The 50,559-nt window shown below is 60.0% G+C and carries 35 protein-coding genes, 1 other RNA gene and 1 pseudogene; 18 read left to right on the top strand and 19 right to left on the bottom strand.

The genetic code is table 11. The annotated features are described in order from the left end of the window. Positions 1-98: 98 nt before the first annotated feature. A complete protein-coding gene (gene fur, locus ACK1U9_RS05955) occupies positions 99-503 on the bottom strand; it encodes a ferric iron uptake transcriptional regulator (RefSeq protein WP_012274258.1) in 405 nt (134 codons plus the stop codon). Between the two features lie 97 nt (positions 504-600). On the opposite strand from fur, the gene ACK1U9_RS05950 reads away from it, so the two are divergent. Next, positions 601-1,134, top strand: a complete 534-nt coding sequence (locus ACK1U9_RS05950; RefSeq protein WP_085599585.1) for an outer membrane protein assembly factor BamE — start codon at positions 601-603, stop codon at positions 1,132-1,134. Between the two features lie 61 nt (positions 1,135-1,195). Here ACK1U9_RS05950 and ACK1U9_RS05945 read toward each other — a convergent pair whose 3' ends face one another. Continuing rightward, positions 1,196-1,630 carry a type II toxin-antitoxin system RatA family toxin gene (locus ACK1U9_RS05945; RefSeq protein WP_046613141.1) on the bottom strand — a complete coding sequence of 145 codons (435 nt, stop codon included), beginning with the start codon at positions 1,628-1,630 and terminating at the stop codon, positions 1,196-1,198. A gap of 162 nt (positions 1,631-1,792) precedes the next feature. Between ACK1U9_RS05945 and smpB the strand changes: the two genes are divergently transcribed. Continuing rightward, positions 1,793-2,275 carry an SsrA-binding protein SmpB gene (gene smpB / locus ACK1U9_RS05940; protein WP_013974300.1) on the top strand — a complete coding sequence of 161 codons (483 nt, stop codon included), beginning with the start codon at positions 1,793-1,795 and terminating at the stop codon, positions 2,273-2,275. Between the two features lie 135 nt (positions 2,276-2,410). Here the strand turns inward: smpB and ACK1U9_RS05935 are convergent, their stop codons facing one another. Beyond that, entirely contained in the window at positions 2,411-3,178 is a 768-nt protein-coding gene (locus ACK1U9_RS05935; RefSeq protein WP_013974301.1) for an FCD domain-containing protein, read from the bottom strand. 256 nt (positions 3,179-3,434) lie between these two features. On the opposite strand from ACK1U9_RS05935, the gene ACK1U9_RS05930 reads away from it, so the two are divergent. The 11 genes from ACK1U9_RS05930 to ACK1U9_RS05880 all read left to right on the top strand — a co-directional run bounded on the left by ACK1U9_RS05930 (position 3,435) and on the right by ACK1U9_RS05880 (position 17,580). Then, positions 3,435-5,105, top strand: coding sequence for a lactate permease LctP family transporter (locus ACK1U9_RS05930; RefSeq protein WP_015271872.1), 1,671 nt, complete (start codon positions 3,435-3,437; stop codon positions 5,103-5,105). A gap of 63 nt (positions 5,106-5,168) precedes the next feature. After that, positions 5,169-6,314 carry an FMN-dependent L-lactate dehydrogenase LldD gene (gene lldD, locus ACK1U9_RS05925; protein WP_013974303.1) on the top strand — a complete coding sequence of 382 codons (1,146 nt, stop codon included), beginning with the start codon at positions 5,169-5,171 and terminating at the stop codon, positions 6,312-6,314. 75 nt (positions 6,315-6,389) lie between these two features. Continuing rightward, positions 6,390-9,200, top strand: a complete 2,811-nt coding sequence (locus tag ACK1U9_RS05920) for an FAD-binding and (Fe-S)-binding domain-containing protein (RefSeq protein WP_196173181.1) — start codon at positions 6,390-6,392, stop codon at positions 9,198-9,200. A 271-nt stretch (positions 9,201-9,471) separates the two neighbouring features. Continuing rightward, on the top strand, positions 9,472-9,768 hold the full coding sequence (locus tag ACK1U9_RS05915; RefSeq protein WP_013974305.1) for a hypothetical protein: 297 nt from the start codon (positions 9,472-9,474) through the stop codon (positions 9,766-9,768). Between the two features lie 99 nt (positions 9,769-9,867). Further along, positions 9,868-10,259, top strand: a transfer-messenger RNA (tmRNA) gene (gene ssrA / locus ACK1U9_RS05910). A gap of 187 nt (positions 10,260-10,446) precedes the next feature. Continuing rightward, on the top strand, positions 10,447-11,703 hold the full coding sequence (locus ACK1U9_RS05905; protein ID WP_449109768.1) for an integrase domain-containing protein: 1,257 nt from the start codon (positions 10,447-10,449) through the stop codon (positions 11,701-11,703). Positions 11,704-12,647: 944 nt separating this feature from the next. After that, positions 12,648-13,628, top strand: coding sequence for an integrase domain-containing protein (locus ACK1U9_RS05900; protein ID WP_449109767.1), 981 nt, complete (start codon positions 12,648-12,650; stop codon positions 13,626-13,628). Further along, positions 13,625-13,891 (top strand): hypothetical protein, encoded by a 267-nt coding sequence (locus tag ACK1U9_RS05895; protein ID WP_069943182.1) that lies wholly within the window; start codon positions 13,625-13,627, stop codon positions 13,889-13,891. Before ACK1U9_RS05900 ends, ACK1U9_RS05895 begins: the two co-directional genes overlap by 4 nt. Before the next feature lie 350 nt (positions 13,892-14,241). Continuing rightward, a complete protein-coding gene (locus tag ACK1U9_RS05890; RefSeq protein ID WP_449109766.1) occupies positions 14,242-15,228 on the top strand; it encodes a nucleoid-associated protein in 987 nt (328 codons plus the stop codon). A gap of 1 nt (position 15,229) precedes the next feature. Beyond that, positions 15,230-16,690, top strand: coding sequence for a hypothetical protein (locus ACK1U9_RS05885; RefSeq protein WP_449109765.1), 1,461 nt, complete (start codon positions 15,230-15,232; stop codon positions 16,688-16,690). A 215-nt stretch (positions 16,691-16,905) separates the two neighbouring features. Beyond that, positions 16,906-17,580 carry a hypothetical protein gene (locus tag ACK1U9_RS05880; protein WP_449109764.1) on the top strand — a complete coding sequence of 225 codons (675 nt, stop codon included), beginning with the start codon at positions 16,906-16,908 and terminating at the stop codon, positions 17,578-17,580. 392 nt (positions 17,581-17,972) lie between these two features. Here the strand turns inward: ACK1U9_RS05880 and ACK1U9_RS05875 are convergent, their stop codons facing one another. From ACK1U9_RS05875 to ACK1U9_RS05850, 6 genes are all read right to left on the bottom strand, one after another. Further along, complete coding sequence (locus ACK1U9_RS05875; RefSeq protein ID WP_449109763.1) at positions 17,973-21,074, bottom strand: type I restriction endonuclease subunit R; 3,102 nt, start codon at positions 21,072-21,074, stop codon at positions 17,973-17,975. Positions 21,075-21,158: 84 nt separating this feature from the next. Then, a complete protein-coding gene (locus tag ACK1U9_RS05870; protein ID WP_449109762.1) occupies positions 21,159-25,931 on the bottom strand; it encodes a DUF3320 domain-containing protein in 4,773 nt (1,590 codons plus the stop codon). A gap of 41 nt (positions 25,932-25,972) precedes the next feature. After that, entirely contained in the window at positions 25,973-27,274 is a 1,302-nt protein-coding gene (locus ACK1U9_RS05865) for an McrC family protein (RefSeq protein WP_449109761.1), read from the bottom strand. Then, positions 27,271-30,387, bottom strand: coding sequence for an McrB family protein (locus ACK1U9_RS05860; protein ID WP_449109760.1), 3,117 nt, complete (start codon positions 30,385-30,387; stop codon positions 27,271-27,273). Before ACK1U9_RS05860 ends, ACK1U9_RS05865 begins: the two co-directional genes overlap by 4 nt. Then, positions 30,384-31,658: a restriction endonuclease subunit S gene (locus tag ACK1U9_RS05855; RefSeq protein WP_449109759.1), complete on the bottom strand. Its 1,275-nt coding sequence runs from the start codon at positions 31,656-31,658 to the stop codon at positions 30,384-30,386. Before ACK1U9_RS05855 ends, ACK1U9_RS05860 begins: the two co-directional genes overlap by 4 nt. Next, positions 31,648-33,582, bottom strand: a complete 1,935-nt coding sequence (locus ACK1U9_RS05850; RefSeq protein WP_449109758.1) for a class I SAM-dependent DNA methyltransferase — start codon at positions 33,580-33,582, stop codon at positions 31,648-31,650. The genes ACK1U9_RS05855 and ACK1U9_RS05850 overlap by 11 nt, the downstream gene beginning before the upstream one ends. 792 nt (positions 33,583-34,374) lie before the next feature. On the opposite strand from ACK1U9_RS05850, the pseudogene ACK1U9_RS05845 reads away from it, so the two are divergent. After that, positions 34,375-34,596: pseudogene (locus ACK1U9_RS05845) on the top strand (WYL domain-containing protein); the annotation flags it as partial. Here ACK1U9_RS05845 and ACK1U9_RS05840 read toward each other — a convergent pair. Further along, the gene (locus ACK1U9_RS05840) at positions 34,591-36,129 is read right to left on the bottom strand and encodes an MFS transporter (RefSeq protein WP_046613145.1); all 1,539 of its coding nucleotides are present in this window, start codon (positions 36,127-36,129) and stop codon (positions 34,591-34,593) included. The pseudogene ACK1U9_RS05845 and the gene ACK1U9_RS05840 overlap by 6 nt on opposite strands. A gap of 183 nt (positions 36,130-36,312) precedes the next feature. Here ACK1U9_RS05840 and ACK1U9_RS05835 point away from each other — a divergent pair, with 183 nt between their 5' ends. Further along, positions 36,313-37,176 (top strand): LysR family transcriptional regulator, encoded by an 864-nt coding sequence (locus tag ACK1U9_RS05835; protein ID WP_046613146.1) that lies wholly within the window; start codon positions 36,313-36,315, stop codon positions 37,174-37,176. Positions 37,177-37,233: 57 nt separating this feature from the next. On the opposite strand, the gene gabP is transcribed toward ACK1U9_RS05835, so the two are convergent. The 3 genes from gabP to ACK1U9_RS05820 all read right to left on the bottom strand — a co-directional run bounded on the left by gabP (position 37,234) and on the right by ACK1U9_RS05820 (position 41,469). Further along, positions 37,234-38,625, bottom strand: a complete 1,392-nt coding sequence (gene gabP, locus ACK1U9_RS05830; RefSeq protein WP_046613147.1) for a GABA permease — start codon at positions 38,623-38,625, stop codon at positions 37,234-37,236. Positions 38,626-39,008: 383 nt separating this feature from the next. Next, positions 39,009-40,352 (bottom strand): MFS transporter, encoded by a 1,344-nt coding sequence (locus ACK1U9_RS05825; RefSeq protein ID WP_085599595.1) that lies wholly within the window; start codon positions 40,350-40,352, stop codon positions 39,009-39,011. A gap of 175 nt (positions 40,353-40,527) precedes the next feature. Continuing rightward, positions 40,528-41,469 carry a 2-hydroxyacid dehydrogenase gene (locus tag ACK1U9_RS05820; protein ID WP_046613149.1) on the bottom strand — a complete coding sequence of 314 codons (942 nt, stop codon included), beginning with the start codon at positions 41,467-41,469 and terminating at the stop codon, positions 40,528-40,530. 99 nt (positions 41,470-41,568) lie between these two features. On the opposite strand from ACK1U9_RS05820, the gene ACK1U9_RS05815 reads away from it, so the two are divergent. Further along, on the top strand, positions 41,569-42,456 hold the full coding sequence (locus ACK1U9_RS05815; RefSeq protein ID WP_108480724.1) for a LysR substrate-binding domain-containing protein: 888 nt from the start codon (positions 41,569-41,571) through the stop codon (positions 42,454-42,456). A 109-nt stretch (positions 42,457-42,565) separates the two neighbouring features. Here ACK1U9_RS05815 and gudD read toward each other — a convergent pair whose 3' ends face one another. Continuing rightward, positions 42,566-43,912, bottom strand: coding sequence for a glucarate dehydratase (gene gudD, locus ACK1U9_RS05810; protein WP_449109757.1), 1,347 nt, complete (start codon positions 43,910-43,912; stop codon positions 42,566-42,568). A 19-nt stretch (positions 43,913-43,931) separates the two neighbouring features. Continuing rightward, the gene (locus tag ACK1U9_RS05805; protein WP_085599601.1) at positions 43,932-45,284 is read right to left on the bottom strand and encodes an MFS transporter; all 1,353 of its coding nucleotides are present in this window, start codon (positions 45,282-45,284) and stop codon (positions 43,932-43,934) included. Positions 45,285-45,545: 261 nt separating this feature from the next. Between ACK1U9_RS05805 and ACK1U9_RS05800 the strand changes: the two genes are divergently transcribed. Beyond that, the gene (locus tag ACK1U9_RS05800) at positions 45,546-46,253 is read left to right on the top strand and encodes a FadR/GntR family transcriptional regulator (protein ID WP_046613718.1); all 708 of its coding nucleotides are present in this window, start codon (positions 45,546-45,548) and stop codon (positions 46,251-46,253) included. Between the two features lie 147 nt (positions 46,254-46,400). Here ACK1U9_RS05800 and ACK1U9_RS05795 read toward each other — a convergent pair whose 3' ends face one another. From ACK1U9_RS05795 to ACK1U9_RS05780, 4 genes are all read right to left on the bottom strand, one after another. Continuing rightward, positions 46,401-47,411 (bottom strand): zinc-dependent alcohol dehydrogenase family protein, encoded by a 1,011-nt coding sequence (locus ACK1U9_RS05795; RefSeq protein ID WP_046613153.1) that lies wholly within the window; start codon positions 47,409-47,411, stop codon positions 46,401-46,403. A 164-nt stretch (positions 47,412-47,575) separates the two neighbouring features. Continuing rightward, the gene (locus tag ACK1U9_RS05790) at positions 47,576-48,166 is read right to left on the bottom strand and encodes an HAD family hydrolase (RefSeq protein WP_046613154.1); all 591 of its coding nucleotides are present in this window, start codon (positions 48,164-48,166) and stop codon (positions 47,576-47,578) included. Beyond that, positions 48,163-49,032 (bottom strand): acyl-CoA thioesterase II, encoded by an 870-nt coding sequence (gene tesB / locus ACK1U9_RS05785; RefSeq protein WP_046613155.1) that lies wholly within the window; start codon positions 49,030-49,032, stop codon positions 48,163-48,165. Before tesB ends, ACK1U9_RS05790 begins: the two co-directional genes overlap by 4 nt. Positions 49,033-49,127: 95 nt before the next feature. Then, on the bottom strand, positions 49,128-49,697 hold the full coding sequence (locus ACK1U9_RS05780) for a GNAT family N-acetyltransferase (protein WP_046613156.1): 570 nt from the start codon (positions 49,695-49,697) through the stop codon (positions 49,128-49,130). A gap of 179 nt (positions 49,698-49,876) precedes the next feature. Between ACK1U9_RS05780 and pmrG the strand changes: the two genes are divergently transcribed. Beyond that, on the top strand, positions 49,877-50,559 hold a 683-nt coding region (pmrG, locus tag ACK1U9_RS05775), incomplete at its 3' end, for a lipopolysaccharide core heptose(II)-phosphate phosphatase PmrG (RefSeq protein WP_449109756.1).

Below are 50,559 nucleotides of genomic sequence, written 5' to 3'. Positions count from 1 at the left end.
CCCGCTATGCGGCCGGCACAAACGACCCAGCTCTCAGCCTCAGAAAGCACAAAAGCGACCCGAAGGTCGCCTTTGCCATTCATAACGATAAGAAATCGTTACTTCTTTTTACGCACGTACAGGACCAGATTGTGGTCTACCAGCTCGTAGCCATGCTCGGCCACGATTTCGCGCTGGCGTTTCTCGATCTCGGCATCCATGAACTCGATGACTTCACTGGTATCCACGTTGACCATATGGTCGTGGTGACCGCCATCGGCCAGTTCGAACACCGCATGACCGCCGTCGAAGTTGTGGCGAACCACCAGACCCGCCGCTTCGAACTGGGTCAGTACGCGGTAGACGGTGGCCAGGCCCACGTCCTCGCCAGCCTCCATCAGCGCCTTGTAGACATCCTCGGCGCTCATGTGACGCTGCTCGGTGGAGTCGAGCATCTGAAGGATCTTGACTCGAGGCAGGGTCACCTTGAGACCGGCTTTGCGCAATTCGCTATTTTCAACCATGGTCAGCTTTCTCGCCGATGCTGCTTCGCAGCTTCTCTTAATACGGGTATGATCGGGGTTTACGTTGTCCAGCCAAGATAGTGGAAGTCGCCCACCGATGCAAAACACCAAGCTCTTGCTAACCAGCCTCACCCTAGTGGGACTGCTCGCACTCGCCGGTTGCTCGTTTCCCGGGGTTTACAAAATCGACATCCAGCAGGGCAATGTCGTTACGCAAGACATGATAGACCAATTGCGCCCCGGAATGACCCGCCGGCAAGTAAGGTTTATCATGGGTAACCCGCTGATCCAGGACACCTTCAACACCAACCGTTGGGATTACCTGTACAGCCTGCAGCCAGGCGGCGGCAAACGCCAGCAAGAACGCATGAGTGTGTTCTTCAACGAAAGCGATCAGCTGGTCAGCCTTTCTGGCGACTTCATGCCAGGCGTCAGCCGCGACCAGGAAATCCTTGGCGGCAGCAGTGACACCACGGTCAGCCCGGCCAACCAGGCAGAGCAGCCAACCGTGCAGCCTGAAGAAAAACCGGCCAAGCCAGGCTCGGTGGAAGAATCCATCCAGCGCGAGATCGACACCATCGAGACCACCCCGGTCCCGACTCCAGCTCCGTTGGAAACCTCGCCTCAATAAGCGGCGAGCAGAAACAAAAAAGCCCGGACCTGGTCCGGGCTTTTTGTTGCCGCTTTTTCAGTCAGGCATTCAACTGCTTGGCACGCTGGCAAAACGCATCCACCAGCGTATTGGCCGCCTGGTTGAACAGCGGACCCAGGGTCGCGCGCACCAGCGGGCCGGCATAATCGAACGACAGATCCAGGCTGATCTTGCAGGCCTTGTCACCCAACGGCTTGAACACCCACAGGCCATGCAGCTGGGTGAACGGCCCTTCTTCCAGGTTCATCTCGATGGACTGCCCCGGCACCAGTACATTGCGGGTGACGAAGTGCTGGCTCATGCCGCCCTTGGCCACTTCGAGCTTGGCGCGCATGTGCGTGTCGCTGGCTTCGATCACCGTCGAGGCCGAGCACCAAGGCAGGAACTGCGGATAGCTGGCCACATCGTTGACCAGATCGTAAAGCGCCTGGGCAGGGTATGGCAGCAGGGCGGAGCGTTGAATATGGGTAGTCATCCAGGCGTCACTTCCAAGGCTGGGTGGCGGCGCTTCGCAGCGCGCCGAAAACAGGTTCTGCCGCAAAGACAGGGGCTGTATTGTCCGGTATTCATTGCAGTGGCTCAAGCACACCGAAATCCCATAGCCGACGACGCGGCGACTGCCTATAATGCCGCCCCTATGGCTAAACAAAAGAAACATCCGACCGGGACCATCGCGCAAAACAAGAAGGCGCGACACGATTACTTCATCGAACACAAGTTCGAGGCCGGGCTGGTCCTGTCCGGCTGGGAAGTAAAAAGCCTGCGAGCCGGCAAGGCGCACCTGACTGACAGCTACGTGCTGCTGAAGGACGGTGAAGCCTGGCTGTTCGGCAGCCACATCACCCCGCTGACCACGGCCAGCACCCACGTCATCGCCGACCCCATCCGTACTCGCAAGCTGCTGCTGAACAAGCGCGAGCTCGAGCGACTGGAAGCGGCCGTGGCGCAAAAGGGCTACACCTGCGTGGCCCTGGCGCTGTACTGGAGCAAGCACCTGATCAAGTGCGAAATCGCACTGGGCAAGGGCAAGAAGGAATTCGACAAGCGCGACACCATGCGCGAGCGCGATTCCAACCGCGAGCTGCAGCGGGCAGTGCGGAACAAGGGCAAGGAAGAGTAATACCTCTTCTTTAGCCTGTTCTGGCCTCTTCGCGGGTAAACCCGCTCCCACTGGATTAACACTGAGTTCAGATTCGGTGCAGTCTCTGTGGGTGCGGGTTTACCCGCGAAGAGGCCAGCACTGCCAGTACAAATCTCAACGCCCGCTACGCCGCTCCGCCCGCGCCACTCGCTGCGCTTCTTCATGCGCCTCTTCCAGCACCTCCTGCACATACAGAATGTGCCGGCTGGACACCTCCCGCGCATCCTCCGCCCTGCCCTCGACTATCGCCAGGTACAGCTCCCGGTGCTGGCTGATCAGCATGTCCCGGGTCTCGGTGCGTTGCTGGTACATGCCACCGATGTTGGTCACTACATTGCGCTTGAGCAGGTCGAACAAGCCCCGAATGGTGTGCAGCAGCACGGCGTTATGGCTGGCTTCGGCAATCGCAAGATGGAAGCGCGCATCGGCAGCGCCCTCCTCTGCGCGAGTCACCTCATCAGCCCTCGCATAGCAGTCCTGCAGCGCATCGAACGCCGCCTTCAGCCGCGCCCGGTCCGGCTGGGTCGCGCGCTGGGCCGCGTAGTAGGCGCAGGACGCCTCCAGGGTATGGCGGAATTCGAGCAGGTCACGCTGCGCCTCGGCACTGTGCTCGAGCAGCTGCAGCAATGGGTCGCTGAAAGTGGACCCCAGAGACTCGGCGACAAAATTGCCCCCACCCTGGCGGCTGACCAGCAGCCCCTTGGCCACCAGCTTCTGGATCGCCTCACGCAGTGACGGGCGGGAAACGCCGAACTGCTCGGCAAGGACACGCTCGGCCGGCAGCCGCTGCCCCGAAGTCAGCGTGCCTTCCAGAATCATCCCTTCCAACCGATCGACAATGTCGTCGGACAGGCGCCGTTGGCGGACCTGATCAAAAACCATCACATGCTCTCCACAAACCCCCGGCAGATTTCAGGGGGCGTCTATTCTCGCCGATCCAGATCGCGCAAACACCCACCAGGTGACGATTTTCCCGGCCCACCAGGCGCCCGCTCATCGGCACACGACCAAAGTTTTGCACGGGACAAATTGACACACCCACGAAGACGCTTTTAACCTAGCGCCCAGCCATTGTAAATTGGTCTTACCAATTATCCAATGCCAGTGCCTGACCAACAACAATTAGGGGCCACCCCATATGCAAACCTGGCAACAAATCTATAGTCCGCTTGGTAGTCTTGGCCTGTCCGCACTGGCGGCGGTCATTCCCATCGTCTTTTTCTTCCTTGCCCTCGCCGTGTTCCGCCTCAAAGGCCACGTGGCCGGCAGCATAACTCTCGCATTGTCGATCCTGGTGGCCATCTTCGCCTTCCAGATGCCTGTCGACATGGCATTCGCCGCTGCGGGTTATGGCTTCCTCTACGGCCTCTGGCCGATTGCCTGGATCATCGTAGCCGCGGTGTTCCTGTACAAACTCACGGTCAAGAGCGGCCAGTTCGAAGTGATCCGCAGTTCGGTGCTGTCGATTACCGATGACCAGCGCCTGCAAGTGCTGCTGATCGGCTTCTGCTTCGGTGCCTTCCTGGAAGGTGCGGCAGGCTTTGGCGCACCGGTGGCAATCACTGCCGCGCTGCTGGTGGGCCTGGGCTTCAACCCTCTGTACGCCGCCGGCCTGTGCCTGATCGCCAACACCGCGCCAGTGGCCTTCGGCGCCCTGGGTATCCCGATCATCGTGGCCGGCCAGGTCACCGGCATCGACGCCTTCCACATTGGCGCCATGACCGGCCGCCAGCTGCCGCTGCTGTCGCTGTTCGTACCGTTCTGGCTGGTGTTCATGATGGACGGCCTGCGTGGCGTGAAAGAAACCTGGCCTGCCGCCCTGGTCGCCGGCCTGAGCTTCGCCGTCACCCAGTACTTCACCTCGAACTTCATCGGCCCGGAGCTGCCGGACATCACCTCGGCCCTGGCCAGCCTGATCGCCCTGACCCTGTTCCTGAAAGTCTGGCAGCCCAAGCGTTCGTTCGCCGAAGCCAAAGGCAGCGTCGGCGCCGCCGTGGTTCAGCCAAGCGGCAGCCAGCCAAGCCCCTACAGCTTTGGCGAAATTTTCAAGGCCTGGTCACCGTTCCTGATCCTCACCGTGCTGGTCACCATCTGGACCTTGAAACCGTTCAAGGCAGCGTTCGCCCCAGGCGGCGCGATGTACAACTTCGTGTTCAACTTCGCCATCCCGCACCTCGACCAACTGGTGATCAAGACCGCACCGATCGTCGCCGCGCCAACCGCCATGCCAGCGGTGTTCAAGCTCGACCCGATCTCTGCCACCGGCACCGCGATCTTCCTCTCGGCGCTGATCTCCATGGCCGTGCTGAAGATCAACTTCAAAACTGGTCTGACCACTTTCAAGGAAACCTTCTGGGAGCTGCGCTGGCCAATCCTGTCGATCGGCATGGTGCTGGCCTTCGCCTTCGTCACCAATTACTCCGGCATGTCCTCGACCATGGCGCTGGTGCTGGCGGGTACCGGTGCCGCGTTCCCGTTCTTCTCGCCATTCCTCGGCTGGCTGGGCGTGTTCCTGACCGGTTCCGACACTTCGTCCAACGCCCTGTTCAGCTCGCTGCAGGCCACCACCGCGCACCAGATCGGGGTCAATGACACTCTGCTGGTAGCAGCCAACACCAGCGGCGGCGTGACCGGCAAGATGATTTCGCCGCAGTCGATCGCCGTGGCCTGCGCCGCCACCGGCCTGGTTGGCAAGGAATCCGACCTGTTCCGCTTCACCGTCAAGCACAGCCTGTTCTTCGCCACCATCGTCGGCCTGATCACCCTGATCCAGGCCTACTGGCTGACCGGCATGCTGGTTCATCACTAAAGTGAAAGGGGCCGGGCGCCATCGCGCGCCCGGCAGTCCCCACATGCAACGCTGCGAGAATCCATGATCATTTCTGCCTCTACCGACTATCGCGCCGCGGCCCAACGCAAGCTGCCTCCCTTCCTGTTCCACTATGCCGACGGCGGCGCCTACGCCGAGCACACCCTGCGCCACAACGTCTCGGACCTGGCCAGTATTGCCCTGCGTCAGCGCGTGCTGAAGAACATGTCCGAACTCAGCCTTCAGACCAAACTGTTCGACGAAACCCTGAGCATGCCAGTGGCCCTGGCCCCGGTCGGCCTCACCGGCATGTACGCCCGCCGCGGCGAAGTGCAAGCGGCGCGCGCGGCAGCTGCCCACGGCATCCCGTTCACCATGTCCACGGTGTCGGTTTGCCCGATCGAAGAAGTGGCCCCGGCCATCGACCGGCCGATGTGGTTCCAGTTGTACGTGCTCAAGGACCGCGGCTTCATGCGCAACGCTCTGGAGCGGGCCAAGGCCGCCGGGGTCAAGACCCTGGTGTTCACCGTCGACATGCCGACACCCGGCGCCCGGTACCGCGACGCCCACTCTGGCATGAGCGGCAAGAACGGCCCGCTGCGTCGCGTGCTGCAAGCCATGACCCACCCCGAGTGGGCGTGGGATGTCGGCGTGATGGGGCGCCCGCACGATCTGGGCAACATTTCCACCTACCGTGGCAACCCCACCGGCCTTGCCGACTACATCGGCTGGCTGGCCAACAACTTCGACCCGTCGATCTCCTGGAAAGACCTGGAGTGGATCCGCGAATTCTGGGACGGCCCGATGATCATCAAGGGCATCCTCGATGCCGATGACGCCCGTGATGCGGTCAGGTTCGGTGCCGACGGCATCGTCGTGTCCAACCACGGCGGCCGCCAGCTCGACGGCGTGCTGTCCAGCGCCCGCGCCCTGCCGGCAATTGCCGATGCGGTCAAAGGTGACCTGAAGATCCTCGCCGACTCCGGCATCCGCAGCGGCCTCGACGTGGTGCGCATGATCGCCCTGGGCGCCGATACCGTACTGATCGGCCGCGCCTTCCTCTACGCCCTTGCCGTGCACGGCCAGGCCGGGGTGAAGAACCTGCTGGAGCTGTTCGAGAAGGAAATGCGCGTAGCGATGGTGCTGACCGGCGCCAAGTCGATCAGCGAAATCACCCGCGACTCGCTGGTACGCGAACTGGGCGCCTGACCGCCCGCAAGAACGACCGCCTGATTGACCCGGGGCATGTGGCGCACAGACGCCACGGCCCCGCGAGGAGACTGCATGAGCCTGCCTGCCGCGTTCCTGCGTGATGCCGAGCGCCTGATCCCCGCCGAACGCCGTTTCGACGACCCCACCTCCACCCTGGCCTTCGGCACCGACGCCAGCTTCTACCGGCTGATCCCCAAGCTGGTGGTGCGCGTCGAGTCCGAGGACGAAGTGGTCGGCCTGATCAAACTGGCCCAGCGCGAGCGGGTGCCGGTCACCTTCCGCGCCGCCGGCACCAGCCTGTCCGGCCAGGCCATCAGCGACTCGGTGCTGATCGTGCTGGGCGATAACTGGAACGGCCGCGAAATCCGCGGCCAAGGCGAACAGATCCGTCTGCAGCCCGGCGTCATCGGCGCCCAGGCCAATGCCTGGCTGGCCCCCTTCGGGCGCAAGATCGGCCCCGACCCGGCCTCGATCAACGCCTGCAAGATTGGCGGCATCGTTGCCAACAACGCCAGCGGCATGTGCTGCGGCACCGCGCAGAACACCTACCACACCCTGGCCGGCCTGCGCCTGGTGCTGGCCGACGGCACGCGCCTGGACAGCGAAGACCCCGCCAGCGTCGCCGCGTTCGAGGCCAGCCACGCCGACCTGCTGGAAGCACTGGCCCGCCTGGGCCGCGAGACCCGCGCCAACACTGCACTCGCCGAGCGCATCCGGCACAAATACCGGCTTAAGAACACCACCGGCCTGTCGCTGAACGCACTGGTGGACTACGACCAGCCGCTGGATATCCTGCAACACCTGCTGGTCGGGTCCGAAGGCACCCTGGGCTTCATCAGTGCCGTCACCTACGACACCGTGCCCGACCACCCGCACAAGGCCAGCGCCCTGTTGGTGTTCCCCAGCGTGGAAAGCTGCTGCCGCGCGGTGACCGTACTCAAGCGCCAGCCGGTCTCGGCCGTGGAGCTGCTCGATCGCCGCAGCCTGCGCTCGGTGCAGAACATGCCCGGCATGCCGCTGTGGGTAAAAGGCCTGTCGGATAATGCCTGCGCCCTGCTGATCGAGTCCCGCGCCGCCAGCCAGAGCCTGCTGCATGAACAGCTGCAACAGGTGATGGCCTCGATCGCCGACTTCCCGCTGGAACAGCAGGTGGACTTCAGCGAAGACCCGGCCGTGTACAACCAGCTGTGGAAAATCCGCAAGGACACCTTCCCTGCTGTTGGCGCCGTGCGCCAGACCGGCACCACAGTCATCATCGAAGACGTCACCTTCCCCATCGAGCAACTGGCAGACGGCGTCAACCGCCTGATCCAGCTGTTCGACAAGCACCGCTACGATGAAGCGATCATTTTCGGCCATGCCCTGGAAGGCAACCTGCACTTCGTCTTCACCCAGGGCTTCAACAGCGCCGAGGAAGTCGCCCGCTACCAGGCCTTCATGGACGATGTGGCGCAGCTGGTGGCGGTGGAGTTCGGCGGTTCGCTCAAGGCCGAGCACGGCACCGGGCGCAACATGGCACCGTTCGTCGAGCTGGAATGGGGCCATGACGCGTACCAACTGATGTGGAAGCTGAAGCGTCTGCTCGACCCAAACGGCATCCTCAACCCCGACGTGGTGCTGAGCGAAGACCCGGATATCCACCTGAAGAACCTCAAGCCGCTGCCCGCTGCCGACGAGATCGTCGACAAGTGCATCGAGTGCGGCTTCTGCGAACCGGTGTGCCCGTCCAAAGGCCTGACCCTGAGCCCGCGCCAGCGCATCGTCATGTGGCGTGACATCCAGGCCAGGCAGCGCGCCGGCATCGACACCCGCGAACTACGCCAGGCCTTTCAGTACCAGGGCATCGACACCTGCGCCGCCACCGGCCTGTGCGCCCAACGCTGCCCGGTCGGCATCAACACCGGCGAACTGGTGAAGAAACTGCGCAGCCAGGCTGCCGAGCACGAAAGAACCGCCGACTGGCTGGCCGAACACTTCCACACTGCCTTGGGCGGCGCGCGCCTGACCCTGACCGCCGCCAACACCGCACGCAAGCTGCTCGGCGCCCCACGCCTGGGCCGCCTGAGTGCCTCGCTGAACAAAGCCAGCAAAGGCCGCCTGCCACAGTGGACCCCGGCGATGCCACAACCCCTGCGCCCACTGGACTTCGGCCCGGCCAGCAACGACGCCCGCCCTCGCGTGGTGTACCTGGCCGCCTGCGTCTCGCGGGTGATGGGCCCGGCCTATGCCGACCGCGAGCAAAGCTCGCTGCTGGACAAGACCCGCGCCCTGCTGGAAAAGGCCGGTTACCAGGTGGTCTTCCCCGACAACGCCGACAGCCTGTGCTGCGGCCAGCCGTTCGCTTCCAAGGGCTACCCCGAACAAGCCGAACACAAGCGCCAGGAGCTGATCAACGCCCTCTTGCACGCCAGCCGCGGCGGCCTCGACCCGATCTACTGCGACACCAGCCCCTGCACCCTGCGCCTGGTGCAGGACCTGGGCGAAAGCCGGCTGGACTTGTACGACCCGGTGCGCTTCATCCGCACCCACCTGGTCGACCGCCTGGAGTTCGCGCCCCAGGACGAGCCGGTAGCCGTACACGTGACCTGCAGCACCCAGCACCTTGGCGAAAGCCAGGCGCTGATCGACCTGGCGCGGCGCTGCAGCAAACAGGTGGTGATCCCGGAGGGCATACACTGCTGCGGCTTTGCCGGTGACAAAGGCTTCACCACCCCCGAGCTCAACGCCCACTCGCTGCGCAGCCTGAAGGAGGCGGTGCAGTACTGCAGCGAAGGCATCTCCACCAGCCGCACCTGCGAGATCGGCCTGAGCAGCCACAGCGGCATCGACTACCACGGCCTGGTCTACCTGGTAGACCGCGTCACCCGGCCGCGTAGCATCTGACCCTGTGGGAGCGGGCATGCCCGCGAACACCGGCAAAGCCGGTGCCATACACCGCGCCGCCTGCTTCGCGGGCACGCCCGCTCCCACCGGTTCAGCGCATACCCCGAGCCAACCCAATTCCATGTGGGAGCGGGTTCACCCGCGAACACCGGCAAAGCCGGTGCCATCGCCATCCTCATTTCACTCCGCCAGCATCCCGATTGAACCCCCGCCAATCCCCCGCAGTCCACCCTTACAGGCCCACCTTCCAGAGGCCCAGAAGGAGACTCCCATGAAAGGTACCGCGCTTTCGGCCCTGTTCGCGGCCGCCACCCTGCTGGCTTCGCCGGTGTTCGCCGCCGAAGACCTGTGCACCGCCAACCTGCAAAAGATCGACGACAGCATGGCCACCGCCGGCGCCACCTCCGAAGGCCTGGACAAGGCCATCACCGAGCACGTCGACAAAGCCAAGGCTGCCCAAGCCTCGGGCGACACCAAGGAATGCATTGCCATCACCAGCAAAGTCCTGGAGCGCCTGGAAAAAACCGAGAAAGGCAGCGGCACCAGCGGCGGCGGTAGCGGCGCGTGAGCCCAGAAGCGGGCGACCGGACCGGCTGTCGACGTCGCCCGCGCAATGGCGTATACTCCGCCTCACGTACCGTAAGGTGCGTTAGCTTAGAGCTAGTGTGGGGCCGATCAGGATTCGACGCCGGTAGCGAAACTCTAGGTGCATGCCGAGTTGGTAACAGAACTCGTAAATCCACTGTTGCAACTTTCTATAGTTGCCAATGACGAAAACTACGAGGGCTACGCTCTCGCTGCGTAAGCAGCTGAGCCCGCTCTCCTGGTAGCTTCGGCTCCAGCAATCATCAGGGGATGCCTGTAAACCCGAAATGATTGTCATACAGAACAGGATCGTCGTGTAGCACGTTGGGGGCAAAGCGACTAAAACTTACCCAACTCGTCCAAAGCACCCTGCCCGTCGGGCGGCTGCGGATTAACTCAGTAGACACGGCTAAGCATGTAGTACCGACAGCGGAGTACTGGCGGACGGGGGTTCAAATCCCCCCGGCTCCACCAAATGATCAAACAAAGACGTCCACGGACGTCTTTTTTTGTGCCTGAAAGCCAGTAAATACGCGGCCTCCAGCGCTTTTGCGGTCTTTCAAGAGTTTTTGAGTTCCAGCCATTCGGGTATTCCAGGCGGTATTCCAGCTCACCCGGTGCTAATCTTTGGAATACCGAATCAGTGCTTGAGGACAATCTCATGCCTGCTCAAAACCTCCGCCTCTCCGATCGACAACTCAAGGGAGTCAAACCCGCGTCCAAGGATTATGTCCTCACTGACGGTGACGGTTTGCAGCTCCGCGTACGCAGCAACGGCTCGTTGCTGTGGAATTTCAACTACCGCGAACCGGTGACCAAGAAGCGCATCAACATTGGCTTCGGGACCTACCCCGAACTGTCACTGGCGAACGCACGAAAGAAGGCAGTCGAAGCCCGCGAGCTGCTCGCTCAAGGCATCGATCCGAAGGTGCAGCGGAATACGTTGAATGAAGCCAAACGCGCGGAAACCGAACACACCTTCGAGAACGTGGCCACCGCCTGGTTTGAACTCAAGAAAGACTCGGTCACCCCGGCCTACGCCGAGGACATTTGGCGATCGCTCACGCTGCACGTATTCCCCGATTTGAAGACGACGCCACTGACGAAGATCACCGCTCCGATGGTGATCGCATTGCTTCGCCCAATCGAAGCGAAAGGCAGCCTGGAGACGGTCAAGCGTCTCAGCCAGCGATTAAACGAGATCATGACCTACGGCGTAAACTCCGGCCTGATCTTCGCCAACCCGCTCAGCGGCATCAGGGCAGTCTTCAAGAAGCCCAAAAAAGAGAACATGGCTGCGCTTCCACCCGAAGAGCTCCCGGAGCTCATGCTGGAGATCGCGAACGCCAGCATCAAACGCACCACCCGCTGCCTGATCGAATGGCAGTTGCACACGATGACTCGCCCCGCCGAGGCGGCGACTACTCGCTGGGCAGACATCGACTTCGAAAGGCGTGTCTGGACTATCCCACCGGAGCGTATGAAGAAGCGCCGTCCACACAGCATCCCGTTGAGTGATCATGCTGTCGCACTATTGGAGTCACTGAAGACTCACAGCGGCCATCGCGAATACGTCTTCCCGGCCGATAGAAATCCACGCACCCACGCCAATAGCCAGACCGCCAACATGGCATTGAAACGCATGGGCTTTCAGGATCGATTGGTCAGCCACGGTATGCGCTCGATGGCCAGCACCATCTTGAATGAACATGGGTGGGACCCCGAACTCATTGAGGTCGCACTGGCGCATGTCGACAAGGATGAGGTGCGCAGCGCCTACAACCGAGCCGACTACATTGAACGCAGACGACCGATGATGGCCTGGTGGAGTGAGTACATCCAGAAAGCCGCCACCGGCAGCCTGCTTGCCTCAGCCTACGGTCAAATCAGAGACAAGAATGTGGTGCCGATTCGTTAGCACTGTGCAGGCGCAAGAATTGCGGTAAAAACTGAACGTTCAAGACTCGGGGCAAGCAGCCTCGCTTATCCGCTTCTCAGCGCGGGTCCATCCAAACAGGGCTGCAAAGCCGCCCTGTTTGGATGGACCTCATTTTGAAGAGCTAAAAGCCACGACGTTGTCCGGGATTTACCACGAAATTCCACCGGTGGATAACCGCTTTTCACGTCCCCAAGAGCGCTGAATTTCGGCCCTTGACCGGGTTTATCCACAGGCGTAGAACTGGTCGTGCAAAGGCTGTCGATGACAGCACCCCAGGTGACCCGAACCTTAAAGGTCACGCCGCTCCCTCGGTGGTTCTCCCCAAGGGCGATTCGCATCCGGCAGCTCGCCCGGTCACTACCCATGTGATGGATGCTCTTACACATATGGCGCTCGTGCGCCAGCTACACCGTATCTCGCTGCCCTGCAGCAACCTATCCGCTTGGCCGAATATTGCGCCAACCTGTGCCCGTCTCTTTCTTCTGGAAAGAGACGGGCACTTCTACCACTGCTGCAGCCCTGATCGCACAAGGCTTTGCGGCATTCCCCCTCGTGACAATCGGCGTGACAAACGCCGATGTCACCAGCAACAGCGCTGTAGATGATGGTGCCGCAGACCAAGGAATGGACTGCACCTGACTGACAGTCAGGCATGCCCCGGTCATCGCATTGCTGCTTGCACCTGGCTCAGGATCTTCAGGCGCTGGTCTCGTCAGCCAGCGCTGCCTCCACCCGCCCACCGGTAACGGTGTTCAGGAGGCCAGGTCATGAGATGCCCTTGCTCCCGGTCGTAAGGAGCCGCCAGTCCCGCGTAGAGGACATTCCCCACAGGTCGCAGGGGCCTTGATCCCTGATAACACTCAGCATTCTTGGCGGGATGACGTGGGGCGAGGATCGGAGAACAGGCGATGAGGTGATTCGACATGGCAATGGTGGGTAGACGCGATGGCCGTAATTTCGGCTACGGCAGGCAACTGAGCTACGCAGGGCCGCAGGCGTTGAAAGACATGTTCGGCGGCGGCCACTACGGCACGGTGAAGGCACACTGTGATCGGTGGCAGGCATTCGTCAGATGGTGCCGCTCCGAACAAGGGCCCGGTATCAATGATGCGCGGCAGATTGATCGGAAGGTATTGGCGGACTATGCGGCGTACCTGCGCGACGTGGTAAGGCACGGTGACCTTGCTGTCAGCACCGCACAAAACCGCTTATCCAGCGTTAACAGGACAATGGCGGCGCTGCGCGGTGATCAGTGTGTGAAATTGCTCAGTCCGAGCAAGGCGTTGGGAATGCAGCGCACCGGAGTTCGCAAATCGGCTCCGCAAGGCCAAGACCGCGAACAGGTTAAGCAGATTGTCGATGTGCTTTGCCGCGATCATCAGCTACGGGCCGCTGCAATCGTTCTGTTGGCGCGAGCCACCGGCATGCGCTTGCGTGAGGCCATCTTAGCCGACTTGCCACGGCTGAGCCGTGAGGCTAACGCCCTAGGCAGGATTAACATTCAGGACGGCACCAAAGGTGGTCGCAACGGAGCGTCGGCGCCACGCTGGATTGCGGTGGACGACCATATTCGAGGTGCACTTGGGTTTGCACGGCAGGTGTCGCCTGCGTGGAGCCGTAACCTGATTGCACCAGACGAAAGCTACCTAAATCTTTTGCAAAAAATCATCCGCCCGGCGCGGGACATCCTGCATGGCCACAACCTCAAAGGCTTCCACGAACTGCGAGCGGCCTACGCTTGTGAGCGCTATCAGCAAATCACCCATCACCGAGCGCCTGTCAACGGCGCTAAATGCTTCCAAGTAGCTGAGCGCCTTGATCGCGAGGCCCGGAGGCAAATTAGCTATGAGCTGGGGCACGGTCGGATCGACGTGGTCGCCGCATACATTGGAGGACGGCTATGAGCAAGCGCTTTGACATGGAGCTGTTCTTGGCCGGCGTTCTGAGCGGCTCGCACGCAACCCGGCAACGCCATGTACGCCAGGCGAAGATCATCCAGGCAGAGATCGCACAGCGTTGGCAGCGAGAGTCACCTTGGGCTTGGCAGAGAAAGCATGTTGTTTGGTTTCTCGAACATCGCCTCGGCAGCAGCAGTGAAGCGACAAGGTATTACTATTTGCTGACCGTGCGGCTGCTTGCTCGTCGCTTACAAAAAACATGGGGTTGAGTCTCTGACTGAGAACAGTTGCTATCGACCCACAGTTGCCCTTCGTGGAGGATAATAACCGACTATGATCCTCCCGTCCCAATAGGCCCATAAGGTACCACTACATCAGATGCCTCCGCGGCCCGACGATCGCTTCTACGCGTTGTGATGGATGGCCATTGGATGCGACGCGGCCTAGGCAATCACAGCGGCCATCCATAGAAAGGATGAGAGTGCCATCTCTGTCAGGACCATTCCCTTATCGACAACTGTACAAACATACATCATCATGATGCATGGCAGTATGAAATGCCTGAGAAAAGTGGTTAGATGTCATATCACATAGCCACCAATGCGGAGAGAGGCAACATTTGGCCACTTTAACTGACGAGCAAATTGCTTCACTAAAGATAAGCAACTTCCTCTTTCATGTTGTTCACCATGGAAAGGATGAGCCCGAGTATTTTGATGACGTCCCGCTCGGAAAGTTTGAGCCTTTCTTCATTGCCCGAATAAAAGACACTTTAAAAGGAAATAGATTTTCTTTCTTAGATGACTCGAGCGTTAAAGCAGGGATATTAGAATGGCAAGGAAATAATATTACATTTCTTGAGCTTTCAAAATTACTGGCTTTTCAGTTTAACTCACTTTACGACAAGCGAGTTACCCTTGGGGTTTTGATTGTGATAGAGCTTTACGCTGGAGAGAAGCGTTACTATTCACTTATAAAATATGACTCAGATGAGGTTGTTAGCTTCACAAGGAATGGGGCAAAAGCTGTACTAGAGGATGTAGTGAATAATTTCACGCAGTCAGCCAAATCACTTCAAAAATCGGCGCTTGTTGATTTGGAAGCAGTTGCAGGCGACGGTCATGTTGCAGTAATTGACCGTCAGACACGATCCAGTATAAGTGATATTTTCAGAAAATTTCTGGGTGTGGAACGCACCAAAAAACCAGCGGAGCTGACTGAGTCACTGCATAAGGCGGTAATTAAGATTGTTACCAAGCATAAAGATGACTTTCCCGCCTCCTTTACTTACCGCGCTGGAGATCAAGTAAGAGAAATCGCAGAAAAGCAAAAAGAATTTGATGCGGACGGGTTTTATAATCAGCTTTTCGGCGCCAATGGAAGTGATGAAGTCAAAGCGACTTATCAAAAAGAGATAGCTAATCAAGGTCTAGCCGGCGAGGTATTTGAGTATGTACCTGAAGCATTGCCGGAAGTGCGAAAGGTGAGATATAGGACCCAAGAGGGTATTTTGATCACGGTTCCGCCTGGGGCTGGCAATGCCTTTAAAATTTCGCCCGACGGGAAAACCATTACCATTTCCACCTCCAAGGTTAACGAGATTTGATATGGATTATGGTGCTCAATTAATCAGGTTGCTAGAGCAACCAGGGGTGGGCGCCAAAGCCATAATTTCCGAAACGATGACCGAAGTGCGGATGGATGATTTATCCGATCCCGGCGTAGAATTTATTGAAGAGCTTAAACTTACGTCAGCATATATCACGGAGCACCAGCTAGGCTCGATAGTGATTATTGGCACAATCAGCGGTCAGGAGTGGTCTGCTGAAAACTTCTTACTACATAATGCCTTAGAGCCTGTTAGGGTCATTATCACAAAGCTTTCGACTAGTGGATGGGCATACTTCGTAACGATCGATGGGTTTCGTGACTGGCTGAAAAGCTTTTCTGCTGGCCAAGCGATTCCTCCAGACAGACTTTGCGTCTGGGTTGCAGGAGAGTTTACGCCCTTTGCTACTTTTCAACACGCTATAAGCCCATTTTTCTCAGATAAGTTGCTACCCGAGATCGAGCAGAAGCCTGAAAAGCCGTGGAAGCTCGTCCGAGACTTAACTCACTCCTATACCCCGTCGTCTATCAATCCGTGGTTAATTTTAGAAATACCTACTGCGTCAAGCATGGTATACGAAGCATGGTCAGATGTAGCCAAACAGAATCTGGCTTTCTGCTTGCCATCTGAAATTCGTAGCGAAGGTGACGTTGTAGAGGCAGTTTTTCGAGGTGGGCGCTCACTTCCTGTAACTGTAGAGGAAGTGGACTGGAGCACCATTGACTATTTTAGTTTTAGTGATGCATGTAGTTGGGTTTATGCTACGCCCCGAGAAGCGGAAACAAAATTTCAACTATTAAATAATCACTTGGCCATTAATTGGAGTCCGGGGAGTGTATGGCCAGGAGGTTCCAATCAAGTCCTAGATAACAGCCTAGCAGGTGCTAAAGAGGCGTTTGCTTTCCATTTACAGGATCAGAGCAAGGAAGCGGTAAAAGGCCTTGGCGATTTGAGAAAAGGCCTACAGGAAGAAGTCACTAAAACGCAGTCTGCGGCGCGAGACCTCATCTCAGCAGTATGGCGAGACTTCGCTATTGCAGGTGTTGTGCTAGCGCTTAAAACCCCAGGAAGCCCTATCAACTTAGATGGAAAAGTTATTCAGTCGCTTTACATTGCAACGGCTGTACTGCTAACGCTCAGCGTTTTTGTCAGCGGCTTCTCAAATCTAAGGTTTAATGCATTGACCGACTCCAGCAGGAAGGACTGGAGGAACAAGCTCTACAGCTTCATGTCTGATCAAGACTGGAAAAAGCTAGTGGAGTCTCCAATCAGATCAGGAAGAATAGTATTCTGGATAATCTGGGGCCTTTGCTTCCTACTTTATGGCTCTATCGCCTTATACTTAGTATCACTTGCATTCCCCGGGGAAATCACCAGCATTCTCAGCAATTTGTTTATAAACTACCTTAACCCAATGAACGAAGCAATTAGACAATCCATTGACTGCTGCGCCTACTAAGCAGCGCAGTAGGATATCTGAGAGTCGTGGAGTCCGCAAATCTAGTGGTACGGCGCTCTGTCGACGCTCGTAAACTCAGTCGATAGCCGATGTCTTTCCACTTACCTTGAGTAACGTACGATATGTCGGAAAAAAAACCTAGGATTATGAGCATCGGTCTTCACATTGACGAAGGAGACAGTGTTCATGGTGTTTGGAGTGAGGAAGCTCAACGGATGACTTTGCGTGTCATTCGGGATGGTAAGGCTGTGAGCGCCAGAAAAGTTGAATCGACAACCTACTATGAGCGTCCTAAGAAACCCAAAATTCTGAGTCGTCAAGAGTTCAGTCGCTCGCGCGACTTCACGGTGAGCGATGAAGAGTCTGTGCAATTATTCTCGCAATTATGGGCAATTGATACCAATCACAAGGAGATTTTTGGTCATTCAGCCAATGCTGCGGTAGCTACGGTATGTGGGACTGACGGGTCGGGAACCTACTATCCAGTCTTGGCTATGGTTTTCGGAAAGGTTTCAGGAAACCCAGAGCTGTTTGCTTGGCGTCGTTTCATCGAATTTGCCCAAGGCGCCTCTAGCTATGATGCTGAAGCTCAATATGCGCTTGTTGTTGATTCGGAGTTATCAATGATCCCTAAGTTAAATGATCAATCAGCACCGATACATGGGCAGTTTTATCTACCAAAAAACTGGAAACTTATTTACGCTACTTCAGATTCCGGCAAGGAGAGTATTTTCAATCAGCTCATTGCAAGCTCTGACAGCGCTGCTAGTAAGGTTCTAAGGTTAATCGCCACCAAGGAATCGAACGTGAAGCATTGGCTCCCCGTAACGACTGAGGAAGATCATCAACCTACCTGGTTTGCTTTGGCTCCTCCTACGGTTCCAAGCTGATAGAGCTTGCGGCGCTACACCGCGATCGCGGGCTGGGCGACAGCGTTGAGGTAGTCATGAAATCCCGAGTTCGATTCCACCGAAAGCCATAACTAGCTGATTTATTTATAGTTACCAGTTGGGGTACGCCAAATTTTCCACCGACTTCCAGACCCGCAGAAAGCCTGGCCCAGACGACACATGCCGTTCGTCTGGTGCCAGATCATGAGATGCCCTTACTCCCGGTCGCAAGGAGTCGCCAGTCCCGCGTTAGAGGACATCCCCACAGGTCGCAGGGGCCTTAGTCCCTGATAACACTCAGCATTCTTGGCGGGATGACGTGGGGCGAGGATCGGAGAGCGAAAGATAAGGTGACCGTCATGGCATTTGTGGGTTGATACCGGCAGCCAGCCCTACATCCATGCCTCACAGAGCGTCTCAGCCTGCGCCAGCACTAGTTGTGCCGCCTCCTCCTGCTGATCCGGCGGATACTTATATTTACGCAGGATGCGCTTGACCAGAAGCCGCAGCTTGGCCCGCACACTATCACGATTACTCCAGTCCACGGTTACGTTCTGGCGCAGGCTATCGGTCAGCTCATGGGCGATCTTGGCTAGGATCTCATCGCCCAACTCTCGCACCGAGGCCTCGTTATTGGCCAGCGCATCGTAGAAAGCCAACTCGTCATCATTCAGACCCAGCGCATCTCCACGCTTGCTCGCTGCGGCAAATTTCTTGGCCATCTCGATCAGCTCTTCGATGACCTGGGCGGTCTCGATAGAACGGTTCTGGTAGCGCTTGATCACGCTATCGAGCAGCTCGGAGAACTTCTTCTCCTGGGCCAAGTTGCTGGCAAACTTGCTCTTGATTTCACCCTCCAGCAGGCGCTCCAGTAGCTCAACCGCCAGGTTTTTCTCCGGTAGGTTGCGCACCTCGGCAAGAAACTCATCATCGAGCAGGCCGATGTTGGGCTTGTCCAGACCGACCGCCTCGAACACATCCACCACCTCGCCGGAGACTACGGCGTTGCCGATGATCTGGCGGATCGCCAGCTCACGTTCTTCGTCGGTTTTCTTTTGGTCGCTGATGTCACGCTTGATCAGCAGCACCTTGATGGCCTGTAGGAAAGCCACTTCCTCCCGAACGGCTTTGGCCTCGTCCAGGGTGCAGCACAAGGTAAACGCCTTGCTCATGGCCAGAGCATTGTCGGCAAATCGCTTCTTGCCGTCCTCCAGCCCCAGAACATGGTTGGCGGCACCGGCCAGCAGCTTGTGCCCGCCAGTCAGGAAGTCGCCGTAATCGAAGCCATACAGCAGGCTACGTAGCACATCGAGCTTTTCCTCCAGCACCGCATAGGCTTCATGGGCATCGACGGTGGGCCGCCCCCTGCCTTTGCTGGCGGTGTACTCCTTGAGCGCCGCCTTCAGTTCGTTGGCAATGCCGATGTAATCCACTACCAGGCCGCCCTGCTTGTCCTTGAACACCCGGTTCACCCGGGCGATGGCCTGCATCAGGTTATGGCCCTTCATCGGCTTGTCAACGTACAGGGTATGCACGCAGGGCGCATCGAAACCGGTCAGCCACATGTCGCGGACGATCACCAATTGCAGCGGATCGGCAGGGTCCTTGAAACGTTTCTCCAGGCGCTTCTTCACCTGCCCTGGGTAAATATGCGGGCGCAGCAGTGCCTTGTCCGATGCGCTACCGGTCATGACGATCTTCACCGCGCCCTTCTCCGGATCCTCATCGTGCCATTCGGGGCGCAGGGCGATGATCTCGTTGTACAGGTGCACGCAGATCTCACGACTCATGGCCACCACCATGGCCTTGCCGTTTTGCGCCTGGTTGCGTTCCTCGAAGTGCGCCACCAAATCGGCCGCCACGCTCTTGATACGCGGCTCAGCCCCCACGATTTTTTCCAACGCAGCCCAGCGCGACTTCAAGCGTGACTGCTGATCCTCCTCCTCATCCTCGGCCAGCTCGTCGACCTCGTCGTCGATATGCGCCAGCTCCGAGTCTTTGAGCGACAGCTTGGCCAGCCGCGACTCATAGTAGATGGACACGGTGGCGCCATCTTCCTTGGCCTGCTGCATGTCGTAGACGTGGATGTAGTCGCCGAACACCGCACGGGTATCACGATCTTCGCTGGACACCGGCGTGCCGGTAAAGGCCACGAAGGTAGCGTTAGGCAGAGCGTCGCGCAGGTGCTGGGCATAACCCACCTGATAGCGAGCACTGACCTCGGCCACCTTCAAGTCCGGGACCTTCAGCGAAGCACTGAAGCCGTATTGGGTGCGGTGCGCCTCGTCGGCCACCACCACGATATTCGAGCGCATGGACAACACCGGGAAACTGTCTTCATCCTCGCCCGGCATGAACTTCTGGATGGTGGCGAAGACAATGCCGCCACTAGGGCGATTGGCCAGTTTCTCGCGCAGATCGCCGCGGGTGGTCACCTGCACCGGCTGTTCACGCAGTAAGTCCTGCGACAGCGAGAACACTCCGAACAACTGGCCGTCCAGGTCGTTGCGGTCGGTAATCATCACGATAGTCGGGTTCTCCATCGCCGCTTCCTGCATCACCCGGGCGGCGAAGCAGGTCATGGTTATGCTCTTGCCCGAGCCCTGGGTATGCCAGACCACTCCGCCCTTGTGCGTGCCGCCTGGGCGCGAAGCGCTGACCACCTGCTGGATCGCCGCACGCACGGCATGGAACTGGTGATAGCCGGCAATCTTCTTCACCAACCGACCGTCATCCTCGAACAGCACGAAGTAGCGTAGGTAATCCAGCAGCATCGCCGGCTGCAGCACCCCACGCACCAGCGTCTCCAGCTCGTTGAACTCACCTAACGGATCCACCGTGACCCCATCGATGGTGCGCCAGCGGGCGAAGCGCTCGATATTCGCGGACAGCGAGCCCATGCGCGCCTCGCTGCCATCGCTGATCACCAAAATCTCGTTGTAGTGAAAGACGTCCGGAATCTGCTCCTTGTAGGTCTGGAGCTGGTCGAACGCCTTGACCAGGTCGGCATTCACATCCGCCGGGTTCTTTAGCTCCAGAAGAACCAGCGGAAGGCCGTTGACGAACAGGATGATGTCCGGCCGGCGCGTATACTTAGACCCCTGGATGCTGAACTGGTTGATAGCCAGCCACTCGTTGGCTCGCACATTGGCCCAGTCGATCAACCGCACGAAATCGCCGCGGGTCTCGCCGTCCTTCTGGTATTGCACCGGCACACCGCCGACCAGCAAACGATGGAATAGGCGGTTGGCCGACAGCTGCACCGGCACGCCCAGCTCCAGCACCTGGCGCAAGGCGTCCTCACGCGCCGCCAGTGGGATCTGCGGGTTGAGCCGGGCGATGGCCGTGCGCAGGCGCATGGTCAACAGCACGTCGCGATAGCTCTCGCGCTCGGGGTTATCGCCGTCGTGGGCAATGTCCGGCCCATAGAGGTGCGCGTAACCCAGCTCAGTGAGCCAGCCGAGGGTTTCCTGTTCCAGTTGGTCTTCGGTCATATCCGTCCTTAACGTGCCTTACCTGGCACCTCTGCAAGCTCAACGGGATCCACTTAGTCGATTACAGTCGCGATAATGGGCTATCTACCCCAAATCAGCGGCTGCCGTGACTACCCCATCAACCACTTGCAATCGCCCTTGAGCAGCAAGCGCGCCTACTCTCTCCTCAAGGATGCCCGCAATCTTCGATGTCGCTCGCCCGAAGCCCAGCAGCCCGAGAGCACCAGAAATGGCATCTTCGCGCCCCATAGAGAAACCGAGGGTTACTGTTTCCAGTAATGCCTGATCCAACTCCTCCGGAGCAACCCACTCAATTTTTCGCTCTGCAGATTCCAAATGAGCACGACTGCGAATCGGGACGGGCCGGTTATCCGCGCAATACACAAAGCTGCCATGGCCGCGGTACACGCCCTGCCGAACACCGAGGCGAATGGCTTCGTCCACAACGCTGGTAATCCTTGCACCTGCCCGAGCCACACCGTAGGCCTCCATAATCCGCCGCGTGACCTCACTGGCATGCACTGGTGCCTCAACCTCAACCACAGTCCGGATCATCTGCATCAATCGTTCTGGCTTTTCCTGATGCAACTCGGTCATCGATGCCACTGGAGTTAGTCGAGCCTTCACGTATGGTTGGCTTGAACTCGGTACTGCCTCTTCTGCCGGTGCTCCTCGAACAATCTTATGCTTCGGTTCTGTCGCCACCTGAGGAAGTGCATGACGCCCCTCCGCTATCCTCGTGCGAGCCGCCTCAATGGCCGCTACGGCGCGAATGATTTCCTGTTGGGGATTGCGGAACCAATCCGTGCTCCAGATCCGGTGGAAGTTCCAGCCCAACCCTTCCAACACGCCCTGACGCAAACGATCTCGATCACGTGCAGACCGTGAGCTGTGATATGCAGCGCCATCGCACTCGATAGCCAGAACATAACGTCCCGGATAGTCAGGATCCTTGACTGCGATATCGATAAAGTAGCCCGCGGTGCCTACCTGCGGCTCCACCTCGTAGTTCCTTTCCCGCAACGCCTCTATCACCTCCAGCTCAAACGGCGAATCTGCCGCCTTGCCTGTCTCCCGTGCGACTTCAAGCACACCCGTCTCGGCGTACTTGAGGAAGTTTTTCAACGCTCTCACTCCGAGGCTGGCCCCCGCATCGAGCTCAAGCTCGTCAGCCCTAAAGTTGCAGAAAACACGCATCGCCAATTTAGCGCGCGTGATCAGAACATTGAGTCGGCGGTGCCCGCCCTCGCGGTTCAATGGGCCAAACTCCCTGGCAATTCGGCCAGACTCGTTACGCCCATAGCCGATGCTGATGAAGATCTTGTCCCGCTCATCCCCCTGGATGTTCTCCAAGTTCTTGACGAAGAAGGGCTCGCTCCCTTGCGAGGTGAAAAACGCCTCAGCCTCAGGCATCTGCCGGCGCAGCAACTCGATCTCGACCTGGATCAGGTCTCGCTGCGCCACACTGAATGCGGCAACCCCCAGCGATAGCTCTGGCGTTTGGATCGCGTGCTGCATAACGGCCTGCGCGACAGCCTTGGCCTCACCTTTGTTGGTACGGGTTCGCCCCCGGTCATATAACGCATCTGGCAGATAGTCGAAGCTCACTCCACTGGCATGCGGATGCTGGCCCGCAGAGGGGAACACCACCAGCTTGCTGTCGTAGAACTCGACGTTGGAAACCGCGATCAACGACTCATGCCGGCTTCTGTAGTGCCAGCGGAGATAGCGCTCCTGGCTACCGGCGGCCTTAAACATGCTCAAGATGCTTTCAATGTCGGCGGTCGCAGCATCCTCGTCATCCAACTCGACATCACGGCTGAAGAAATCGGTAGGGGGCATCTGCCGGGTATCCCCGACCACAACCACCTGTTTACCGCGCATGATGGCGCCGAATGCATCGACAGCCTTCACCTGGGAGGCTTCGTCGAATACCACCACATCGAACTCCAGCTTTCCAGGAGGTAGAAAGTTCGCGATCGACATGGGGCTCATCATGAAAACAGGCTTGATCTGCTGAATCGCCCGCCCCGCCTTCTCAATCAGCTGCCTGATCGGGATATGCCGGCGCTTCTTGTTCAATTCAGCGCGCAGTACGGCCATTTCGCCAGGCTGATTAATATTGGGCATCCCCTCCCAGACCTGTTTAGCCAAGTGCGTTTGCGCATGATTGAGCGAAGCCAGATCGAGGGATTTGAACCGCGCGATCTGGTGCTCGTGTTTAATGCGGTCGAACTGCTGCAAAGCTGGTTTCTCGGCATAGACCCGCTGCACCAGCCCCGAATACCAGGAGAAGTCCAAAATGGCAGTTAGCTTCCTGGGTTTATCACTGCTGATGGCAATCTCGAGCAACTCGTCGAGCTTAATGTCGCGTATCTGCTGCGCCAGAACATTGAACCGCGCCATCTGGTAAAGCGCGGTCAGTCCTCCCTGCCACTGTTGCAAACGCTCGCCGAGAGCCGCCAGGCCCAGCTTTCTGACGTCAGCGTTAGCGTTTTCCGCCTGCATGCCGGTCACCTCAAGCGCACTGAGTAGCGCCTTGTCCAACCCGGCAACATGCTGCTCTATTCCGCTTACAGCATCCCCCAGGCCACTGGCATCGGCATGCCCGGCCAGAAAGGCGATGATGCCTTGGGGAATCTGTCCATTTCCCAGATCGTCATGCAGCCTGATTACCCAGGCGCTCAAGCGCTCGAGCACTGCCCAATCTGTTTTCTGGCGCTGCCATTGGGCACCGAACAGCGCGCTACCCAATGCCTCGTGCTGGTCATACACCTTCTTGCACTGCTGGTAGGTCAGTACCGAGTCCACCAGTTCCAACATACCCGCATTGGTCTTGGGCAACGCTTCCCGAGCGAGCCCCTGCAGACGGGCCCGGGCTGCACGGAAGCGCCCCGAGAAGATCCTCCACCATTTATCGCCGTACGCCTGAAGGCTCTGCCGAGCCTCCAGCAGATCCTGCTCCCAAGCAGCGTCGATCAACTGGCTGTCATGCCGAGTGCGGCACGCCGTCATTCGCTCTCCTGCTTCCAGCAGTTCGCGAATGACATCACGCCTTGACTGCCACTCCCCTGTAGATAGCTGGACACCTTCGAGTCGCGGAGCCTCGGCAGCACGACGAGCAGCCCGGCAAACCACATCCACATCTGCCAGGGTGGCCGGCTGAGTCAGCATTAACCGCTCAGAAAGAGCGGCAGCAGCCAACTGCAATGCGCTGAGATGGGAGCTCGCCAACTGTAGTGCATCATTTGCACTGCTCTGCTCGATAGGCGAGAAGAAGGTGCGCTGACTTCCCCAGAAGACGCTCTCGTCGGGGCGCCCCATCTCCTCAAGGTGCAGCACCAGCTCCTCAACCAACGCTCGCCGCTTTTGCTGCTCGGCAAAACTCCATGCCACCATAGGCGCAAAAGAAATGGCCGGCAGCCCTTCATGAACTCGTTTCAGTTGCATGTAACGGCCGAGCACATCAACAAAGGGCAGACCGCTTGCTCCTGCAGAGGAGCTCACAGCCTCGCAATACTGATTAAGAGCATCTTGCAGCTCTTTCAAGCTCGCAAGATCCTCCTCACCGACCTTGGTCAGTGGCCGCCCCTGATCCAGAGTCCGCCCCAACTCCTTGAGCACAGATTGCTTGGTAGCCTTGTGGCTATGCAGTTCAAGGACGGCATCACCCAGATGACTCTCATCCAGACGACGCTTGACCACCTCGAGCGCGGCCATCTTCTCGGCAACGAACAGCACCGATTTCTTCTGGCCAATCAGCTCCGCGATGATGTTGGTGATCGTCTGCGACTTGCCTGTGCCGGGAGGCCCCTGGATCACCAGATTGGAACCCTCGCGCACCTCCAGAATCGCCTCGGTCTGGCTACTGTCGGCATCCTTCACAAAACGCACATCGCCCGGTTTGATCACCGAGTCGATGTTTACATCTTCTGCATACGCTGCGGGCCTATCCCCGAAGCCTGAGCCAAGCAGACGTTTCATCACGCCGTTGGCGTCCGGTTGCTTCTCTTCCGGCCAGCTCTTCGGGTCGAGGTCCTTGAACATCAAAAACTTGCCGAAGGAAAAGAAGCCCAGGGCGATCTCGTTGCTGGCGACCTTCCAGCGTGACTGCTTGCTGATCACATCGGCCACTTCACGATAGAAGCGCTCAAGACTGCGCTCATCGGTCGCGAAGTTGTCCTCGTCAAATCCGCAGGCGGCCATATCCAGGCCAAAGTCAGTTTTGAGCTTGGCAACCAGAGAAAGATTCGCCATCAGCTCGTCACCCGAGTATGTCAGCTTGAAGGCATCTTTGGCGCCGCTGCGCTCAAGGCTGACCGGCAGCAGTATCAGGGGGGCCTTGCGCAGATTTTCCGAGCTATCCGCTTCGTACCAATGCAAAAAGCCCAGGGCCAGGAACAGCGTGTTCACCCCCTGCTCCTCGATAAAGCCTTTAGCCTCGGTGTGGATCTTCAACAGCTGCAGGAACAGACGCTCATCATCGATGGCCGTCTGCAAGCGGGTATCCAGATGGCGACGGGCCCTGCCTGATTCATCCTCATCGCCCTCGTCAGCGACGCTGGACCAGTCCAGGCTATCCAGTTCATGCAGCAACTCTGCGTCACTGGCAGTGTCAGCCTCTGCCTCCTCCGGCTTCGCAGCCTTTGCCAGCTCAGCCAGCTTCTTGCGCGCCATCGGCGCAAAGGCCATGCCCTTTTGCTGTCGATAGAGGATGTTGAACACCTCCTCGGACAACTCATCGACCACCATCAGGGTCTTGGCTGTCTTGCGGAAGTTGAGCATGTTGTTGCGAAGCCCGATATCCAGCAGCTCTTTGCGGCTGCTCTGTAGCTTCTGGCTGATCCCTGAGCTCATAGAAATCTCTTTAATCGCGATTCATGTATAGAAAGATGTACCTAGCTGGCGTAAGCAAATGAGTCAAGGCTCAAAGGCAAAGTCGCTTTCTCCACATCTACCAAGGACTCAGCATCCAGATCAAAAGGCAAGACCCATAGCTGCATACCCTTGCCGTAATCAAACAGCGGTAGCGCTTTCTGGAGTCCAGACCAATACGGATAAATCAGCACCAGCCCCGGCACCTCATCGCCTCTTTGGTATTTGTGTCCATAGGCAAACAGCTGATAGAAATCGCTCTGACTCAGGTCATAATTCTTCTCAGGTTTACCGGCATCGATACGCTTCCACTTGGTATCAAGAATCCAGCGCTGCTCCGCTGTATCGATCAGCAAATCAGGCTTCAAGCAGAACATCCGATCACTGCTATGTGCACACAAGTACTGGCTAGCTGACTGCGCTTTCAAACGAGCGCTGGGCAGCAGTCTCTGATGCAACCAGCCTTCCACATATTGCTCGAACAGCTTTTCCATCGGGAACAGCAGGCTCACGCCGCGCCACTCACCTCTCACGGCTATCGGCATCTGCTGATTGAGGATCAACTCACACCAGGGCTTGATCGCCTGGTAATGCGCCATCAGCCGGTCGCGGCTCCAGGCGCGCAAATCCTGGCTCACCTGCCGGCTGGCAGGCACCTCCGCCAGCATGGCGCGTAACTCATTGGCCAGGCGCCAGTTGGAGGCATCTTGTGTGCTTTTTGCCACCTGTTCCAACGCCAACTTGAGCAAGCGATTCTCTGCCCGATCCGGCAGGAATACATCGTGGCGAATCTGGAAGTGATGCTGCCGCCCAGGCGGCTGGCGCATCTGTGCCACCACATTGAGCTGGCCACGGAGAAAGCGCTGCTCCTCCTCGATTCGCCGATAGTCGAAGCGCACTCCACGCTTCACCAACAAATCCAGCTCCGCCAGGAACTGCCCCATCACCCACTCGCTGAGTGGCGCATCGAACAGCTCAAGGCTGGCTACCGAACCCTCACGAGGCTTGAGTTGCAGAGCCTGCTGAATGAGCTTGCGCAGCAACAGGCGGCTCTTGACCAGGCAATCGTCCTGCTCATGGTGCTTGGGCAGAATCTCCAGCCGCGTGCCACATGGCGTTTCCAATACGCCCACGTAGGAATCCCACTTAAGAGCACGCCGACCTTCAACCTGCAGCAGAGTCGCACCGCTGCGATTGAAGCTAGCGCTCAGCTCACACAGCCAGTCGAAGGCACTTTCGGAAATCTGCGCACAATCGAGGTTGCCGGACGCAACCGCTGCCGTGGTCAGACGCGCATATTCACGCACGGTAACGAATACGCTCACGCACCCGCCTCTTCTACTGGAACCTCAGCCTTGGCCTGAACCGCAATCACACCGGCATACGCAGAAACTCGCTGGAATGCAGCCGCATTGATCCGCCAAACCCCACCTTGCGCCGGCACGCTAATGTTGCCAAACAAAGCATCCACATCTTGCTTGTCCTGCTCCACGAAACGGTCTGCCGCAGGCTTGCGGTGGTCATTAAGCACCCACTGGATACGCTGCCAATCCTCGAAGAAATACTCCTGCAGCAGCGGCAGTATCTGATTGCGGAAAATCACCTCCAGCCGCGACAACGAGTCTCCACTCTTGAGCGACATGAAATAGGCATGTCCGAGGCAATGATCACGATCGAGCAGCACCTCGATACGCTGGTTCATTACCGCCAAAAGCTGACCAATGTCGATGCCCTCCAACACCACGCCATTGAGCAAAGAGGGATTGGGCATCATTTCCTTGAAGATAAAACGGCGACGCAAGGCGATATCCAGCCCAGCCAGCGAACGGTCTGCAGTGTTCATGGTGCCGATCAGATAGACATTATCCGGCACCGTGAAACGCTCCTTCGAGTACGGCAAGGTGACAGACAAACTCTCCGTCGCACCATCTCGCTTAGAGGTTTCAATCAATGTGATCAGCTCACCAAAGATGCGCGAAACATTGCCCCGATTGATCTCATCGATCACCAGCACATAAGGCAGCCTCTCGCCATTCGACTGCCCAGCTCCGTCGTTCTCCAGCTTGCCGCGCAAGTGCTCGGCGATCCCTCTCACATAGCTTTCGCAATAGACCGACGCAGGCTTCTCGCCACGCATGAACAAGCGCACATGCTCGATGTTGGCCGGCAGCTCCAGCGCATTTTCCGAAGCCTTGGGCTGACAGGTGAAAGTCCCATTGCCGGGCCTGTAGCGAACATCAAAGGACTTGCCACGCACCGTAGTAAGCGTGACGGGGCCCTCGGTGACCTCTTCCAGAAACGCATTGAGCACATCATCTTCTGTCTGCGCTCCTTCCTGGTGCCGTGCGTCGTCACACAGCAGTTTGAAAACACCAGGCTCAACCTTGTAATGCAGCTGCCCGCCCTCTGATACGGCTCGCAAACCTTCAACGAAATCTTCATAGCTGAAGCTTTGGTGGAAAGTGACGAAACGCACTCGACCGTCCATCACCAACTGATCGAACGCGTTCTTCCAAGTCTCGCGCGTGGGCGTCTCCAGCACCTCTGGTGCCAGAATCTTCAGAGCCTCCTCCACGACGGAAAACGTCTTGCCCGTTCCCGGTGGACCGAAAAGAATCTGATTCAGCGGAATATCTTTGGCGGCCACCCTGGCATCTCCCCCTTGAGCGTCTTCAAGTACATCGCCTTTCGCACCCTGCAGGGCCTCTAGCAACTGCCACATGGCAATGTTGTTTGGCAGTAAGTTATCTGTATCCAGCCCAGCCAGACTCATGCACGCCATGATCTGCTCATTCAGCGCACACCAGTCCTGTTTTTCGTGAGTCACATCCAGCTGAAAAAGCTCACGCAAACCCTGCAAGAGTCGCTGGCAATCTTCAGGCTTGAGCAGTGTGGTGAACCGCTCCGGCGCAAAAGCGGCAAACACACGATTGACCATGGCAGGTCGATTGGCGCTGAACTGCTTGCTCTCAACCGCCAGACGCCAATCCTTCATCACCTGTGCGTGAGTCTGCGCCGTAGGCGCATCCATGATGCGCTGCGTGATTTCCCGAATAACGGCTTGTTGTTCATTGAATTCATCTCGAGAGAACAGCCCCAGCTTCAAGCTGGAAATCCCGTTCTCGCGCTCAATCCACAAACGTACAAGAGCGGAATGATCCAGAGGCGTCTGACCAGTGCACAGGACCTTGGCCAGCGATGTGACCTCCTGATAAATCTTCAGCCATCCAGGGCAGGACTCCTTACGATCCGCCGAACTCCAGGACACGTACTGTCTCAGGCTATGCAGCCCTTCGCCCGCCTGCCAGAGCAGCTCCAGTCGGGCCGCGATGGCCGGGGCAATCTCGACGCCCGAACTCTGTGGGTTCCAGCGCTGGGTAGGCATGGCCTTGTTGAGCAGCAACATGGGCAACAAGCCGCGAGCACATTCAGGACGATGCTCATCGATGCGAAAGCGGATGTAGTTGCGGGTTTTGCTCGAATCCTTCCAGTCGGGTCCGTCATGCGCCCCCTCCGTCACTAGGCCGCGCGCTACGATGCCCCGTGGTTCCTGCCCCAACCGCACCAGATAAACCACATCGCCCGGTTGCGGCTGTTTCGAATGGCAGCTCCAATCAATCTCCTGCCCCAACTCTACGCCGGCGTCTCCACCCAGTTTGAAATGAGCTGGATTCCAGGTGAGCAGGTAGCTTGCTCCCCCTGGCTGAATATCCTCCTCAGACTCAGGCTTAGCAGGTCTTAACCCCAGCTCCTCGCTGTACAGCCCGCGCATAAATCCATAAGGGCTAAGACCTGGCACCGACTCACTAGCAAGCTGGTAGTACTCGCGCAACTTCAGCATGCGCGCCACCGGAAGCTTGGGCGACGGGATAAGCGCTGGTGGGCAACCCAGCATCTGCAGGAAATGCCCCAGATGATCGCTGGAGGAAATCGGCAATGTCTGAGCCGTGTGATAACAGGCCAACAAGCGTAGCTTGCGTCCTGCGCCGACCGTGACACGCGGTTCTAAGCCGGCCCGGCGGTAGATTTCCTTGTCGTCATCCACCCAGAGCAGATCAGCGGGATCGGCTGCAGCGATGGTGCTTTGGATGCTCAGCGTGTAGCGCAGCGCCTCTTCATCACCGAGATCCAGCAGACGGCGATTCTTGTACAGGCTGCCATCCTCCTGAAAATACAGGAGATGGCCCTTAGCGGTGCCGGGCATATAGCGACCCAGCACCGGTACCAGGCCGCGCTCGATCCACCAGCAGAAGGACTTCCCATCGCCCTTGCCCACGCAGTATTCATCCAGCGTTAACTGGTTCAGGCGGCTCAGAGGAAAGGCCAGCAGAAAGTCCTGGTACTGCTGGGAATCCTCAGTGCGCTTTTGTACAGCAGCGCCTTGCGCCTTCAGGTAGTCCAGCAGCCGAGAGAAATCAGCATTAACACTCAGACTCATACCGCCTCCTCGATCAGCGCTTCGGCCTCAGGCAAGCGCAGTTGGCCGGAGATCAGACGGGGTAAGAGGATGTCGCGGAGTTGGGTGAGTGTTTGGGCTTGCTGCGCATTTGCAAAAATTCTGCCTCGCAGCCTGGAAGCCACGCCATCAAATCCTTCCAAGACGGCTTCAGGCGGCACCACTGCACGCAGTCTGTATGCATTACCACGATTCAGACCAGGGACCGCTCCATCTGTATTCATCCCCTCAAGTCCTAAGGTCCGCAGCAGATAGTAGCAATACGTCAGCGGCTTTTTAGCTTTGACATAGAAAACGGTGTCGATAGGGAAGAAGGGACAATCCTCCCAGTAAAGGCTACCCACGGTGCCCTTGCGGCCCACAATAATGCCTGGCCCGTCAAGCAACGATTGGTCGTGGTAGCCAGTAATTCCACCAGAGCCATAAACGGGTACCTGGCCATCCACCCGGTCAGTTGCTTTCAGGGCCTTCCCATATGCCAACTCCATCAAATCTTCAACTCTGAAAACCCGCCACCCCTTTGGCACCAAACCCAGCTCGGACTCTTCGAAGCTATCGGGGAACAGAGCGGCGGTGGCGGCGTCCATACCGTCCGGCTGGCGGCCTTCGGCCTTGGCGCGCACGGGGTCGAAACCGACGAACCAGGATTTGAACAGCGCTTGGGCGATGCCTTCCAGAGTGGCATTGGTTTCGCGTAGCAGGGTGATGCGGTCGTCGAACGTCTCCAAGAAGTCAGCAATCCGCACCTGCTCTTGAACTGGCGGCAGCAAAATTTCGTGGCGTTTCAATTGCCCAAGATTGAAACCTGGCACTGAGCTGCCGATGCCATTTTCGAGAATTTCATTTTGCTTGGCGGGTCCAGAGAATACGTAATAGATGAAGCGATGGTCCGCTTTGGCAGGATCAATCGTTAGCTTCATCTGCTTGTTCGAAACGATGTAGCTGTCGAATTTCGAGCGACTATCAATCAGACCAACCTGATTGATAGTGCCCCAGCACGTAAAGACAAGATCCCCACGCTTTGCCACAGATCGCTGAAATTCATTTGCCTTCTCATGAGAGACAAAGACCAAATCAGCATCAATGAGCCTTGTAGATGTATCTGCACTCAGGTTCGACCCACGAATAACGGGCACACCTGAATCGACGAAGTACTTCGAGCTGATAGCCGATCCAAATGGCCCAGTCGCTAATGCTGTTGAATAGGGAGCAGCAATCTCCTCGATTTTCGCCGCGCGCCACTCAGAACTCATACCCCAGCCCCCCCAGCTTCTGCCGGATCAACTGATCGAGTTCTGCCCCTTTTTGCGTCTGCTCGCCAAGCTGCCGAGTCAGCCGCTGCATCTTCTCAGCAAAGGCTTCGTCGTCGTCTTCCACCTCTTCGGCGCCGACATAACGGCCCGGTGTCAGCACATGGCCATGCTCGGCGATCTCATTGAGAGTGACGCTGCGGCAGAAGCCGGGAATATCGGTGTACTCTCCGACCTGCCCGCCTTCGTCCAGCGCTTCACCACGCCAGGCCGCCACGGTGCTGGCGATGCGCTCGATATCGGCCTCGGTCAGCTCGATCTGCACACGGCTGACGCTGGAGCCCAGCTTGCGCGCATCGATAAACAGCACCTGGTCGCTGCGGTCGATGCCGCCGGTGCTCAGGGCGTGGCGCTTGTCCTTCGCCAGGAACCACAGGCAGGCTGGGATCTGGGTGTTGAAGAATAGCTGGCCAGGCAAGGCGACCATCACTTCCACCACATCGGCCGCGACCATGGCCTTGCGGATATCACCTTCGCCGCTCTGGCTAGAGCTCATCGAACCGTTAGCCAGCACGATACCGGCGCGGCCAGCAGGCTTGAGGTGGTAGAGCATGTGCTGCAGCCAGGCGTAGTTGGCGTTGCCTTGCGGCGGTGTGCCATACACCCAGCGAGGGTCGCCTTCCAGACTGCCGTGCCACCAGTCGCTGACGTTGAATGGTGGGTTGGCCAGCACGAAGTCGGCACGCAGGTCGCTATGCTGGTTGCGGACGAAGGTGTCCGCCGGCTCTTTACCCAGGTTGAAATCGATACCGCGAATGGCCAGGTTCATCGCCGCCAAGCGCCAGGTAGTGGGGTTGGACTCTTGGCCGTAGATGGACACATCGCCCAGCTTGCCGCCGTGTGCTTCGATGAACTTCTCTGACTGTACGAACATGCCGCCCGAGCCGCAGCAGGGATCGTAAACCTTGCCATGATGCGGGTTGAGCACCGCCACCAGGGTTTTCACGATACTGGCCGGCGTATAGAACTGCCCGCCCTTCTTGCCTTCGGCGCTGGCGAATTGGCCAAGGAAGTATTCGTAGACTTGGCCGAGCAGGTCGCGGGCCTTACCGGCATCGTCACCGAAGCCAATGGTGGAGATCAGATCCACCAGCTCGCCGAGCTTTCCGTCCGGCAGTTGCGCACGGGCATACCGCTTGTCGAGGATGTTCTTCAGCTTGGGGTTTTCCGCCTCGATGGCAGCCAGGGCTTCGTCAATGCGCTTGCCGATATCTACCTGCTTGGCGGCGGCACGGATCGACTCCCAGCGTGCCACTTCCGGCACCCAGAACACGTTGACCTCGCGGTAGTAGTCGCGGTCTTCCAGCTCGGCGGCCAATGCCTCCGGGTCGTCATCGCCCAGGTAGTAGTCGTCGTTCTCGTCGGTGAGCTTACGCTCCAGCTCGGCACGGCGACCGGCAAAGCTGTCGGAGATGTACTTGAGGAAGATCAGCCCGAGCACGATGTGCTTGTACTCGGCGGCATCCATATTGGCGCGCAGCTTGTCGGCGGTGGCCCAGAGGGTTTTCTCCATCGCCTCGATGCTGGTGGCAGCCTGTACCTTGACCACCTTGCCCTTGCTGGCTGCCGTCTCGACGACATAGCTAGCAGATACTTCGGCCACGGCCGGCTCGAAACGCTCACGCGCCTTGCTCAGAGCCTGCGCCGCCAGGCTGGCACCTGCAGCCTGGGCGCGCAGCACAGAACCACCGCGCCCGCGGCCTTTGACCAGCACACCCTCACCGATTAGCGCGTCGCGCGATTCCCAGAATTGCTCTTCACTCAGGCCGGTGAACTGGCTCTTGAGTCGCTCATAAAGGGCCTGATTGCCGATGCTGCGGCCATCTTCCGGTACTGCTGCCAGCAACGCCTGGGCCAATTCACTCATGCATAACACTCCCATACCGTCCACCATTAGATGGGCCGGCCAATACTCAAACGGGCAATGAACAAACGAGAGGGAACCTGAGAAAGCCTCAAAACAGCGCTTTAATGCACCGCTTCATTCAGAGAGCCATCCCTGGACCACGCAAGCTGCCATCATTTTGCAATGCGCGCCACCTTATCGGCTGGCAGAGCACGGGTAAAGCGGTGGCCTGATTTCCAGGGGTATTTCTGAAACACCACACTAGGAGCCCCTGACCTGCGAGCCCAGGGGCAACAATCAGCAGCGCGTCCATTTGCTTGATAGATTCGGCCCCGATTCGTTTTTGGGCGCGGTCCTCAAAACGCACCGTCCATCGGAATCCAGACCACGCAGCGTTCCAACTGGTATTCCAAGCAAGTTGACCAATCAATTATTAATTAGACAAAACAGTTAGGTACCCACTCGTTTCAGCTTCCCCCGGCCCACCAAATCCCAAAGAAGAAGACGCCCTCGGGCGTCTTTTTTTGTGCCTGGGGTTTTGGGGTGCGCGAGCCCCAAAATCAGATTTCACCCCTTCCGTGTAGGGCGTTTCCCAAAGATACTCCCAACGCCTGTTTTCCGTTGCGGTCGTTTTTTAGCGTTCTAGGCTCGGTGGGTCGTTGTTCATCAACGACCAGCTTTGACAGGCTGATGACGACCATACACACGGTTTTGCCTATAGCGGCTGTGTGTGGGGCACCTCGTGTGCGCCGGTTTGGTCTTCACCGGTCTGTCAACCCATACACGGCTGCCACCACTTGTTTGACAGCAAGCGACTTTGTCCTCAGCCGCCTGCGTGGGCAGCCAGACTTGCTCGACCAATCGCCGAACACCCGCGAGCAGGATGAAGACTGGAATATCGAGGTGCCGGTCATCTTCGAACCTGACGGGCGATTGAACGCGGCGCAGAAGGCAATCATCGAAACCGACTTCGGCATGACGCTGGGGCAGTTGGTGGTGCCCAGCCGCAGGGCGCTGGTGAAGCACGTTTCATGATCGCCCCTCGGCCAGCAATACCTCTGGCATGGCCGGCAGCGGCCGGCTCAGCAACACGCCGACCAGCAGCGCAAACAGCAGCGCCGCCACACCGGCGACCAGCAACACAGCTTCGAAGCCTCCGATGAACGCCTGGCGGGCCAAGGGTGCCACCGTTTCCCGCAACCCGGGCTCAAGCAACGCCAATGCCGCCTGCAAATCACCCGCGGCAACCCGCGTGGCCATTGCGGCAACCTGGCCCGATTGCCCAGGCGCCACGGCAGCCATGGCCTCATGCAGCAACTGCCCACTATGTGCAGCCAGTACACCACCCAGCCCACCGATGGCCAGCACGATCGCCCCGAACCGCGTGGTTGTACTCAAACCCGAAGCCATGCCGGTGCGCTCACGCGGTACGCAAGCCATGATGTTCTTCTGCGTATCGCCATTCAGCAACCCGGCGCCCGCACCCAACACCAGGCTGGCGAGGGCGAATGCACCGTAACCGCCCTGCTGCGTGGCCCAGGCACACAGCAGGTTACCCGCCCCGACCAATACCAGCCCAAGTGCGAACACCTGCGCCGGGCTCAAGTGTGCAGCCAGGCGCATGCCCAGGCGTGGCGCCAGCAGCATGGCCACGGCAAACGGCAACATGCCCGCCCCTGCGGCCAGGGCTGACAGCTGCAGGCCGTTCTGCAAGTACAGCGGTAGCAGGGTCATCATCACCTGGGCGCAGGCAGCGTAGGCGAACATACCCAGCAAGGCACCAACGAAGCGGCCGCTGCGCATCAGCCGCAGGTCCATCATCGGCCGTTGCTGACTGCGCTCGACCATGACGAACAGGCCAAACAGGAAAGCACTGATCACCAGCCGACCCAACGTTTGCGCACTGCCCCAGCCCACCTGGCTGGCATCGATCATTGCCCAGATCAGGTAACCCAGGCTGCCGGCGAAAGTCAGGCTGCCCCATGGGTCGAGCCGGGCCGCAGCGCTGTCACGGGACTCTTCGACACTGCGCAGCACCATCACTGCAAGCACTGCCACCAACGGCAGGTTGATGTAGAAAATCCAGCGCCAGCCAAGGGTGCTGGCGATCACACCGCCCAGCAGCGGCGCAAAGGTAATGGTGGCGCCCATGCAGGCGCCCCAGAAGGCCCAGGCGCGCATGCGTTCCTGGGGTTGATGGAAGCGGTGACCGATCGCGGCCAGGGCCGAGGTCAGCAGCAGCGCTGCGCCAACGCCCTTGGTTGCCCTGGCCAGGTCGAGGAACAGCAAGGTGGGCGCCGCGCCGCAGGCCAGCGAGGCGATGCCGAACAGGGCCAGGCCGAGCAGCAGCATGCGGCGGCGGCCAAAGCGGTCGGCCAGGCTGCCAGCGGGCAGCAGGCAGGCGGCAAAGGCCAGCAGGTAGGCGCTGACCACCCATTCGATATCGGCAAACGAGCCGGACAGGTCACGGGCGATGCTGGGCAGGCTGACCGCGACGATGTTGGTGTCGAGGATGATCAGGGCGCAGACCAGGGAGGCGGTAAGCAGGGTGAAACGCGCAGAGGGCATGGTGAGGCTCCGGATGCAGGGCTGGTTGGTCAAAATGCCGGACCGCTTTGCGGTCCCCTGCAATTCCCCGGCAGCCTTTGCCGCCAAGCCATCAGCCTTGTAGTGTTGGCCTCACCATAACGCCGCCAGCCCCCAGGCTTGTTAGCCCCGGCGGCCCGCGTCATTACCCTGCAGGTAACACCCATGGAAATCCGCCATTTCCGCTACTTCCTCTGCGTCGCCCGCCACGGTCACTTCACCCGTGCCGCCGAACAGCTGGGTATCGCCCCGCCCACCCTCAGCCGGCAGATCCAGGACATGGAGCGCGAGCTGGGCGTGCGCCTGTTCGAGCGCAACCAACGCGAGGTAAACCTCACCGCTGCGGGCCAGGCGCTGTTGGTCGAGGCCGAACATGCAGTGCGCCAGTTCGACGCCGCGCAACTGGGTGCGCAACGGGCAGCCCGAGGCGAAAGCGGGCGCATAGAGCTGGGCTATGTGGCTTCGGCCGCGTATTCGGGCATGCTCCAGCAGCAAGTCAGCCGCTACAGCGAAACCTGCCCCGCAGTGCGCATGAACATTCGCGAACTGCCCATGGCCGAACTGCCCGGCATGGTCCGCGACGGCTTGCTCGACCTTGCCTATGTGCGCTCGCCGATGGAGCTACCCGAGGAACTCGAAGCCATCGCCTTGCACCAGGAAGGTTTCGTCCTCGCCCTGCCCGCCAACTCGCGAATAAATGAAGTACCGCAGATCCCGGCCTCGCGCCTGGCCAACGAAACCTTCATCCTGCCCGAACAGATCTCCGGCACGCTGGAAGTGGCAGCACAAGGTGGTTTCGTCCCGAGGCTCGGCCCCCAGCCGGGCAGCCTGGTGGCGGTGATCACCTTGGTATCACTCGGCCAGGGCATCGCAGTGGTGCCAGAATCGGTGGTCCAGCGCGTCAGCCTGCCGCAGGTGAACTACCGGCGTATTGTCGACTGCCAGGCCAGCTCGTGGCTTAGCCTTATTCATCGACGTTTCGAGAAGGCGCCAGCGGCAATCAGATACATCGATATGATGAAGAGCTGAAAAAACAAAGGGCACCTATCCACTGGTGCCCTTTGCCCTACCGCCAGGTGAACTGAATCACCCCATCGAACGCACCCCCACAGGTTGCGCATGGCCCCGCGTGGTCACGATCCCCAGGAAGGAAATCACTATCGCCAGGCCCAACGTAGAGGTCACCTCCGCCCGGTGTTCAGGCGTGAACATCATGACTGCCAGCGCCCCGCCAATGAACAGGATCACCGCCCAGGTGAGGTACGGGAACAGCCACATGCGGAACTTCAGCTCGGTGTTTTCCCGCTCCAGGCGGCGGCGCATGCGCAGCTGCGAAATGGCGATGACCATGTACACCAGCAAGGCGATGGCGCCGGAGCTGGCCAGCAGGAACTCGAATACACCCTTCGGCGCGAAGTAGTTGAGGATTGCAATGGCCGCGCCGATCAGCGTGCTGCCGAATACCGCAGCGCGCGGTACACCGACCTTGGAGGTCTTGTTGAGCATGGCCGGTGCGTCACCGCGCTTGGCCAGCGAGTACATCATCCGCGAGGCAATGTAGATCGAAGAGTTCATGCAACTGGTCACTGCCACCAGCACCACCAGGTCGACCATGAAGGCCGCGTTGGGAATGTTCATGATTTCCAGCGCACGCTGGTAGGAACCCACCACCGCGAGCTGCGGGTCGTTCCACGGCACCACCGAAATGATCACGAAGATCGAGAGGATGTAGAAGGTGCTGATGCGCCAGATCACCGAGCGAGTGGCCTTGGCGATGTTGCGCGACGGATCGCTGGATTCGGACGCGGCGATGGTAACCGCTTCGGTGCCGATGAAGCTGAACATCACGGTGATGAACGCACCAACCACGGCCGACCAGCCCTTCGGCGCGAAGCCGCCGTGCTCGGCCATCAAGCCGCTAAGGCCGCTGACCTCGCGGTTGGGCAGCCAGCCCATCAGTGCGGCGAAACCCAGGCCGATGAAACCGAGAATGGCCGTGACTTTCAGAATGGCGAACCAGAACTCGAACTCACCATACTTGGCCACACTGAACAGGTTGGTACCAGCCAGCAGCAGCACCGAAGCCAGGGCGAATATCCAGCTGTCCACCTGCGGAAACCAGGCGTTCAGCACATGCCCGGCGGCTAGCGCTTCGATCGGGATGACCAATACCCAGAACCACCAGTACAGCCAGCCGATGGTGTAGCCGGCCCAGCGGCCGATGGCCTGCTCGGCGTAGGTGGAAAACGATCCGGTGTCCGGGTGAGCCACGGCCATTTCGCCGAGCATGCGCATGACCAGTACCACCAGGGTCCCGGCCACGAAATAGGAAATTATGGTAGCTGGCCCGGCTGCCGCGATGGCGTGGCCAGAGCCGACGAAAAGTCCGGCGCCGATGATGCCGGCGATGGACAGCATCGTTACATGACGTGGCTTGAAACCTTGTGCAAGGTTGCCATCAGATCCCACGGTGTTCATTGATGTTGTTCTCTTTTTGCTGACACAAGGATGGACGGGCAGGTGTAGGCGAAAATATCTCCTTTGAAATCAATAAGTCGACACGTTACTCGCGCTCTGTTGTTGATATTTGGCACGCGTCACAGAGCAACGTGTCAGTGCAGGTCGGGCTTCATTTAAGCCCCGCAGGGCTGTGGGAAATTACACGAGAACGCCCCGGAACTGTTCGATCACGACAGGGCATTTCCATGAACGCCAGATGTCGTGAATGGCTTGCCCTATCGCGTCACCAGGCCGTCTGGAGCTTTTGTTTTTCATTTGGGTGTGTTTGTGGCTGTACTGGCCCTTTCTGCCAGCCACAAAAAAGCCCCGGTCTCCCGGGGCCTCTGTTGCCAGGCGTCTGCCTACGCCTGCCCGGTACGCTCGAAGCGTCGGGCCAGCAACAGGTAAGCGAGGATCCCCAGCACGCCATGGGCGGCCACGAACCAGAGTGCGTTGTGAAAGGAGCCGGTGCTGGCCACCACATAACCGATCACCAACGGGGTGACGATACCGGCGATGTTGCCGATGCCGTTGAACACGCCACCGCACAGGCCAACCATCTTCTTCGGTGCCACATCCGACAACACCGCCCAGCCCACCGCCGCCAGGCCCTTGCCGAAGAACGCCAGGGTCATCAGGGCGATCACTGCGGCATTGCCGTCCACATAGTTGGCCAGCACCAGGCTGGTGGACAGCCCCATGCCGATGATGAACGGGGTCTTGCGGGCCTTGGACGGGTGCACCCCACGGCGGATCAGCCAGTCGGACACGAAGCCACCGAGAATGCCACCGGTAAAACCGCAGATTGCCGGCAACGCGGCCACCCAGCCGGCCTCCATGATGGTCATGCCACGGCCCTTGATCAGATAGATCGGGAACCAGGTGATGAAGAAGTAGGTGAGCGCGGTAATGCAGTACTGGCCCAGGTACACCGCCCACAGGTTACGGCTGGTGAACAGTTGCGCAAGCTCGGCCCGGGTCGGTTTGCTCTTGGCAGTCTTGCGTTCCTTTTCCAGGTCGACCAGGGCGCCGCCTTCACGCATGTAGTCCAGCTCTTCGGGGCTCAGCCCTGGCGCACTGTGCGGCTCGTGGTACAAGCGGAACCACACCACGCTCAGCGCCAGCCCCAGCACGCCCATCCAGATGAACACCTGCTCCCAGCTCAGCGCATGGGTCATCCACGCCATCAACGGTGCGAACACCACCACAGCCATGTACTGCGCCGAATTGAACAGTGCCGAGGCGGTGCCGCGCTCGCGGGTGGGAAACCAGCAACTGACGATGCGCGAGTTGGCCGGGAAGGCCGGCGACTCCACCAGGCCCAGCATGAACCGCATGGAGAACAGCGCCACGGCGGCGGACACACCAGCCAGGCCCATCCAGCCCACGGTCCCTTGCAGCAGGGTGAACAGCGACCAGAGGATCAGGCTGATGCCGTAGACCCGGCGGGCGCCGAAGCGGTCGAGCAACCAGCCGCCAGGCACCTGACCCAGGGCGTAGGCCCAGGCGAAAGCAGAGAAGATCATGCCCAGCATGACCGGGTCCAGGCCGAGGTCCTTGAGCACCTCGGTACCGGTAATCGACAGGGTGGCGCGGTCGGCGTAGTTGATGACGGTGATGACGAAGATCAGTGCCAGGACCAGGAAGCGATGGCGACCGATCCCGGCCACGGCCTGCGGTGCGGCGACGGCGGATTTGCTGTTCATATGGACCCTCTTGCTTCTCGGTGGAAGCGATTGTTCTTGTGCGGAGAAGGTGTGGCCTTTGGGGCCTTCTGTTGCCTGTGCTGGCCTCTTCGCGGCTAAAGCTGCTTCCACAGGGTCAGTGCAGTGTTCAGGGCATGCGCTGTTCCTGTGGGAGCCGGCTTGCTGGCGATGGGGCCTACACGCAATTCGGGGGAACCTCGCCACGGAAGCAAGCAGCGAGATTCGATAAAACCATCTGCCCCATTTCCAGCCGGGTTTGCAGCGTGGCGCTGCCTCGATGTGGCTGCAGAACGACCTGGTTCAGGTCACGCAGCGCCGGCGGCACATGCGGCTCGTGGACGAAAACATCCAGCCCGGCCCCGGCAATGCGCTGCTCCCGCAACGCCTCGACCAGCGCCTCTTCATCGACCAACTTGCCGCGCGCTACATTGACCAGGTACCCCTCCGGCCCCAGTGCATCGAGCACCTCGGCCGTCACCAGCACCTCGCCGCCATCGGCGGCAGCTGCAACCAACAGCACATCCACCGAACGCGCCAGTTCGACCAGATCGGCTTCAAAGCGGTAGCCGGTTTCTGGTTGCTCGCGCCGCCCGTTGTAGGCAATACGCATGTCGAATGCAGCGGCACGGCGAGCGATAGCCTTGCCCACCTCGCCAAGCCCGACGATGCCCAGTTCTATACCGCTGACCTTGCGCGCCAATGGCAGGTCTACCTTGCCCCACAGGCCATCACGCACCAGCCGCTCACCCTCGCCCAGGCGGCGCAAGGTGCTGATGATCAAGCCCATGGCCAGGTCGGCCACATCGGCGGTGAGCACGCCCGGCGTGGTGGTGACATGGATGCCGCGGCTGGCCGCATGGCGCAGGTCCACGGCATCGGTGCCAATGCCGCTGATGGCGATGATCTCGAGCGCGGGCAGTTGCTCCATCAGCTCATTGGACAGGCCCTTGGCACCGCCTGTAACCACCCCACGAATGCGCGGGCCGGCTTCGTCGAGCAACTGTTGCGGGTTGGAATGCTGATACAGGCGATGTACCCGATAAGCGTTGACCAGCCGGGCATCGATGGCCTCTGGTACTGGCTGGGTCAACAGCACTTCGATGGGGTTTTCGTTCATGGTGCGCATCCGGCAGTTCGAAGACATGACGCGATGCTAGGCCGGCATTTGATACAGGTCTAATATAGATACTGGATCGAATAATTCAGGAATTGAATCATGGAGCTGCATCAGCTGCGCTGTTTCGTAGCCGTGGCCGAAGAGCTGCATTTCGGCCGTGCCGCCACCCGCCTGCACATGACCCAACCGCCCTTGAGCCGGCAGATCCAGCTGCTGGAACACACCCTGGGCGTGCTGCTGCTCGAGCGTAACAACCGCCAGGCGCGGCTGACCCTGGCGGGCCAGAGCTTTCTCGAAGACGCCCGTCGCATCCTGCAGATCGCCGAGTCGGCCAGCCAGTCGGCGCGGCGCATTGCTCATGGCGAAGCGGGCCGGTTGACCTTGGGCTTCACCGCAGTGGGTGCCTACAGCATGATCCCGCGCTTGCTGGTGCATGCCGGGCAGACGCTGCCGGACATCGAACTGGTGCTCAGCGAACGCGTCTCCAGCACCCAGGTGCATGACCTGGAGGCAGGGCTGATCGATGTTGGCCTGGTGCGCCAGGTGCTGCCCAGCGCGCGCGTGGAGTACCTGCCGATCCACCGCGAACCCTTTATCGCCGCCCTGCCCGCCGGGCATGCGCTGGCGGCACGTGAGCGGCTCAGGCCGAGCGATTTCGATGATCAACCATTCGTGATGTACAGCGCCAACGAAGGGCGCTATTTCCATGACCGCATCGCCAACCTGTTTGCCCGGCATGAGGTGCAACCACGGTACCTGCACCAACTGGGGCAGACTCACTCGATACTGGGGCTGGTCAATGTGGGGCTGGGCTGCGCAGTGGTGCCGGCCTCGGCGCAGGCATTGCGCCTGGAGCAGGTGGTATTCAGGCCGTTGGTGGGGATGGAGCAGCAGGCGGAGATTTTCCTGGCGTTCTGCCGGGATAACCCCAACCCGGTGCTGGGGGCATTCGTGGCGATGGCGCGGAAGTTTTTCGAAGCAGGTTGATTTGTGCCTGTCTCTTCGCGGGCTCGCCCGCTCCCACAGGATAAATGCAGGCCTGGAGCCTGATGCAGTACCTGTGGGAGCGGGCAAGCCCGCGAAAGGGCCAGCAGCCTCAACGCACCAGGCAAGGCCGCTTGTTATCGAAACTCCACCCCGGAATCAGGAACTGCATTGCCACGCTGTCATCCCGCGCGCCCAACCCCATGTTGCGGTAGCACTCATGCGCCTTGGCCAGCTGGTCTTCATCCAGCTCCACCCCAAGCCCCGGCCGCGCCGGCACGTGCACGTGCCCATCGACGATGCGCAGTGGTTCACGGGTCAGGCGCTGGCCGTCCTGCCAGATCCAGTGGGTGTCGATCGCAGTGATTTCACCCGGCGCCGCAGCTGCCACCTGGGTGAACATTGCCAGCGAGATATCGAAGTGGTTGTTGGAATGCGAACCCCAGATCAGCCCCCAGTCGTTGCACATCTGCGCCACCCGTACCGAACCCTGCAAGGTCCAGAAGTGCGGGTCGGCCAGCGGAATGTCCACCGACTGCAACTGGATCGCATGGCCCATCTGCCGCCAGTCGGTAGCGATCATGTTGGTGGCGGTGGGCAGGCCGGTGGCGCGGCGGAACTCGGCCATCACCTCACGGCCCGAGTAGCCGTTCTCGGCACCGCACGGGTCTTCGGCGTAGGCCAGCACATCGTGCTTGTCGCGGCACAGGGCAATGGCCTCCTTCAATGACCAGGCACCATTCGGGTCGAGGGTGATGCGGGCTTCGGGGAAACGTTCGGCCAACGCCGTTACGGCTTCCATCTCCTCCTCGCCGCGCAACACCCCGCCCTTGAGCTTGAAATCGCTGAAACCATAGCGCGCCTTGGCGGCCTCGGCCAGACGCACAACCGCCTCCGGCGTCAGGGCCTTTTCGTGGCGCAGGCGGAACCAGTCGTCCTCGGCATCAGCTTCGTTGCGGTAGGCCAGGTCGGTCTGCTGGCGGTCGCCGATGTAGAACAGGTAACCGAGCATCTTCACCGCCTCGCGCTGCTGCCCCTCGCCCAGCAGTGCCGCCATCGGCACGTTCAGATGCTGGCCAAGCAGGTCGAGCAGCGCAGACTCGATGGCCGTCACCGCATGCACGGTGATGCGCAGGTCGAAGGTCTGCAGGCCGCGACCAGCCGAGTCACGGTTGGCGAAGGTCTGGCGCATGGCATTGAGCACGCGCTGGTAATGGCCGACCGGCTGGCCGACCACCAGGCTGCGGGCGTCCTCCAGTGTCTGGCGGATCTTCTCGCCGCCGGGCACCTCGCCCAATCCGGTATTGCCGGCGCTGTCACGCAACACCACCACGTTGCGGGTGAAGAACGGGCCATGGGCACCACTGAGGTTGAGCAGCATGCTGTCGTGCCCGGCAACGGGGATCACGCGCAGCTCAGTGACCACAGGGGTGCTGGTGTGAAGGGTCTGCATGTTCATGGTTGTTGTCTCGCAGTCATCAATGGCTCTGACCCAGGGCCGAAGGGGCCTTGAGGTCATCGGAAGGGACGCCCTTTGGGCGAGTGCGTACGAAGAAGATGGCAATGGCCGCCAGCACCGAGGTCACCGCCAGGCCATACAGGCCGCCCTGGATCGAACCGGTCTGCTGCTCGAGCAGGCCGAAGGTGGTTGGGGCGACGAAGCCGCCGAGATTGCCGACCGAGTTGATCAACGCGATCACCGCAGCGGCGATGCGGGCATCCAGGTAACCCTGCGGGATCGGCCAGAACAGTGACGACGCCGACTTGAAACCGATGGCCGCGAAGCACACCGCGACAAAGGCGAACACCGGCCCACTCGTGGTGGACATGAACATGCCGATGGCAGCGATCACCAGCGCACCTGCGACCCAGGCCTGCTGGAACTTCCAGCGCGCCGAGCCGGCGGCGAAGGCATACATGGCCAGGATCGAAATCAGCCATGGGATCGAGTTGAAGAAGCCGACCTGCAGGTCGCTGAGGTCACCCATGCGCTTGATGATGCTCGGCAGCCAGAAGGTAGCGGCGTAGATGGTCAGCTGGATGCAGAAGTAGATCAGGCAGAACAGCAGGATCTGGCGGTCCTTGAGCAGGCTCCAGGTCGATGGCTTGACCACGCCGACCGCTTCACGCTCAAACTGCTCGCGATCGATGGTGGCCACCAGTGCGTCCTGCTCGGCCTGGCTCAGCCACTTGGCGTCCTGCGGCCTGGAGTCGAGCCAGAAGAACACGAAGAAGCACAACGTCACCGAGGCCATGCCTTCGATGAACAGCATCCATTGCCAGCCATGCATGCCCAGCCCCTGGATCTGCATCAGCGCACCGGCCAACGGCCCGGAAATCAGCGATGCCAGCGCCGAGCCGCTGAGGAAGATGGCAATCGCCTTGCCGCGCTCGGCGGCCGGCAGCCAGCGGGTGAAGTAGTAGATCACCCCGGGGAAGAAGCCCGCTTCGGCAACGCCCAGCAGAAAGCGCAGCACGTAGAACTGGGTTTCGTTCTGCACGAAGGCCATGGCAGTGGCCACCAGCCCCCAGGTGAACATGATGCGGGTCAGCCACAGCCGTGCGCCGACCTTCTGCAGCAGCATGTTCGAGGGCACTTCGAACAACGCGTAGCCAATGAAGAACAGGCCGGCGCCAAAGCCATAGGCCGCAGCGCTGATGCCCAGGTCGCTTTCCAGATGCGGGCGGACGAAGCCGATGTTGACGCGGTCCAGGTAGTTGACGATGAACATGATGACGAACAGCGGCAGGACGTGGCGCTTGACCTTGGCCACGGCGCTGGCCAGGGCGTCGCCTTCATTCCGGGCAGACGGAGCGAGGGTATCGTTCACTTGCGGATCTCCCACTAATTGTTTTTGTGCGGGTCGAGGTTGTCTGACATGGCAGTGGGGAAGAGCATATGCGCAGCACAGTTGTACGACAAGGTCGCCAACATCGGTAAAATCACAAAATACAAGCTATCAAAATACGTATTAGCGTCGATCTTGCAAAATACACCAAGCTATCCGCTGACTTGAGTACAGGAAAAATCGGCAAAAAATATTTTTATCCGTTAACTTGTCGTACAAGTACAACAACAATTGGACTACACCATGGCCACCGAGCAAGCCCACAAACGCGGCCACAGCCGCGCCCATGACCTGGTCTCCAGGCTGACGCAACAGATCTTGCTGGGCACCTTCAAGCCAGGCGACAAGTTGCCCTCGGAAAACAGCCTGGTACGCGAGCATGGGGTCAGCCGCACCGTGGTCCGCGAGGCCCTGTCGAAATTGCAGGCCTCGGGGCTGGTGGAGCCACGCCACGGTATCGGTACGTTCGTGATGGAGCGCCAGGGCCAGGCCGGTCTGCGCATAGCTGCGGAAAGCGCGGCGAATGTGCGCGACCTGCTGGAGTTGCGCATCGGCCTTGAAGGCCAGGCCGCAGCCCTGGCCGCGCTACGCCGTGACGAGGGCCACCTGACGCGCATGCGCCAAGCGCTGGATGATTACCAGGACCTGGCCGCCGCCGGCGACAGCTGCATCGAGGCTGACCGGCGCTTTCACCTGCTGATTGCCGAGGCCACTGGCAACCTGTACTTCACTGAAATGCTGTTGCAGCTGGGCAACGGCCTGATCCCGCGCAACCGAATGGCCCTGGCCGAACGCAGCGGGGCGAAGCTGGCCCGGCAGGCGTACCTGGCCAACCTCGAGCATGAGGCGATCCTCAATGCCATCCGCCGGCAGGACCCGGACGCGGCCCGGGCAGCGGTGTGCCTGCACCTGTCCAATAGCCGCGACCGGCTACTGCCCGAACAGGCCTGACACGATCCCCTGTAGGAGCGGCCTTGTGGCGCGAAGGGCTGCACAGCAGCCCCTGGATTTCAGCTACAGAATTGCAGGCCGGGGGCCGCTTTGCGGCCCTTTCGCGACACAAGGCCGCTCCTACAAAGAGAACCGCGTCGGGCCCTGCTACCAGGTCAGGCAGATCTTGCCGAAATGCCGGTTGCTCTCCTGATAACGGAACGCCTCGACGATCTGCTCCAGCTCGAAATGCTTGTCCACCACTGGCCGCAGGCCATTGGCATCGATTGCTCGCACCATCGCCTGTTGCTGGGCGCGGCTGCCCACCAGCACGCCTTGCAGGCGAATCTGCCGCACCAGCGCCTGCACCAGTGGCAACTGGCCGGCCACGCCGGTGAGGATACCGATCAACGACACATGCCCGCCAATGCGCGCGGCAATCATCGATTGCTCCAGCGTCGCCGGGCCACCCACTTCGATCACATGGTCGACGCCGCGGTTGCCGGTCAGCTCGCGCACTTTCTCACCCCACGCCGGGGTGCTCTTGTAGTTGATCAGGTGGTCGGCACCCAGGGCCTTCAGTCGCTCCAGCTTGGCGTCGCTGGACGAGGTGGCGATCACCGTCGCGCCAGCCAGCTTGGCAAATTGCAGGGCGAAGATAGACACGCCGCCGGTACCCTGCACCAGCACCGTATCGCCAGGCTTGAGGTGATCGTCGCTCGTCAGCGCACGCCAGGCCGTGAGACCGGCCGTGGTCAGCGTGGCAGCTTCAGCATGGCTGAAGCCCCTGGGCGCCAGGGTGAAGGAGGTGGCGCGAGCGGTGACCTGCTCACGGGCGTAACCATCGATACCATCGCCGGGCACCCTGGCGAAGCCTTCCACATTGGCCTGGCCGTCGAGCCAGTCTGGGAAGAAGGTACTGACCACATTGTCGCCGACCTGGAACTCGGTGACGCCGCTACCCACCGCGACCACTTCGCCAGCACCATCGGCCATGGGGATGCGCCGCTCGCTCGGGCCCCACATGCCGCTGACCACGGCGAAATCGTGGTAGTTGAGAGAGCTGGCGTGCAGGCGCACGGTGATTTCGCCGGCCTGGGGTGCGAGAGCCTCGCTGGTACCGACCTCGACCTTGTCGTAGCCGCCGCCGGGTTGTACGTAGATGGCCTTGCTGGTCATGGATAGGTCTCCGTTCAGGGAATAGATTGGGGTTCAGCATAGACAGGTCCGGCCTCTTAGCGGGTGAACCCGCTCCCAATGGTTGAGTGCTGGACTTGAGCTCGGCGCGATCACTGTGGGAGCGGGTTTACCCGCGAAGAGGCCCGCACAGGCGACACAAAAACTCAGCCCAGCATCACCTTCAATGCCCGGCAATCGGCCGCATGCCAATCCACCAGCTCCGGCCACGGATTGTCCGGCAGGTTCACCAGAACCGTGCGCGCCCCTGCGGCGCGCCCACAGTCCAGGTCAAACCGGTAATCCCCCACCATCACCAACTCACCCGGTGCCACACCCCAGGCATTGGCAATCTTCAGCAGCCCATCCGGGCTTGGCTTGGGCGCCGCTTCGTCACGCCCCAGAATGTGCTCCACCGGGAAGCAGTCCGCCAGGCCGATGGCCTCCAGTGTCACATGCGCCAACTCACGGGCGTTGCGGGTGAGAATGCCCAGCCGGCAACCACGCTCGGCCAGTTCGCGCACCAGTTCCACCGCCCCGGTGGCCGCCGTGGAAGCAATCGCCAGGTCGCGCTCGTGCTCCAGCAGCCAGGCATGCTTGGCTGCCGCTTCGTCCGCCGGCAAGGCCGCCAGGTGGGTGAGGATGTCGTGCTCGGCCGGGATATCCAGCGCCAGGCGGATAGCGGCAAAATCGTGCACAGCCACCGTCAGGGTGCCGTCCATGTCGAACACCCAGTTGCGCACCTCGCCCAGGCTCATGCCCAGTCCTTGCGGTGGCGAATCAAGCCTTCCTGGCAGGACGACGCCACCAGTTGCCCGGCCTGGTTGAAGATGCTGCCTCGGCAGAAGCCGCGGGCATTGCCTGCCCAAGGGCTGTCGGTGGCGTACAGCAGCCACTCGTCGGCACGCAGGTTGCCATGGAACCACAGCGAATGATCGAGGCTGGCAATCTGCATGTCACGCTGCCACACCGATTTGCCGTGGGGCAGCAACGCAGTGGTCAGCAGGCCGAAGTCCGAGGCGTAGGCCAGCATGTATTTGTGCAAGGCCGGGATATCGGGCAGGTTGCCGTCCGCGCGAAACCAGGCGTACTTCACCGGGTCGCCAGGCTTGGGGTTGAACGGGTCGCGCTCGGTGACCGGGCGGATCTCGATCGGCTTGGCGCACAGCACCTTGTCGCGAATTCGCTCGGGCAACTGGTCGGCCATGGCCCGGGCCAGCTCTACTTCAGTGGGCAAGTTTTCCGGGCCGACCACCTCGGGCATCTGCGCCTGGTGCTCGAACCCTTCCTCGTCGTACTGGAACGAGGCGCTGCAGGTGAAGATCGGCTGGCCCTTCTGAATCGCCGTCACCCTCCGGGTGCTGAAGCTGCCGCCATCGCGCACGCGGTCCACCGAATACACCACCGGCAGGCTGGCATCGCCAGGGCGCAGGAAGTAGCCATGCAACGAATGCACATGGCGTGCATCCTCGACCGTCTGGCTGGCCGCCGACAATGATTGGCCCAGTACCTGCCCGCCGTACAACTGGCGGAAGCCCAGGTCCTGGCTGCGTCCACGGAACAGGTTCTCCTCGATGGACTCGAGGCTCAACAGGTCGACCAGGTCGTCCAACACATGACTCATCGGGGGTTCTCCTAGCAAGGCAACATGTCTCTACAGCACTCTCATGAAGGCAAATGATACAGGGTTTGTCATTCGCGCCGGGCATGGCCATGAATTCAGGCGTGCAGGGTACGCTCCCAGTGAGCGCGGTCGATGCGATACAGCACATGCGGGCGCAGCGGATGGCCCACGGGCAGGCGGGGGTGTTCGAAACTGCCGTTCAGATCCTGCTGCATACCGATGGCCTGCATGACCTTCTGCGACGGCAGGTTGCTCTCGCTAGTGAACGACACCACCTCTTCCAGGCGCAATTGGGCGAAAGCACAGCGCAGGCAGGTCCACGCCGCCTCGCTGGCGAAACCCAGGCCCCAATGGCGGCGTGCCAGGCGCCAACCGATCTCCACCGCCGGCGCAAAATCGGCATCGAAGGCCACGTGCAGCAACCCGGTCATGCCGATGAAGGCACCGCTGTCCTTGCGCTCCAGGGCCCAAAGGCCAAAGCCATACTCATTGAAATGCCCGCGCACGCGACCGATCAGCGCGGCTGCCTCCAGGCGCGTCAGCGGCGCCGGGAAGTAGCGCATCACCTGCGGGTCGGCACACAAGGCGGCGAATTCGCGCAGGTCGTCGTCGTGCCACTGGCGCAGCACCAGCCGCGCGCTTTCCAGTTGCAGGATAGGGGTCATCGGGCGTGCTCCGGTTTTAGCGTCTTGCAGTTTACAGCGTAGGCGCGGGTGCAGGTTTCACCCAGCCGGCGCGCCCGAATGCAATTTTCACACGCCCTTCACCGCCCCCCGACAGGCCTGTTGGCAGGATGCCAGCCAATACCGCCGCGCCAGCCGCGACCATGCCAACGGAGCAACGCATGCTATCGAGCAACACCCTGGGGCACCCTGCCATCCACGCCCGGCGCAAGCGACGCCTGACCCGCAAAGCCCTTGGTGCCGCTCTTGGCCTGTGCATGGTCGTGGCGGCGTTGAGCACCTGGTTGGCGACGAGGACGCACATCGTGGACCTTGGCAATGAACGGCAATTGAGTGACAGCGGCCTGCTGCAAGACTGGGCCGACGGTACGGTGATCGTGATGATCCGCCACGCCGAGCGCTGTGACAGCGCCCCTGGCCCGTGCCTGGACGACCCCACCGGCATCACCGTGGGCGGCAGCCAGGCCGCGGCTCGCGTTGGCCAAGGACTGCACCAGTTGGGTCTGGACAACGCCGATATGCTCAGCAGCCCGAAACTGCGCACACGGCAAACCGCGCATTTAATCCTTGGCCAGGCGGTGGCCAGCGAGGACTGGCTGGAAAGCTGTGACAGCCGGTTCGCCAGCGAAGCGCTGGCACACAAACGACCGGGGCATAACCTGGTGCTGGTGACCCACAACGGCTGCATCGACCATTTTGCCCGTCAGCAGAACGTTGCGGGGGGCGAGCGTGAGAGCGGCTATGCCAGTGCGCTGTTCGTTTCGGTGGATGGCAATGGCAAGACGCGCATCCTTGGCCGCCTGAACGAGCCGGACTGGCAACGGGTGCTGGCCAGTACCACGAA

Source organism: Pseudomonas sp. XP1 (assembly GCF_053557675.1).
This window is presented reverse-complemented; position numbering and strand designations above follow the sequence as displayed.

Excerpts from the sequence above, each read along its gene's own strand:
- ACK1U9_RS05840 (WP_046613145.1), bottom strand. The coding sequence starts at position 36,129 with ATGCCCTCTGCGCGTTTCACCCTGCTTACCGCCTCCCTGGTCTGCGCC.
- ACK1U9_RS05905 (WP_449109768.1), top strand. The coding sequence starts at position 10,447 with ATGCCTGCTCAAAACCTCCGCCTCTCCGATCGACAACTCAAGGGAGTC.
- ACK1U9_RS05860 (WP_449109760.1), bottom strand. The coding sequence starts at position 30,387 with ATGAGTCTGAGTGTTAATGCTGATTTCTCTCGGCTGCTGGACTACCTG.
- ACK1U9_RS05850 (WP_449109758.1), bottom strand. The coding sequence starts at position 33,582 with ATGAGTGAATTGGCCCAGGCGTTGCTGGCAGCAGTACCGGAAGATGGC.
- ACK1U9_RS05920 (WP_196173181.1), top strand. The coding sequence starts at position 6,390 with ATGAGCCTGCCTGCCGCGTTCCTGCGTGATGCCGAGCGCCTGATCCCC.
- tesB (WP_046613155.1), bottom strand. The coding sequence starts at position 49,032 with ATGAGTCATGTGTTGGACGACCTGGTCGACCTGTTGAGCCTCGAGTCC.
- ACK1U9_RS05900 (WP_449109767.1), top strand. The coding sequence starts at position 12,648 with ATGGCAATGGTGGGTAGACGCGATGGCCGTAATTTCGGCTACGGCAGG.
- ACK1U9_RS05870 (WP_449109762.1), bottom strand. The coding sequence starts at position 25,931 with ATGAGCTCAGGGATCAGCCAGAAGCTACAGAGCAGCCGCAAAGAGCTG.
- gabP (WP_046613147.1), bottom strand. The coding sequence starts at position 38,625 with ATGAACACCGTGGGATCTGATGGCAACCTTGCACAAGGTTTCAAGCCA.
- ACK1U9_RS05855 (WP_449109759.1), bottom strand. The coding sequence starts at position 31,658 with ATGAGTTCTGAGTGGCGCGCGGCGAAAATCGAGGAGATTGCTGCTCCC.
- lldD (WP_013974303.1), top strand. The coding sequence starts at position 5,169 with ATGATCATTTCTGCCTCTACCGACTATCGCGCCGCGGCCCAACGCAAG.
- ACK1U9_RS05790 (WP_046613154.1), bottom strand. The coding sequence starts at position 48,166 with ATGAGCCTGGGCGAGGTGCGCAACTGGGTGTTCGACATGGACGGCACC.
- ACK1U9_RS05875 (WP_449109763.1), bottom strand. The coding sequence starts at position 21,074 with ATGACCGAAGACCAACTGGAACAGGAAACCCTCGGCTGGCTCACTGAG.
- ACK1U9_RS05945 (WP_046613141.1), bottom strand. The coding sequence starts at position 1,630 with ATGACTACCCATATTCAACGCTCCGCCCTGCTGCCATACCCTGCCCAG.
- ACK1U9_RS05930 (WP_015271872.1), top strand. The coding sequence starts at position 3,435 with ATGCAAACCTGGCAACAAATCTATAGTCCGCTTGGTAGTCTTGGCCTG.
- ACK1U9_RS05825 (WP_085599595.1), bottom strand. The coding sequence starts at position 40,352 with ATGAACAGCAAATCCGCCGTCGCCGCACCGCAGGCCGTGGCCGGGATC.
- ACK1U9_RS05815 (WP_108480724.1), top strand. The coding sequence starts at position 41,569 with ATGGAGCTGCATCAGCTGCGCTGTTTCGTAGCCGTGGCCGAAGAGCTG.
- ACK1U9_RS05780 (WP_046613156.1), bottom strand. The coding sequence starts at position 49,697 with ATGACCCCTATCCTGCAACTGGAAAGCGCGCGGCTGGTGCTGCGCCAG.
- ACK1U9_RS05895 (WP_069943182.1), top strand. The coding sequence starts at position 13,625 with ATGAGCAAGCGCTTTGACATGGAGCTGTTCTTGGCCGGCGTTCTGAGC.
- fur (WP_012274258.1), bottom strand. The coding sequence starts at position 503 with ATGGTTGAAAATAGCGAATTGCGCAAAGCCGGTCTCAAGGTGACCCTG.
- ACK1U9_RS05915 (WP_013974305.1), top strand. The coding sequence starts at position 9,472 with ATGAAAGGTACCGCGCTTTCGGCCCTGTTCGCGGCCGCCACCCTGCTG.
- ACK1U9_RS05795 (WP_046613153.1), bottom strand. The coding sequence starts at position 47,411 with ATGACCAGCAAGGCCATCTACGTACAACCCGGCGGCGGCTACGACAAG.
- smpB (WP_013974300.1), top strand. The coding sequence starts at position 1,793 with ATGGCTAAACAAAAGAAACATCCGACCGGGACCATCGCGCAAAACAAG.
- ACK1U9_RS05835 (WP_046613146.1), top strand. The coding sequence starts at position 36,313 with ATGGAAATCCGCCATTTCCGCTACTTCCTCTGCGTCGCCCGCCACGGT.
- ACK1U9_RS05820 (WP_046613149.1), bottom strand. The coding sequence starts at position 41,469 with ATGAACGAAAACCCCATCGAAGTGCTGTTGACCCAGCCAGTACCAGAG.
- ACK1U9_RS05935 (WP_013974301.1), bottom strand. The coding sequence starts at position 3,178 with ATGGTTTTTGATCAGGTCCGCCAACGGCGCCTGTCCGACGACATTGTC.
- ACK1U9_RS05800 (WP_046613718.1), top strand. The coding sequence starts at position 45,546 with ATGGCCACCGAGCAAGCCCACAAACGCGGCCACAGCCGCGCCCATGAC.
- ACK1U9_RS05880 (WP_449109764.1), top strand. The coding sequence starts at position 16,906 with ATGACTTTGCGTGTCATTCGGGATGGTAAGGCTGTGAGCGCCAGAAAA.
- ACK1U9_RS05885 (WP_449109765.1), top strand. The coding sequence starts at position 15,230 with ATGGATTATGGTGCTCAATTAATCAGGTTGCTAGAGCAACCAGGGGTG.
- ACK1U9_RS05950 (WP_085599585.1), top strand. The coding sequence starts at position 601 with ATGCAAAACACCAAGCTCTTGCTAACCAGCCTCACCCTAGTGGGACTG.
- gudD (WP_449109757.1), bottom strand. The coding sequence starts at position 43,912 with ATGAACATGCAGACCCTTCACACCAGCACCCCTGTGGTCACTGAGCTG.